This window comes from Pseudomonas lurida (assembly GCF_013522705.1).
Taxonomy (GTDB): Bacteria; Pseudomonadota; Gammaproteobacteria; order Pseudomonadales; family Pseudomonadaceae; genus Aquipseudomonas; species Aquipseudomonas quebecensis.
Genome location: NZ_JAAMRE010000020.1, coordinates 1 through 57671 on the forward strand (window position 1 = coordinate 1; position 57671 = coordinate 57671).

Genomic DNA, 57671 nt, shown 5'->3' on the forward strand with positions numbered 1-57671 from the left:
ACCACTTACACCGCCGGCCAAACCGCCGTCATTACAGGCGTTGGTTCGATCACCATCGGTGCCAACGGTGCGTATACCTTCACCCCGGTTAAAGACTTCAACGGCGACGTCCCACAGATCGGCTACACCACCAACACCGGCTCCAGCAGCACGCTGAATGTGAACATCGTGGCGGTCGATGATCCGAGTGTTCTTAAGGCTGATACCGGCAGTGCGCAGGAAGACACCGTTGCCACCGGCAACGTGCTGACCAACGACAGCGACGTGGACAACGTGTTGACCGTGGCGAGCTTCAACGTCGGTGGCACCACTTACACCGCCGGCCAAACCGCCGTCATTACAGGCGTTGGTTCGATCACCATCGGTGCCAACGGTGCGTATACCTTCACCCCGGTTAAAGACTTCAACGGCGACGTCCCACAGATCGGCTACACCACCAACACCGGCTCCAGCAGCACGCTCAATGTGAACATCGTGGCGGTCAACGATGCGCCGACGGCAGCCAATGGTGTTGTCGCGAGCAATGAGGACACCTCGGTCGAACTGACCTGGGCGACTTTCGGTGTCAAGGATGTGGACTCGTCCAATCCGAAGGTGGTGTTCACGAGCCTGCCTGCCGGTTCCATCGAGTACAACGTCAACGGCACGTGGGTCAAACTGACGTCGGCGGACCTGAAGACCGATACCTCGGCGGGCAAGGCGTTCAGCCAGTCTGATTTCGATAACCACAACGTGCGTTTCACCCCGGCGGCCAACGAGTCGGGTGACAACAGCTTCGGCGGCACCGGTGTGGGCAACATGCAAGTCGATTACACCCAGCTGAAGTTTCAGGCTACCGACGGCACTGCCTACAGCGATACCAAGATCATCACTGTGGATATCCACCCGGTGACGGACGTTCCTGTCGTGACGGTCGGCGCATTCAGCGCTGTGCCGACCGGCCTGATCATTCAAACCTGGAGCGGCGGCAACCTGCGCACTGATTTGGGGACCAATGGTAACGGGGTGGCCAATTCCAGCGATCTGATCCGCGTGATCGACGCCAAGACCGCCGCCAGCGCGATCACCAGCGGCGTGACCAGCAACGTCAGCAACGGCAATGTGGCTGAGGGGACCGCGACCAAAGTGTCCGGCCTGGTCTATATGGAAGCCGGTAAGAGCTACACCTTCACCGGCACCGCCGACGACAGCCTGGCCATTACCGTGGGCGGCAAGTTGGTCGCCACCGAAACCTGGAGCAAGGGCAGCGCGATTACCGGCACGGCCTTCACTCCGGCGGAGTCGGGTTACTACACCCTCGACATCTACCACTACAACCAGGCCGGCGGCGGCAACTACGACGTCAATGTGTCGATCAACAGCGGCCCGTCGATGTCGCTGGGCAACAGCGGCCTGCAGACCTACACCAGCGTGGACGCCTTGAAAGCGGCCGGCGCGGTGCTGGGCGACAGCCATGTGGTCAATGGCGAAGGCTATTACACCGGCTACGTCTACAACCGTGGCCTGGAAGACACCGCCATCAAGGTCGCGCCGATCACTACCACGTTTGTCGACAACGACGGCTCGGAATCCCACAAGGTGGAAATCAGCGGCCTGCCCGCCGGCACCGTGATCACTGACGGCACCACGGGCCACAGCTTCACGTCGACCGGCGCATCCACGCTGTACGATGTCAGCACCTGGAACCTGAAGACCCTGACGGTTACGCCGTTCAAGGATTCCACCGCCAGCTTCGATATCACCGTGAAAGCGACCGCCAAAGAATTGAGCACCGGCGTTGAAGCGGTCACAACCGGCAAAGTGAGCATCGTGGTCACTGCCGTCAACGACGCGCCTACCCTGGACCTCAGCACCGCGGACGGTTCTGTCGCCACGGGCTTCAACACTTCATACACCGAGCGCGGTACCAGCGGCGTTGCGATTACCGGCAACGTGGCCATCAGTGACGTCGACAGCACCCAGATGCAAAGCGCGACCATCACCCTGAAAAACGCGAGTTCGGGTGACGTGCTCAGCTCCAACCTGGTGGCTGTGGGCGGTACCTACAAAGGTGTCACCGTGACCAGCGTCGGCACGGATGTCAGCGGCAAGATCGTGCTGACTCTGTCGGGAGTGGCTGATGCGGCGACCTACAAAGCGTTGCTTGAGTCGTTCCAGTACTCCAGCACCAGCAAGTACCCAGCCATTGGTGAACGCACCATCGACATTGCCGTGACTGACAACGAAGGTAGCAACAGCCTGAGTTCGTCGGTAGCGACGACCACCATTACGGTCAAGCCTCAGGTCTACACGCCAGTCACGGAAGGCGGTGCGGCGGCGGATACCATTGATCTGGGCTCCAGCTCGGCCAACAACATCGTGGTCGGCGACAAGGGTGGCATCACCACTCCGGGTGCCAACTACAACATCGCGTTTATCGTCGACACCTCGGGCAGTATCGAGACGAGCGCGATGACGTCGATCAAGACCCAGCTCTCGAGTATCTTCGATACCTTGATCGCCAACGCCAAGCTGACGGGGTCCGGCGTGGTGAAAGTGCTGTTGGTCGACTTCGATACCAAGGTTGAATCGCAGGTGTCAGTCAACCTGGCCGACCAGGCTGCTGCCAAGGCCGCCCTGCAGACAGTGTTGAACAGCATGGCTTCGGGCGACGCGACCAACTACCAGGATGCCTTCAACGCGGCAACTGCCTGGTTCAAGAGCAATGACGCGACCAGCAACGCCGGTGCAAAAAACCTGACGTATTTCATTACCGACGGTGAGCCGAATGTCTACAACGCTACGTACGACAACATCAGCCTGGGGTATACCAGCTCTTGGTGGGGGTCCAACGTTACCTTTGACAACAAGGTCAACGCCTACACCTACACCCTGGGCCAGACCACTCCGGTCACTGCAACGATCTACGGTCAGACGCAGGTCATTGTCGACAAAGACGGCAAGGTTTACTCGTACGATTCGTACGGCACCAAGAGCTTCGAAGGGTATGTTGTCTCCGATGGCCGTGGTGGTTTCGATGTCGCGGGCGCTACCGGCAACTCCGGCCGTTATGATTACGCGCTGGAAAACGCCAAGGCCGCTTACACGGCGCTGACGACTTCCGTCACGGGTGGGGTTGAGGTACAAGCCATCGGCCTGGGCAACAGCGTCGATAAGGACATGCTTCAGAAGTACTTCGACAGCGACAAGACAGTCAGCACCATCGATACCGCGAAGCTGGCCGATACCATTACTGGCCACACGGCCGATACCGGTGCCGACAACGTCTTCGGCGGCTCGGGCAACGACATCATCTTCGGTGACCTGATCAGCTACAAAGGCCAGGAGGGCGGTGCCGCGCTCAAGGCGTTCGCCGCCGAGAAGCTGTCCACCACCGTCGACCAGATCGATGACCGCAGCTTGCATCAGTACATCACTGAACACGTGCAGGACATCGGTGCTCTGGCCAACGCGTCGAACATCTATGGCACCAATGACGGCGGCGATACCCTGATCGGTAACGCCGGTAACGACATCCTGTTCGGCCAGGGCGGCAACGACGCTCTCTCCGGCGGCGTCGGCAACGACATCCTGGTGGGCGGCAAAGGTAATGATGTGCTTAGCGGCGGTGCGGGTGCCGATACCTTCGTGTGGCTCAAGGGCGACACCAACACCAACGGCGGTTTCGATCGCATCACCGACTTCAAGCACGGCGAAGGCGACAAGCTGGACCTGTCCGATTTGCTGCAAGGCAATAACGACACCAACCTGGCGAACTATCTGAAGCTATCAACCGATGCTTCGGGCAACTCGACGCTGAGTGTCAGCAGCACGGGCGCATTCACCGCTTCAGGTGGTGGCACGGCCGATGTCACGATCAAGGTCGATGGCGCGAGCTGGGGCAGTGGCAGCGCCGCGATCAACAGCCTGATCGCCGGTGGCGACCTGACCGTCAAGCATCACGACTGATCCTGCGGCGGCGCCAATCTTTCGGGATTGGCGCCCCTTGGGCATCAGCGTCGGGAAAATGTGTGTAATCTCTGCAGAGGCCGCGCGCGGCACCTGCAGGGATTTTTTTATTGGGAGAACGTTGATGTTCTACGTGCAACGCGATCAGAACAACGCTTTGGTGCGCGTCGAGGCGCAGGCTTACGCCGAAGCCACCGAGACGCTACCGGCCGACCATCACGAGATTCAGGCGTGGTTCGCCGACGATGCGGTCGACAACAGCCTCAAGCAGCTCAAGCAAAGTGACCTTGAGATGATTCGAGTGCTCGATGACCTGATCCAGGTCTTGATCACCAAGAACGTGATGAGCATCACTGACCTGCCACCCGCCGCGCAGGTCAAGTTCCTTGAGCGTACCCAGGCCCGGGCGGCGCTGGGCGGGTTGAGCGAACTGATCAATGACGATGAAACCGGTTTGATCTGAGCCGCGTACGCCTGCTTCACGGCGCGGCCGTCAAGAAGGCTTCGCCGCTACTTCCAGGGCGCCGGTTCACCGACCAGTTGGCCTTGCACCCCTTCAATGCCCATCTCGCGAATCACGCGCAATTCACCTTCGGTTTCCACGCGCTCGGCAATCAGCGGTAAATCGATGCTGTGAGCGGCACGCTGGATCGCTTCGATAAAAAACCGCTTGTGGCTTTCCTGATCGATGGTACGGATGTAGCTGCCGTCGATTTTCAAGTACGCCAGGCCCAGGTTCGCCAGGTTGCCGATCATGCTGAAACGCCCGCCGAAACGTTGCAGGCCAAGGCTGAAGCCCAGGCTGCGCATGCGTCGGGTCAGGCGCTCCAGTTGTGATTGCTCAGGCACTTGCTCTTCACCGATCTCCAGCGTCAGGCGCGGTCCCAGCGTGGGATGCTGCGCCAGGCGTTCGAAAACACGCTCCAGCGCCTGAGGGTCGTTCAAGGTGGCGGCCGACAGGTTCAAGGCCACCGATGGGCTGTGTTGGGTCAGGTGCTTGATCACCAGGTCGAGCATCAGCTGATCAAGGCGCGCGGTCCAGCCGAAGCGCTCCAGCCACGGCAAAAAGTGGCCCGCCGCGATGGTCTGGCCCTGTGGGTCGAGCAAACGTGACAGCACTTTGTAATGCAGCACCTGCCGGGTATCACTGCTGCTCACCACCGGTTGGAAAAACAACCGGAAGCGCCCTTGGGTCAGGGCGTTGTCGAGCAAGGTGTGCCAGCTGTGGTGATCGTCGCCGACGGTGCCTTGGGTCTGGTGTTCCAGGCAGACCCATGTCTGGCCGGTACCGGCTTCGGCCTGGGCCAGCGCCTGGTCGGCCAGCATCAACAAGTCGGCCGAGGCATCGCCCGGTTTGTACGGTGCCAGCCCGATGTAGGCCACGGTCGGCGTATCGGTGGCGCCCGTTTCATAGAGGCTTTGCAGGGTGTTTTCCAGCGCCTGGGCCAGTTGCTGCGCTTCATCGCGCACCAGGCCAGGGGCGAGCACGGCGAACTCGCCGCCACGGCTGCGGGTAATCAGGTTCTGGGTTTCGGGGTACTTGGCGCACGTGCGCACCAGTTGCTGGCTGACGGCCTGCAGCAGTTGGTCGGTGCGTTGCCCGCCCAGGCGCTGGTTGAGGCCGCTCAAGTCGTTGACTCGCAACATCAGCAGGTAGCCCGAGCTTGCATCCTCAAGGTTGCTGACGCGGGACTGCAACTGCATCTCGAAATAGCGACGGTTGGCCAGGCCCGTAAGGCTGTCCTGATAGGACTCTACCCGCAGCTTCTCGCTGCGCTCGGTCTGTTCATGGAACAGCGCCTTGAGCTTCTCCACCATCTGGTTCATGGCCTGCACCACTCGGCGCAGCTCAGGGGTGCGGGGCAGGTCGGGCAAGCTCAGGAACTCACGACGGGCGATGGCATGGGACTGCTCGACCATATAATCCAGCGGCTTCAATTGACGCCGCAGCAACAGCGCGCCCAGTACCGCGCTCACCGCGCCGCAGAGCAGCAGCCAGCCGAGGCTCCCCAACGCGCTTTGCCACAGCTTGGCCAGCGCGAACATTGGGTGGCTGACCACCTCCACCCGCGCCGCCTGCTGCCAGCCACGGCTGACGATGGCATCGCCGCCGGCCGGGGCCAGGCCGATCATCTTCACGAACCACGCTGGGACGCTGCTGGCGTCCGGCTCGGCGGCGCGCTCCACCAGTACCTGGTTGGTGCTCAGGTCCACCACGCGGATGCTGGCGTAATAGCCGCTGTCGAAGATCGAACTGACCATCAGTTCGGTCATTGCCGGGTCATCGATATTCGGTGTCAACGACAGCGCCAGCGCGGTGGCGGCGTCCTGGGCGTGGGAGCGCAGCTGATTGACGTACTGGGTACGCGAACTTTCCAGGCTGACGAAGAAGCTACCGCTGAACGCGACCACCAGGAACACGCAGATAGCGATCAGCAATTGTTTGAACAGTGACATCGTAGCTCCTGTTAATTATCCGAACCGGTCGGAAACCCTTCGGCGGTCATTTTCTTCAACACATCCTGCCAACGCGACAGACGCTTGGTATCACCGACTTTCTTGTTGCCCGTTGCGCCGGTCAGCCACAGCCCTTCGCCGTTGAAGGCATACACCGGCAGCAGGTCAGGACGTTGGCTGGCCGGCAGAATCGGGTCCATCAGGCTGTCCAGCACCAAAGGCATGGCCTCGGGGCTTGAATAGTAGGTCAGTACCATATGCGCACGATTCTGGCGCAAGGCCTTGACGTAGGTAATGCGCAGTTTCTCGGCCGGTACGCCCAGATGACGCAGGCTGAAGTATTTGGCGATGGCATAGTCTTCACAATCGCCGGCGCCTTTCCACAAGGACTGAATGGGCGTCGCCCAATAATCCACCTCGTGCCACAGGTCGATATCTTCTTCGTAGTGCAACTGACGGTTGAAGAACAAGTTGACCACTTTGAGTTGTTCGCTCTCGCTGACCTGCTTCTGCGTGGCCAGCAGCTGTTGCCAGGCATCGATGCGCTGCCGCCCCGCGCCCAATGGTCCGTACAACGCTTCGGCTTTGCGGCTGATCTGGCTGAAATCCCAGTCGGCGAGTAAGTCGCCCAGCAGCCCACCGCCCAACACCACCGTGATGGCGAGGCTGTAGAGGAACCGCGAGAGTTTGAAGCGTATCGCCACTGCGCTTACCCAAAACGTGCAGCCTGGAAGGTGTCGCAATGGTGCGGGGATGGCGGGTAAAAAACAATGGCACGATGAAATCACCGCCCAGCAAATGACGGTATTTTTCGTCAGTAAATTGGCAGTTTTCCGCTCGTCTGAAAGGCTGATGGTTTTTTGATCAAAATAATGACACTTCATTGGGCCTGACCCAGAATGCAGCCCATAACATGCTGACAAGAATACGTACGGGCAGACCTGATTGGCCGACCTTTCACGTCTTCCAACGGCGCTGCGAAGGAGCCCCGGCCATGAGCCGCACCGATGATTTATTTGCCTTGTTCGGCAACAGCGTTTCCCGTGACCCGAAGGGCAAAAATGCGCGGCTGCACTTTTTCGGCAGTATTCCATTTGATGACGGCACCCGCGTGAACCGTGAAGATGGCTCGCGCATCCACCCTCATGGGACTCACGGTAATCCGTCATCCTCGCATGTCGAAGCCGCCCCGTTGCGCGCTACCGTGGTGGCTGTGGTCTCGGTTAATGGCGGCGTGGGTCGTAGCACGCTGGTCACGGCATTGAGCAGCGGCTTGCAACGCCTGGGTGAGTCGGTCGTGGCAGTGGACCTGGACCCGCAAAACGCGTTGCGCCAGCACTTCGGCGTTGATCACCTGCGGCCCGGTGTGGGGCGCAGCAGCCTGCTCAACGCGCCGTGGACCACTGCCTTGCAAGCGGGGTTCGCCGGTTGCCAGGTGATCCCTTTCGGCGAAACCGACAGTCGCCAGAAGGAAGGCCTGCAGCGCTGGCTCACGCGCGAGCCGGCCTGGTTGGCCGAGCACCTCTCGGCCATGGGGCTGAGCGCAGGCCACACGGTGATCATCGATACGCCTGCCGGTAACAATGTATATGTGCATCAAGCCCTGAGCGTGGCCGACATCGTGTTGGTGATCGCCCAGCCGAATGCCGCTTGCCTGGGTACTCAGGATCAGTTGGACGCCCTGTTGACGCCCTACCTTGAGCGGGCGCGCGCGCCACGTTGCCACTTCGTGATCAATCAACTGGATGAGCACTCGGCGTTTAACCGAGAGATGCTCGAAGCCTTCAAGCTGCGTCGCAGGACGAGCCCCTCGGTGGTCGTGCGCGGCGACGCGCTCATCAGCCAAGCCCTGGCCTTTGCCACCGACCCGCTGGATAACGCAGCGTCCAGCCCGGCAGCTGCCGATATCAATGAGTTGTGCCGGTTATTGATCGCGCTCAAAAGAGCCGCGTAGAGCGCGGTTTATTCGCTTAAGCCAGACGCTTATGCACAATCGGTTGGATGCGTCATTAAGAAACACTCTTTTTGTGGAGCGTTTCTCATCTGGGTTTAACTGCCTGTTTTAAGTGCACTTTATGATGTGAACAAAAAATGACCAGTACGGCTTTTTGTCTGTGACCCAGGCGTTCAGAGGCCTCGCAAATAAACCATCAACAGAGTTATCCACAGGCTGGGCTGCGTCAATTTACCCCTTGATCGCGCTCGGCAAGCACCATCAAGTTGCGCGGTGTCAGAGCGGCATCGCAGAAGCTGCCCAGTTCAACGCGGTAGCCTTGTTCCTTCAGAAACAGCGCGCGATCCAGCACCAGCCATATTTCCAGCGGTCGTCGAAACAGCCCGCGTACCAATTCCAGGTTTCTCACCTCGGCCAAGCGAGCCCAGCCGTATGCCTCCAGCGCGGCCCAATCCTGCTGGCCTGTGGATAAACCTTTGCGACTCGCCAGCGCCTCGCAGTAGTCGGCGAACGGCGCGTTCAACCACGCAGGGGGCAGAGGCGGGGTGGGCAGGTACTCGTCGCAACCGCGTAATTGACGTTGCAGTTGATCGAAGCCCAGGCGGCGGGCCATGGACGTGTCCCGCTGCTGGCGTACACGCTTGCCGGCGGTGACGGTTTCGCTGAGCGGCAGGCCGAGATCCTCGATCGACAGTCGCAACGTTGATGCGCGGCCCGCCTCGGACAATGGTTGATAGGTCCGTGCGCTGATGCGGTTGTAGCAGCAGGGCGCCAGGGCCAGCTGTTTGCAGCCCTGTGCGCTGGCCAGTTGCAGCAGGCGCACATGCAGGTCACCGCAGGCGTGCAGGGCGACGGGTGTGTGTTCGGCGCTGATGGTTACGGCGGCCATGACGTCTTGCAGGCGATGGGTCGCGGGCAGGCCATGGTGATCGCTCAGTGCCTGCCCGGCGGCGACCAACGCCGGGTCATATTCAAGGCAAGTCAGCTGTTGCCCGGTTTGCAGCAAGCGGCGGCCCAGGTGGCCTTTGCCGGCGCACCAGTCCAGCCAGTGCGTGGGGGCTTGCGCGAACTGCAGGGCGGCGCCGAAGGCCTCGATCTGCTGCCACTTGCGGCCCGGCACATCGACATTCAGGCGGTGATGCGCGGCGGGCAGGGGGCGGGTCGGCAACTTATCCACAGCACTGAGCTGGCGAGCCTGCGCGGCAAGCTGTGGAAACGGCGCGGGCGCCGCAAGATCGTAGGGGTTGTTGTGGCTGGCTTCGGCGTCGTCCAGCGAGCGTTGACGCAGCCAGCGCGCAAGCTCGGGGTGTCGGGATTCCCAGGCCAGTTGGCGATGGGTAAAGGGCCGTGGTTTCCACAGCCCTTGATGCTCGATCAGGAAGGCATCGAGTGCCTGGAAGCGCGCCTCAACGTCCCTGGCAGGCATCGACGCGCAGCCAGCGTTCCAGCAGTTTGAAACCGCGTACCAGGATGTACGCCATCAACAGGTAGAACAAACCGGCGGCAAAGAAGATCTCCACCGGCAGGTAGGTCCGGGCAATGATGGTTCGCGCCATGCCGGTCAGTTCCAGCAGCGTCACGGTACTGGCCAGGGCGCTGGCCTTGAGCATCAGGATCACTTCGTTGCTGTAGGCCGGCAGGCCAATGCGCGAGGCGCGGGGCAGGATGATATAGAACAGCGTCTTGGGCCTGGACATGCCCAGGGCGCGGGCGGCTTCGATTTCACCCGGTGGGATGGCCTGGATCGCCCCGCGCAGGATCTCGGCGATATAGGCGGCGGTATGCAGGGTCATGGTGGCGGTGGCGCACCAGAACGGATCGCGCAGGTAGGGCCACATGAAGCTGTTACGCACCGCATCGAACTGTGCCAGCCCGTAGTAGACCAGGAACAGCTGCACCAGCAGTGGCGTACCCCGAAAGAAGAAAATGTAAGCGTAAGGCAGGGCGCTCACATACCAGCGGCGCGACGAGCGGGCGATGCCCAGGGGGATTGCCAGCAGCAGCCCGGCGATGACCGCGATGGCCACCAGCTCCAGGGTGAGGACGGCGCCCTGTGCCAATTTGGGCAGCCATTTGATGATCACGGCCCAGTTCAGGCCCAGGTCGAAATGCGCCAGCCAGCTGTAGTCGCCGCTCATTGGGTGCTCCTTGCAAAGCCGCGGGCGGCGCGTTTTTCCAGGAAGTGCAGGGTGGTCATGGCCAGTACGGTGAGCCCCAGATACATGAGCGCCGCGACCATGAAGAACGTGAACGGTTGCTTGGTCACCGTAACGCCGATCTGTGCGTGACGCATGATTTCTTCCAGGCCGATCACCGACACCAGTGCAGTGTCTTTCATCAGGATCATGAACAGGTTGCCCAGGCCCGGCAGGGCGATGCGCCACATCTGCGGCATGATCAGGCGGGTGAAGATCCGCAGCTTCGACAGCCCCAGTGCGACGCCCGCTTCGCGGTGGCCCTTGGGGATGGCGAGGATCGCGCCACGGAATACTTCGGTGGCGTAGGCGCCGAAGCACAGGCCGAGGGCGATGACGCCTGCGGCAAAGGCGCTGAGGGACAGGTCGGGATTGCCGAAGAACTCCCCGAGCGCGCGCATCAGGTTGACGGTGCCAAAGTAAATCAGCAGCACCCACAGCAGCTCGGGAATGCCGCGAACAAGGGTCGAGTACGCACCGCCAAGCCACTGCAGCGGCTTGTACGGGGATGTCTTGGCCAGGGCGCCGGCCAGGCCGAGCACCAGCCCCAGGCACAGGGCCGTGAGTGCCAGTTTGACGGTCATCAGCGCGCCGGCGGCGAGCGCCGGGCCGAATCCGTAAAGGTCGAAATTCATGGTGTTTTCATATCGCGGCAGGCATTGCTAAAAGCCGACGCGCTCAAACGAACGCGCCGGGCAGGCCGTTAGGATCATTCGATGCTGAACGGGAAGTACTTGTCGTTGATTTTCTTGTAGGTGCCGTCTGCCTTGATCTCTGCCAGGGCTTTGTTCAGGCGCTCGCGCAGCGGGTCGCCTTTGCGTACGGCGATACCGATCTTGTCGCTTTCCACGACAGGCTCACCTTTGAATTCAAAGTTGGAGCCGTCTTTGCTTTTGAGCCACTCATACTGCACGTACTTATCCGCCAGAATGCCATCGACACGCCCGGAGATCAGGTCGAGGTAGGCGTTTTCCTGAGTGTCATAAAGGCTGACCTTGACGTTGTAGTCATCTTCCATGTTGCGGTCGTCCAGCCAGGTGCCGGCGAGTGTTGCGCGTTGGGCACCGATGGTCTTGCCGCTGAGATAAGCCTTGTCTGTCTTGAAGTCGGTGGCCTTGGGCGCGATGAACTGCAGCTTGTTGGAGTAGTACGGATCGGTGAAGTCGACGGCCTGCTTGCGTTCGTCGGTGATCGACAGCGAGGACACCAGGAAGTCGAATTTCTTGGCGTTCAGGGCCGGGATGATGCCGTCCCAGTCGGACACATACACTTCGCACTTCTCGACTTTCATCTTGGCGCACAGGGCGTCGCCGATGTCTTTGTCGAAGCCGACCACTTGGCCACTGGCGTCTTTATTGTTGAACGGCGGGTAGGCCGCCTCGATCCCCATTTTCAAGGTTTCTGCCATGGCCGTGGCGCTGAACGCCATCGAAACGGCTGCGGCCAGAAGGAATTTTTTATAGTTCTGCATGCATGTTGCTCCGTTAGCGGTTGCTGGACATGAATTGTTTGCAGCGCGCCGAAAGCGGGTTTTCAAACACCTGCTGTGGCGATCCTTGCTCCTCGATCAAGCCTTGGTGAAGGAACACCACCTCACTGGAAACCTGGCGGGCAAAGCCCATTTCGTGGGTAACCAGCAACATGGTGCGGCCTTCTTCGGCCAGCGCGCGGATCACACTAAGTACTTCCTGAACCATTTCCGGGTCAAGCGCGGAAGTGGGCTCGTCGAACAGGATGACCTTGGGCTGCATCGCCAGGGTGCGGGCAATGGCGGCGCGTTGCTGCTGGCCGCCGGACAATTGCGCCGGGTAGGCATGGCGCTTGTCGGCAATGCCGACCTTGGCCAGCAGGGCTTCGGCCACTTCGATGGCTTCGGCCTTGCTCTGCCCGAGCACACGGCGGGGCGCCTCGATGATGTTGTCGAGGATGCTCATGTGCGGCCACAGGTTAAAGTTTTGAAACACAAAACCGATTTCGCTGCGCAGGCGGTTGATCTGCCTGCCGTCGGCAGCCATCAGCTCGCCGTTCTTGGCAGCCTTGAGCTTGAGTTCTTCGCCGGCCACCAGGATCTGGCCCTGGTGTGGGTTCTCCAGCAGGTTGATGCAGCGCAGGAAAGTGGACTTGCCGGAACCGGAAGAACCCAGGATCGAGATCACGTCGCCGTCGCGAGCGGTCAGCGAGATACCTTTGAGTACCTCCAGCTCACCATAACGTTTATGCAAGTTGCGGATTTCAAGCGCGGGCGTGGCCTCGGCCATGTGGGGTCCTCATTGTGTTCTGCGTGCCTGCTGCAGGGCCGCCTTCATGGCGAGGCGCCAAGCTAGCATAGCGTCCGGATGGCAGCCAACAGCGTGGCGGGCGGTAAACAGACGGCGTGCGGCAGGGTGTCGCATCGGCACAGCGGCGTGTCGCGTCGTCAACAACCGAACAAGCGTTTGAACCCGCAACGCCGCAGGCTTCGCGTCAAAAAGGGCGCGATGGTGCCAGCTTTGGCCAGGTGTTGGAAGGGTTAAAGGGGCAAACGGTCGCTATCGGCGCTTTTATGGGGCGCTACTTATTTTTGTGTGTGTTTTTGGTGCGCGTATCGGCCTGAATAGTGAGTCGCTCGGTAACGCTATAGCGGAATGCCATTGTTCTCAATGACTTGCGTGCGCTGTGGAAAAGTCCTACAGCCCGCGTCAATCGCGGCTTTGTAACATTTTGGCGCAAATCTTGCGTAAAAAATAAAGAACGCCCTGTTGGTTTCTTTTCACGAGGAGGATCCCAGGTCGGGCGGACCGTTTTCGCAATTCCTCGCAAAGGTGTGTCAATGAGTAGTACGCAAAGCTCCAATGACCTCGAACAGGGGCTCAAGCCGCGCCACGTCACGATGCTTTCGATTGCCGGCGTCATCGGTGCCGGTCTGTTTGTCGGCTCCGGCCACGCGATTGCCGCTGCCGGCCCAGCGGTGCTGCTGGCCTATGCCGCCGCGGGCACGTTGGTGGTGCTGGTGATGCGCATGCTGGCCGAAATGGCCGTGGCGTCGCCCGACACCGGTTCGTTTTCCACGTATGCCGACCGTGCAATCGGCCATTGGGCCGGTTTTACCATCGGTTGGTTGTACTGGTGGTTCTGGGTGCTGGTGATTCCATTGGAAGCCAACGCGGCCGCCACGATCCTGCATGCCTGGTTCCCTGACGTGGCGATTTGGGCGTTCACGCTGGTGATTACCCTGCTGCTGACGGCCACCAACCTGTTCAGTGTGAAGAACTACGGTGAGTTCGAGTTCTGGTTCGCGCTGATCAAGGTCGTGGCCATCGTGGGTTTCGTGATCCTCGGCCTGGCGGCGATTTTCGGTTTCCTGCCGACCAGCCAGGTCAGCGGCGTCTCGCACCTGTTCGACACTCAGGGCTTTATGCCTAACGGAATGGGCGCGGTGCTGGCTGCCATCCTGACCACCATGTTCTCGTTCATGGGCACTGAGATCGTCACCATCGCCGCGGCCGAGTCGAAGAACCCGGGCCAACAGATCACCAAGGCGACCAACTCGGTCATCTGGCGTATCGGCCTGTTCTACCTGTTGTCGATCTTCATTGTTGTCTCCCTGGTGCCTTGGAACGATCCGACTCTGGCTGCGGTAGGTTCCTACCAGACCGTGCTTGAACGCATGGGCATTCCGAATGCCAAGCTGATCGTTGACCTGGTAGTGCTGGTGGCGGTGACCAGTTGCCTGAACTCGGCGCTGTATACCGCTTCGCGCATGCTGTTCTCCCTGGGCCGTCGTGGTGACGCCCCGGCCGTGGCCAAACGCACCAACAAGAGCGGTACGCCTTACTGGGCGGTGATGCTGTCCACCGGCGCGGCATTCCTTGCCGTGTTCGCCAACTACGTGGCTCCGGCCGCGGTGTTCGAATTCCTGCTGGCCAGCTCCGGCGCTATCGCCTTGCTGGTGTATCTGGTAATCGCAGTGTCGCAACTGCGCATGCGCCAGAAACGCACGGCGGCAGGCGAGAAGATTGTCTTCAAGATGTGGCTGTTCCCCGGCCTGACCTACGCGGTGATGGTGTTCATCGTGGGCACGTTGACCATCATGCTGTTCCAGGAAGCGCATCGCGTGGAGATCATCGCGACGGGCGTCCTGAGCCTGCTGGTGGTGGCGGCCGGGTTGATAGTGTCGAGCCGTCGCAAGGCGCAGAGAGTAGGGACTGCGGTGCTTAGCTGACCGCCATTCCAATGTGGGAGGGGGCAAGCCCCTCCCATTTTTTGTCAGTCTTGCGAGTTGGTAAGGGTTTGGGAGGCGGCAACGTAGTCCGCTTGAAACTGCGGCGATTCGATCCACGCCAGTGCGGCGGCTTCATCATCGCTGTCCGTGGCCCACTGCCGGTACTCGATCAGTGCCGCCAGGATAAAGTCGGTAGCTTCTTCTTCGCCTTCCTGCTCAAGTACCAGCGCGAGCAGCGGGTGGGCCAGGAATGCCGCGCATAGCGCTTGCTGACTGATCTCGCCGGCAACGCGCATCTCCACGAACAGCTCTGTTAAATCCACCGACTCCAAATCGATACGGCTGTCATCGCCGGCGAACGCATCCGGCTTAGTCGCGACCGCGCGCTGGGTGCGGTTCTGTTTGGCCTTGGCCTTGGCCCGGTGGGCACGTTTTTGCTGCTTGTTCGGCGAGGCCATGGGCTCACGTCCTTGGGGTCAGGATCTGGGTCAGGTATTGAAGCGCAGGTTGGCGCAAATCCCAAGGGTATCTGCCATTAATTGGCTGGCATGTTCCCGCCGTTCCAGCCGCTCGCCTGGTAATCACGCCAGTAGATGCTTAGGCTTGCGCCTTTGCGTTTCACCAGGGCGTTTCCATGACCCGCGACACCCTCGAACATCACCAAATCCCTATCTACTTCGTCACCGTCCTGCTGGCTGTCGGCTTCGGCCTGCTGGCGCCTTCGTGGGGGCACGGCCTGGGTGTGTGGATCACACCGGCCATCGCGGTGCTGATGTACGCGATGTTCCTGCAAATTCCGTTTCTGGACCTGCGCGAAGGCTTGAGCCGCAAGCGCTTCATGGCGGCCTTGCTGCTGGCTAATTTCATCCTGGTGCCCTTGCTGGTGTGGGGGCTGACCCTTGGCTTGGCGGAGCGTCCGGCGCTGCTGGTGGGGGCGTTGCTGGTGTTGCTGACGCCGTGCATTGATTACGTGGTGGTGTTTACCCATATCGGTAAGGGCGATTCACGGTTGATGCTCGCGGCGACGCCGGTGCTGCTTTTGCTGCAGTTGCTGCTGTTGCCGCTGTACTTGGGGCTGATGCTGGGGGCGCAATCCGGCGTGGTGATTGACGCGCAGCCGTTTGTGCAGGCGTTTGTGCTGCTGATTGTGGTGCCGATGGTGGCGGCGGTGGCGACCACGTTTGTGGCGCGCAGATCGGCACTCGTCTGCGCTTGGAGCGCGGCTTGGGCCTGGCTGCCGGTGCCGGCGATGGCGCTGGTGCTGTTTGTGGTGATCGGTTCGCAGATCACGTCGGTAGTGCGCGATTTCAGCCTGTTGCTGCCGGTCATTCCGGTCTATGTAGGTTTCCTGTTGCTGGCGCCGCTGACGGGCGCCTTGGCCGCGCGGCTGTTCGCGTTGCCGAGTGCGCCCGCGCGGGCGGTGACGTTCAGCGCGTCGACGCGCAATTCGCTGGTGGTGCTGCCGCTGGCGTTGGCATTACCCGAGGAGGTGCGTGGGCTGGCCGCTACGGCTGTCATCCTGCAAACCCTGGTGGAGCTGGTCGGCGAATTAATCTACGTGCGCCTGGTGCCCGCACTGGTATGGCGTGGCGGGCGCTGAAGGGTGAAAGATTGAGGGTTGTTCAGGCGCTATTCAGCAGGGCGACCGGCACCATAGGTCCGCGCTTTCTACCTGGCAGGTCAATCGATGGATCACCGCAACCGCTTTCGCCTGGAGTCCCTGGGCATTTTTCTGTTCGCCCTGATGCTGTTCACGCTGGGCATCTGGGACCAGCAGCCGCAGGGATTTGACGGGCGCTGGGCGCTGTTCCTGCAAGAAATGTATCGCCACGGCGCCAGTCTTTTTCCCACCACGTACGGCCAGCCCTACGCGGACTACCCCGGCACCGCGACGTTCTTCAGCTACCTGTTTGCCCGCCTGTTCGGTGCGCCCAATCATCTGGCCAACGTGCTGCCCACGGCGCTGGCTTCCGCCGGTGTGGTAGCGCTGATGTATCGCTTGCTGGCCCCTTCGAGTCGTCAGTGGGCGCTGCTCAGCGTGCTGTTGACACTGCTCACCACGCAATTGCTCGAAAAGTCCCGTTCGGTGTGTCTGGATCAGATGGTGGCGTTGCTCTGTGTAGGTAGTTTCTATCTGCTGCACACGGGGGAGCGCTTGGGTTCTCGATGCAGGCAACTGGCGGTCTTCCCGCTATTCGTGCTGGGCTTTGCCATACGCGGGCCGCTGGGGTTGATCGAGGTGTGCGGTGTGGTGTGCGTGTATTGGGCGCTGGGCAAACCGGGTGAGCGGGTCAGGCAGGTACTGATCCACGGCATCATCGGACTGATTTTGCTGGCGGCGTGCTGGTGGCTGCTGATGAAGCTCGCGCGGTTCAGCGGGGGCGAGGGGTTTGCCGCCGAGGTATTCAGGATGCAAGTGGGCGGGCGCCTGGATGAAAGCGGCGAGCCGTTCTATTTCTACTTCCAACTGAGTTTGTACCGCTACTTTCCGGTAGTGCCCCTGGCGCTGGCAGCGTTGTTTGCGTTGCGTCATCGCTGGTCTGAGCGTTGGGTAAATGATGACATGCAGCTCGTGGTGCGACTGGGAGCCTGCGGTTTGATGATCCTGATCGGGTTGTCGGTGCCGCATTTCAAGCGGGCTTATTACATCCTGCCCATGGTGCCGATGTTCGCCGCTGTCGCCGCCTATGGGCTGCTCCAGGCGCAAGGCTGGCTGACTGGCGTGCGCCGCTGCTACGAAGTGCTTGTCGCGGCTTTGCCGTCGTTGTGCGTGGTCGCGGTGTTTGTGTGTCGGCATGCATGGGAGAAACACGGTTACTGGCCTGACATCTCGTTGCCGCTGTTGATTGGCTCGCTGCTGGTGCTGCAGGCGGCCGCGCTGATCGCCTGGCGTCGGCCGCTGCGCTTGGTGTGGCTCAGTTTGATAGCGCTGCTGGGGCAATGGCTGATGCTGGTAAGCGTGGTGGAGCCGGCCAAGGACCTGCAATTCGATACGCGGCAGTTTGTCGGCCAGGTCGAGGCCCTGCGTGCCACGCAGCCGGGGCCGTTGGTGTTTGTCAATCTGGCGCGGGACACCTGGGCGGTGCGCTACATGATGAACCTGGATCACGATGAACAGCCGCTGTTCGTCGGTCGTGATCAAGTGCAGCGCCTGGCAGCGTTACCGCGCCCGGTATGGGTGATCGTCGCGCGCAAGGAAACCGCGTTGTTGAAGCAGACGCCGTTGGAGCATCTGGCTCCGGCGTTCAATGGGCGATTGAATGACAATCCGCTGATGGTGTTTTTGCTGGAGTGAGGTGAGTTTTTGTCTTGCGGGAAAGCCTCGAAGGAATGGGGCTAATGGAGCGGTTCATTGCTTCGAGAACAGGCCTGGGTGCAATAAAAAACCCGCACCAGGCGGGTTTCTTATGTGTTTCAGATGATATGTGCACCACCTGAAACTAATGAGTGGTGCCCAGAGACGGAATCGAACCGCCGACACGGGGATTTTCAATCCCCTGCTCTACCGACTGAGCTATCTGGGCAACGGGGCGCATTAAACGGGTTTTTCAGGGGGTCGTCAAGCAAGTTTTCAAAAAATATTTAATTATTACCGTCGCTTACGTTCCGACCCCGGTTTTTGATCAGTTATTGAGCAGGTGGTACGTAGCCGTCGGCCTTGGCGTAATCCTCGCCGGAAAAGAACTTGTCCATTTCGCCCTGCAGGTATTTGCGGTCTTCGGCGTTCATCATGTTCAGGCGTTTTTCGTTGATCAGCAGGGTCTGGTGTTTTTGCCAGTCGGCCCAGGCTTTGGCGGAGACGTTGTCGAAAATGTCCTGGCCCTTGGCGCCGGGAAACGGCGCGCGTTCCAGGGCAGGCAATTCTTCGTGGTACTTGCGGCACATGATGGTGCGGGTCATGACGACTCTCCTGCGTTCAATACATCGGCCGCGCGTTTGAGCAGTTTTTTCACCGGAGCGGCAAGGCCCAGGCGCGGCGGGGTGGCGAGGTTATACCAGAGCCAGTCGGCCTCGGCCACGTGATGGGCCGATTCCTGCACATGGACCAGCAGCGGTTCGATGGCCAACTGGAAGTGGCTGAAGGTGTGGATCAGCCCCGGCAGTGCCTGTTGCCTGCCCAGCTTGAGCGCATGCTGGTGGGCGAGGTGTTCCAGGTCCTGCAGGTCGTCCAGTTCCGGCAGGCTCCACAGGCCGCCCCACAAACCGGTGGACGGGCGGCGGTAAAGCAGAATCGCGCCCTCGGCATTGGCCAGCATCGGCATGAGCGTGCGCTTCTGCGGAATGCTCTTGCGTGGCTTGGGAATCGGGTAGCGCGTTTCCAGGCCTAGCCTATGGGCCTCGCAGCTCGTTTCCAGCGGGCACAACAGGCAACTGGGTCTGCTGCGGGTGCACAGGGTTGCGCCCATGTCCATCATCGCCTGGGTATAGGCGTTGACTCGGTCATGAGGTGTAAATCGCTCGGCGGTGGCCCACAGTTGCTTGGCTACCTTGGGCTCGCCTGGATAGCCTTCCTGCGCGGTAAATCGTGCCAGTACGCGCTTGACGTTACCGTCGAGGATCGGTGCGCGCAGGCCCATGCTCAGGCTGGCGATCGCGCCGGCGGTGGACAGGCCGATACCGGGCAGCTCGGTGAGTTTTTCCACATCCCGCGGAAACTCGCCGCCGTACTCGGCGACCACAATCTTCGCGGTCTTTTGCAGGTTGCGTGCGCGGGTGTAGTAACCCAGGCCCGTCCACAGGTGCAGCACTTCGTCTTCCGGTGCGGCGGCCAGGGCTTGGACCGTCGGCAGCGAGGCCATGAACCGGTCGAAGTAGTTGAGCACGGTGCTCACCTGGGTCTGCTGCAACATGATCTCCGAAACCCACACCCGGTAGGGTGTGATGCCCTGTTGCCAGGGCAGGTCATGGCGACCGTGGCGGTCGTACCAATCCAGCACCGCCGTTGAAAACTGCTCGTTTCTCATCGTTTGAACAGGCCTTTGAGCGCGTCTTTGAGTTGCGGGTTGACCTTGTCGAGTTTCTCTTCGAGCTTCTCGTTGAGACGGTTGCCGGCGGCCTTGACGGCAACCTGGCCGAGGCCGTCCTTGTCCAGGCGGCAGGCTTTGGCGCCCAGCTCCAGCGGGCCGCGGCAACGCAACGGCACTTCGATACCCTGGAAGTTGGCACCCACTTCGCAGGCTGGGTCCGGCACTTCGCGCTGGTCGCCCTCGACAATGATGCCAACCCGGTAATCCATGCCCAGCACGCGCAGGTCCACGTCACCGTTGCCGTTGACCGTCAGGCCGGGGATGCGCACTTTCAGGTCCGGGTTGTTGGCCACGCCGTTACGGAACGTCAGGTTGCCCCTCAGCTCCTGGAATGGCGTGTCCTTGCCGCGTTGCTCGCCGCTCAAGGTCTTGCGGTTGAGCAGGGCGATGCCGGTGCACAGTTGCTGTTCAAGGTTGGCGTTGAGCAGCACGCCGTTGTTGATTACGAAGCTGGCGGTGCCGTTAAGGCTGTCGATCAGGGCTTTCTGGCTGTTGCCACGGCCGCTGAGGTTGCTGTCCAGCGTCACCTGGCCTTTGACCGGCGGCGTCTGCCCCTGGGCCTGCAGGATGCGTTCGACGGGGACTTGTTTGATGCGGGTTTGCAGCGCGAGCACCGGGATGTCCTGACGCACATCCAGATTGCCGTTTGCCTGGAAGGTGCCGTTGTAGAGCCCGCCGCTCAGGGTGTCGAGCTTGAGCTGGCCATCGACGCCGGATGCTTTGAGCACCGCGTTCTGGATCGGCAGTTTGCTCAAGGTCAATTGGCCGAACGCGAGGTCTGCATTCACGTCGAGCGTGCGCAGGCGCGTCAGCGGCAGCAGCTTGTCGGTGCTCCAGGCGCCTTTGGTCGGCGCCTCCGGCAGCGGCGTGGTGCCGCCGGCGGCCATCGCGCCGGCCTCGCTGTTCTGGACTTCGGCCTGGCGTGCGGCGCTGGCACCCTTGGCGGATTCGGACTTGGCGGGCAGGTAATTGTCGGCGTTGAACGTGTCGCCCTTGAGTTGAACGCGCAGCGACTGCCTGGCGAAGTCATCCACCGCCACGCGACCGGTGAAGGTGCTGCCGTCGAGTTTCAGGTTCAAATCTTCCAGGGCGAGGCTGGTCGGCGTGCCTTTGAGGCGGCTGACCAGTTCGACTTTGCTCAGGCTGCCCTCGGCCATCGGCGGCAGCGGGTTGCCCACGCTGTCGAGGAACTTGGCCAGGTCGAACTGAGCGATCGACAAAGCGCCGTTGAGTTGCGGGGTCTTGTCCAGGTCGTTGATCTTCAGCTCGCCCAGGGCACGCAATTGGTTGGCCGAGAGCTTCAGGTTGGTCCATTCGGCGATGTTGGCCGCCTGGTCCACCAGCAACTGGCCTTGGGTGGAAAAGCTTACGGTCTTGCCTTGCAGCGGTTCGCCCGTGGCTTCGCCGCTGATGCGCATGTCTTCGAACTGGTAGCGCTTGAGCGCACGCTGGATGCGCAGATTGCCGATCAGTTCGGTCTTGAGGCGCATCACCGGCTGGTTACTGCCGAAGAACGCAGTGAGCTTGACCGGAATGCTCGCGCCTTCATGAATGGCGCCGGCGCTCAACTGAATGCTTTCGGCGCTGAACTGCTTGCCGGTCTGTTCGTCGTTGTATTCGACGCGTGCGTTGTTGATGGTCAGGCTGTCGATGTCCAGGCGGATGGGCTGGGCCGGTTTCTCCGGTTTGACCTCGGCGGCTGGCTGCGCCGGTGTGGGCGCGCTGGCGGTCGCTTCGGAGGCGTCAGGGACGTTCTTGCCGATGTCTTCCCAGTTGCCGTGACCCTGCTTGTCGCGGTTCAGGCGCAGGTTCAGGCCTTCGACACGCACATCGCTCATTTGCACTTCACGGCGCAGCAGCGGCAGCACGCGTACCGACAGGCCGAGCATCTGCAGGTCGGCGAACGGTTGGGTCGGATTGGTCAGGGTCGCCACGCTGGCTTCGTGCAGTTCCAGGCCCAGCCAGGGGAACAGGCTCCAGCCGATGTCGCCATTGAGCGTCAGCTCGATGTGGGCCTTGTCGCGGGCAATCTGGCGGATCTCATCTTTGTAGTCGTTGGGATCGAAGAGGTGGGTCAAGGCAAAGCCGAGAGCCACAATGATCAGCAACAGCCCGAGAAGTACCAGACCCAGGATTTTGCCGAACGCTTTCATGGGCGAGTCCTTGTATGTCGATTTCAAAAATTAGCCGCAGAGTATAACGCCCGACGGCCTGCGTCAGTTCAACGATCGTTACATTGTATCCATGGGGGCGAGAACAGGTTTTTGGCGTCAAACAAACTGAAATTCCTTAAAAAGGTGATGGCATTTTGGTTTTTTTCGCGTTTGTAGATGCTAATCTCTGCGCGTTCGTCCGCCTTCTGCGACCTATCGTCGCGCCAAAATGGAGTTTCGCTCAATAAAACGGCCACGCTTTGCGTGCAAGGCCGGGGGGAAGCGCGCCTGACGGACGCATACCAATAACTGGGGGAAACACCAATGAGCACTCGCACGGCGGCCGCTTCTACAGCCGCACAGCCAGCGTTCCTGTCCAAGGAACGCATCATCGCCAAGCCCGGGTTCAACCGCTGGCTGGTTCCACCGGCCGCCCTGGCCATCCACTTGTGCATCGGTATGGCCTATGGCTTCTCGGTGTTCTGGTTGCCGTTGTCCAAGGCGCTGGGTATCACCGCTCCGGTTGCCTGCGCGCCGGACATGAGCTTCATCGCACAAGTTTTCTCGTCCCAATGTGACTGGCCTATCTCGATGCTGGGCTGGATCTACACCCTGTTCTTCATCTTCCTGGGCTGCTCGGCGGCGATCTGGGGCGGCTGGCTGGAACACGCCGGGCCGCGCAAGGCCGGCGTTGTATCGGCATTGTGCTGGTGCGGCGGCCTGCTGATCTCGGCGCTGGGGATCTATACCCACCAGATCTGGCTGATGTGGATCGGCTCCGGCGTGATCGGCGGTATCGGCTTGGGCTTGGGGTACATCTCGCCCGTGTCGACCCTGATCAAGTGGTTCCCGGACAAGCGCGGCATGGCCACCGGCATGGCGATCATGGGTTTCGGCGGCGGCGCGATGGTGGGTGCACCACTGGCCGCGGCCCTGATGGGCCATTTCGCCTCGCCGACCAGCGTCGGCGTGTGGCAGAGCTTTCTGGTGATGGCTGCGATCTACTTCGTGTTCATGATCGGTGGCGCGCTGTCCTATCGCGTTCCGCCGACCGGCTGGAAGCCTGAGGGCTGGACCGCACCGGCGAAAAAAGCCAGCAATGCGATGATCACCCACCGTCACGTACACGTGAACGTGGCGTGGAAAACCCCGCAATTCCGTCTGGTATGGCTGGTGCTGTGCCTGAACGTCTCGGCCGGTATCGGTATTCTGGGCATGGCGTCGCCGCTGTTGCAGGAAGTGTTCGGCGGCAAGCTGCTGGGCGTGGACGTACCGTTCGGCCAACTGGATGCCGGGCAACTGGCCTCGATCGCAGCGATTGCCGCAGGCTTCACCGGTCTGTTGAGTCTGTTCAACATCGGTGGCCGGTTCTTCTGGGCGTCGTTCTCCGACTACCTGGGGCGTAAAAATACCTACTTCGTGTTCTTCGCCCTGGGCTTTGCCCTGTACGCGTTGATCCCGAACCTGGGGCACCTGGGCAATGTGGCGCTGTTCGTGGCCGCGTTCTGCATCATCCTGTCGATGTACGGCGGTGGTTTTGCGACCGTGCCGGCGTACCTGGCCGACCTGTTCGGTACCCAAATGGTCGGTGCGATCCACGGTCGACTGCTGACGGCCTGGGCGGCCGCGGGCGTATTGGGTCCGGTGCTGGTGAACTACTTGCGTGAATATCAACTGAGCCTCGGCGTTGAACGCGCTGCGGCCTATGACATCACCTTGTACATCCTCGCCGGCCTGCTGGTGCTGGGTTTCATCTGCAACCTGCTGGTGCGCCCGGTGGCCGACAAGTACTTCATGACCGACGCGGAACTGGCCGCCGAGCAGGCGCTGGGCCATGACAAGGGTGCCGATGCCAGCACCGTGCTGGAGTGGAAAGCATCCGCGGCCAGCAAGCCAATGGCGATCGCCGCCTGGCTGGTGGTGGGTATACCGTTGGCGTGGGGTGTGTGGGTAACCCTGCAGAAGACGGCTGTCCTGTTCCACTAAGTTGATTGCAGGCGGGCGCACCATCCTGGAGCGCCCGCTTGTATGCACATGTCTATCCCCGACATTGCCCGCCTCAACTCGTCAGTCTTATCCCCTCCGATGTTTCTGTTTAGCGCCCGCGCCCCTATAATGGCTGCCTTTTTCGCCCAACGATTTTGCGGAGCTGGTAATGGTCGAACGTATGGCGTCCGTCGAGCGCGACACTCTGGAAACCCAGATCAAAGCCTCGATCAACCTGGATGGCACCGGAAAGGCCCGATTTGATATCGGCGTCCCTTTTCTTGAGCACATGCTGGACCAGATCGCCCGTCACGGGTTGATCGACCTGGATATCGTCTGCAAGGGCGACCTGCATATCGATGACCACCACACCGTGGAAGACGTCGGCATCACGCTCGGGCAGGCGTTTGCCAAAGCCATCGGCGACAAAAAAGGCATCCGTCGCTACGGTCACGCCTATGTGCCGCTGGACGAAGCGCTGTCGCGCGTGGTGATCGACTTCTCCGGCCGCCCTGGCCTGCAGATGCACGTGCCATACACCCGCGCCACCGTGGGCGGCTTCGATGTCGACCTGTTCCAGGAATTCTTCCAGGGCTTCGTTAACCACGCCCTGGTCAGCCTGCACATCGACAACCTGCGCGGCACCAATACCCACCACCAGATCGAAACCGTGTTCAAGGCTTTCGGCCGCGCGCTGCGCATGGCCGTGGAGCTGGATGAGCGCATGGCCGGGCAAATGCCCTCGACCAAGGGCGTGCTGTAATGCAGACGGTCGCGGTTATCGATTACGGCATGGGTAACCTGCACTCGGTGGCCAAGGCCCTCGAGCACGTAGGCGCCGGCAAGGTGCTGATCACCAGCGATGCCAAGGTGATTCGCGAAGCCGACCGTGTGGTGTTCCCAGGCGTTGGCGCGATTCGCGATTGCATGGCCGAGATCCGCCGCCTGGGCTTTGACAGCCTGGTGCGTGAAGTCAGCCAGGACCGCCCGTTCCTCGGCATCTGCGTGGGCATGCAAGCCTTGCTCGACAACAGTGAAGAGAACGAAGGCGTCGACTGCATCGGCCTGTTCCCAGGCCAGGTGAAGTTTTTCGGCAAAGACCTGCATGAAGACGGTGAACACCTGAAGGTCCCGCACATGGGCTGGAACGAAGTCCGCCAGACCGTGGATCACCCGCTGTGGCACGAAGTGCCGGACATGGCGCGTTTCTACTTCGTGCACAGCTACTACATCGCCGCCGCCAAGCCCGGCCAGGTGGTGGGTGGCGGGCACTACGGCGTCGACTTTGCCGCAGCGCTGGCCGACGGTTCGCGGTTTGCCGTGCAGTTCCACCCGGAGAAAAGCCATACCCATGGCCTGCAATTGCTGCAGAACTTCGCCGCGTGGGACGGGCGCTGGTAAGTGGCCAGGAAGCCGAAACCGCCGATCCTGACCCTCACGCCCGAACAGGAGAGTGAGGCGACCGTCAAGATCAAGCGATTCATGGAGGACCGCTTCGAGCTCAAACTGGGCTCGTTCGAGGTCGCCGAGATTCTTGAGCTGTTCACCACCGAAGTGGCTCCGCACTATTACAACAGGGCGATTTTCGATACGCAGACGCTCCTTAAAGAACGGTTCGAAAGCATAGAAAGCGACCTGTGGTCGCTTGAAAAGAGCAGCTGAAAGCTTCAAGCCCAGGCTGCAAGAATTGATACGCGTGCTTGCTTGCAGCTTATAGCTTGCAGCTTGCAGCTCTTTGACGAAGGAAAAGCATGCTAATTATCCCCGCTATCGATCTCAAGGACGGCGCCTGCGTACGTCTGCGCCAAGGCCGCATGGAAGATTCCACCGTGTTCTCCGATGACCCGGTGAGCATGGCTGCCAAATGGGTGGAAGGGGGCTGCCGTCGTCTGCATCTGGTGGACTTGAACGGCGCCTTCGAAGGCCAGCCGGTCAATGGTGAAGTCGTCACCGCCATCGCCAAGCGCTACCCGAACCTGCCGATCCAGATCGGCGGCGGTATCCGCTCTCTGGAAACCATCGAGCATTACGTCAAGGCAGGCGTGAGCTACGTGATCATCGGCACTAAGGCGGTCAAAGACCCGGCGTTTGTCGCCCAAGCCTGTCGCGCGTTTCCCGGCAAAGTGATCGTGGGCCTGGATGCCAAGGACGGTTTCGTCGCCACCGACGGCTGGGCTGAGATCAGCACCGTGCAGGTGATCGACCTTGCCAGGCAGTTCGAAGCCGATGGCGTGTCCGCCATCGTTTATACCGACATCGCCAAAGACGGCATGATGCAGGGCTGCAACGTGCCGTTCACCGCGGCACTGGCGGCGGCGACGAAAATTCCGGTGATCGCTTCCGGCGGTATCCACAACCTGGGTGACATCAAGTCACTGCTGGACGCCAAGGCCCCCGGCATCATTGGCGCCATCACCGGCCGTGCGATCTATGAGGGCACGCTGGACGTGGCTGAAGCTCAAGCTTTTTGTGATGGCTACGCGGCCAGCTCCAAGTCGTAGGCTGCAAGCTGCAAGTAAAAGCAGATCTGCTTCTACTTGCAGCCTATAGCTCAAAGCTTGCAACTCTTATCGGAGATAAGCCCATGGCTTTAGCCAGACGCATCATCCCTTGCCTGGACGTCGACAACGGTCGCGTGGTCAAGGGCGTCAAGTTCGAGAACATCCGCGACGCCGGCGACCCGGTGGAAATCGCCCGTCGCTACGATGAGCAGGGTGCCGACGAGATTACCTTTCTCGACATTACCGCCAGCGTCGACGGCCGCGACACCACCCTGCACACCGTTGAGCGCATGGCCAGCCAGGTGTTTATCCCGCTGACCGTCGGCGGTGGCGTGCGCACCGTGCAAGACATCCGCAACCTGCTCAATGCCGGCGCCGACAAGGTTTCGATCAACACCGCGGCGGTGTTCAATCCCGAGTTTGTCGGCGAAGCGGCACAGCACTTCGGCTCGCAATGCATCGTGGTGGCCATTGACGCCAAGAAGGTCTCCGGCCCCGGCGAAACCCCGCGCTGGGAGATCTTCACCCACGGCGGCCGCAAACCCACCGGCCTGGACGCGGTGGAGTGGGCGATGAAAATGGAAGGCCTGGGCGCCGGTGAAATCCTGCTGACCAGCATGGACCAGGACGGCATGAAAAACGGCTTCGACCTGGGTGTGACGCGCGCCATCAGCGATGCTTTGGGCATTCCGGTGATCGCTTCCGGCGGCGTCGGCACCCTGCAGCACTTGGCTGACGGTGTCATCGAAGGCCACGCCAGCGCGGTGCTGGCGGCGAGTATTTTCCACTTTGGCGAGTACACCGTTCCTGAGGCCAAGGCCTACATGGCAGCTCGCGGTATCGTCGTTCGCTAAACGTTGCTGGACACCATGGCAGGCGCGCGGCACTCTCTGCGCTTGCCATGGATTTCGGTAACCTTCATGTTCAAACACCTGCTGCTCGCCCTCGCCGGCACCTCCCTCCTGTTGGCCGGTTCGGCCCGCGCCGACGACGCATCCGGCAGCCCTCTGGTGCTGCTCACGGAAAATTTCCCGCCCTATAACATGGCCAAAAACGGCAAAAACTTCGCCAAGGACGAGAACATCGAAGGCATCGCCGTGGACATCGTGCGCGAAACCTTTAAGCGCGCCGGGATCTCTTACGACCTCACCTTGCGTTTCCCTTGGGAACGAATCTACAAGCTCGCCCTGGAAAAGCCCGGTTATGGTGTGTTCGTCATGGCGCGCCTGCCGGACCGCGAAGCGCTGTTCAAATGGGTCGGCCCCATCGGTCCGGATGACTGGGTATTGCTGGCCAAGGCCGACAGCACTATCCAGCTGGACGACCTGGAGCACGCACGGCGCTACAAGATCGGCGCCTACAAAGGTGACGCCATCGCTGAAAGCCTCGAAAAACAGGGGCTCAAGCCTGTGGTCGTGCTGCGTGATCAAGACAACGCGCAAAAGCTCATGGATGGCCGGATTGACCTTTGGGCCACCGGCGACCCGGCCGGGCGATACCTGGCGCGGCAAGTCGGCATCACCAGCTTCAAGACGGTTTTGCGCTTCAATAGCGCCCAGCTCTACCTCGCGCTGAACAAGAACGTACCGGACAAGCAGGTGAGCAAACTGCAGGCGGCGCTGGATCAGCTGCGCAAAGAAGGCGTGATCGACGAGATCATGGCGCGTTACCTCTAGCCTCAGCGCGGCTTGAGCAGGTCCACACGCAGGGTAGACGGCTGGTCCGCCTGGTCGAAGGCATAGGTACAGATTTTGTACGGTGTGTTTCTGACGCTGATCACCTGGGCATACTTTTCCAGCACCATGCCGGGGTGATCATTGAGTGGGTAGACCAAGTCGATGATCTCGTCCTCTTCATCCGCCGCCGCAGGCGCCGGTGGAATGGGCCGATAGCCCACGGGGCGCAGGCAATCGGTGGTCGCCGCAGGGCCGAACTTGTAGGTATAGCGGTGCATGAATGGCGGCGCCAGGTTCCAGATGACGGTATAGGCCGCCGAGCCTTGTTTATCCAGGTTGATGGTCACATTCGGCGTACGTGCCGGCCCTGGCTCGGCGAGCTCGACCGCAAGGGTCAGGGCGTTTCTCATCATGCCGTTGGTTACGCGCTGTTCTGCGGACTCGACCCCGACAATACACAGCATGTGCATCCCCGTTTGCGGGCCGATGGCGTCGTTCACGTAGGCGCCTTCCGCTTTGATCGGCACGCTGTAGAGCGCCGGGTTTTCGCAGTCGATGGCGCGGCGGGTGGTCTTGTAGCGATAGAACGGAGTATTGGTGGTGAAGGTCAGGTTCCAGCGCGGCACGATGTCTTCGCCTTTGCCACCTGCGGGCTTGATGAAGTACTGCTGGATGGGCTCCAGGTTCTGAAAGGTGATGGATGTGGTCGGGTAGAGATCGCAGTGTTCGCTGTCGGCCTGCAGCATGCCGTCGACGAAACACTGATTGAGGAAGCTCACCGGGCTGCCGTAGTTCGTCTCGGGGTGCCAGACAGCTGTACCGCCATGGATTTCACACGGTGCATCGCGCTGGCATTTGCGCTCCTCTGGCTGGCCTGTGGTGCTGGTGCTGAGGATGCCGAAGAGCTGGTTGGTCGCCCGGTCCAGCAAGGGCGCGCCGAAGCTGCCCACGCCGACGCCCTGGCACTGGTTCTTCAGGGTGACCCGCCACACAAACGGCTGCTCCACCAGTTCGCGTGACGTTTGTTGCGTGCAGGCGGACAGCTGCAGGGTGTCCCATTCCGGAGCGATCAGGGTGAGAATATCACTGCCACTGGCAGGCACTTCTTCCGCCAGTTTCAATGGCTGGATACCGGCCTTGATCAGGTCGGCCAGTGAAGCCTGCAACTCGACAATCGCCAGGTCGACCCCTTGGCTGCTTCCCCATTTCAGGGTTTTCAGCGGGTAGGTCTTGAGGGCTTCGAGGGTGTCGTCGAAGTAGTTGAAGCTGATGCTGCCCTTGATCGGCAAGTCGCGTTGCACCGCGCCGTTCAGGCGGTGCAGGCAGTGACTGCTGGTCAGCACATAGGCCGGACCGGACGTGCCGTCCTCGGTGCGCGTGTCCAGCAGGCTGGCGGTACAGAGCGTCTGGGTTTCGTTTCTGATTCGGCCGATACCGTTCCAGTGGTCGTGCTGATGCTGGGCATTGGACAACAGGCGGGCAGGGCTGGCGTTGGCCAGGCCTTCGCCGAAGTCCTTGGGCGTGGCGTGCAGTGTGGCGCAAAGACCGCCGAGCAGCAGACCTGAAGCAACCCTGTGTGTGATGTTCATGGACTGTCCTTACAGAATGAGTCGAAGGCTCACTATTCAGGACTGATGGGCGCGAGGCGCTGTAGTTATCTAGGGGCCGGGCGGTAAGTGCCGTCCCTGCCATGCCCGGCCATGGCCAGGTTGCTGCGCACGCTGATCATCAATTTGATATCGATCCACTCAACGCCTTGGGCCTTGAGCTTGGGCAACTCGCGCTCCAGCACCGCCAGGGTTTGCGGGTAAGGATGCCCGATCATTACTGCCGAGCCCTGTTTGTGCGCCAGCTTGATCGCGGTTTGCAGTTGCGTGGTAATCGCCGCTTCCGTGCGTTCGTCGTCCAGGAATACATCCCGCGAAACATGGGCCAGGCCAATTTTCTGCGCCTCGGCGGCGGCCACGGTCTGTGCGCTGGTGCGGCTGTCGACGAAAAACTTGTTGCGCCGTTGCAGCTCTGCCATCAGCCAGGCCATGGCTTGTGGCTGGGCGGTCATGCGGCTGCCCATATGATTATTGATGCCGGCCGTATAGGGCACCGCATTGAAGGCCGCATCCAGGCGTTTGCCGAGTTCTTCGATGGGGAGTTCGGGGTGCCAGGCGAATGGGCCGGTGGCTGGGTCCATGGGCATGTGCAGGATCACGATCTTGCCGGCCTTGTGTGCCTCGCGGGCGAATTCGGCGGCATGGGGCGTGTCGGGCATGATCGCCGTGGTGACCGGCCCCGGCAGGGCCAGCACGCGACGATCCCTGGGCAGGTTTTGCCCAAGGTCGTCGATGATCAGGGTGAGATAGGCTTTGCGGGGCTCGCCGGCAGGGGCCGCGTGGGCGACACCTGCCAGGCTGCACAGCACAGCGATGATCAGGGCAAAACGCATATCAACGGCTGCGCGTGATGCTCAAGCCCTTGAGCAGGCTCAACGCCTGGGCCAGTTGGTAATCGTCGTCCTGCGGCATCGGCTTGGCTTTGGCGCCGCTGCCGGTCGGCTGGTCGGCGCCGCCGTTGCCATTGCCCAGGTGACCTTGCAGGTCGGCCTCTTTGTAGTACTCGCTGTCGATCTCGTTGGTGATCCTGGCCTTGCGTACTTCGATGTCCGGCACGATGCCCTGAGCCTGGATCGAACGCCCGTTCGGCGTGTAGTACAGCGCCGTGGTGATCTTCAGAGCGCGCTCGTTGTTCAGCGGCAACACGGTCTGTACCGAACCTTTGCCGAAACTGGTGGTGCCCATCAGCACGCCACGCTTCTGGTCCTGCAGGGCACCGGCGACGATTTCCGAGGCCGAGGCGCTGCCGCCGTTGATCAGCACGGCCAACGGCACGTTCTCGCTGAGGTCGTTGCCGGTGGCCGAGAAGCGCAGCTCGGAATTGGCGATGCGGCCCTTGGTGTAGACGATCAGGCCCTTGGTGATGAAATGGTCGACCACTTCCACCGCCGACTGCAGCACGCCGCCCGGGTTGTTGCGCAGGTCGAGCACAATACCGCTGAGCTTCTTGCCGTTGTCCTTGCGCAGCTTGGCCAGGGCCTTGGCCACTTCGTCGCCGGTCTTGACCTGGAACTGCGTGATGCGGATATAGCCGTAGCCCGACTCCAGCAACTGGCTCTTCACGCTCTTGACCGTGATGGTTGCGCGGGTCAGCGTCACGTCGAACGGGTTGCCGCCGTCGCGCACCAGGGTCAGGGTGATTTTCTGGCCGATCTTGCCGCGCATCTTGTCGACGGCTTCGGTCATGGTCTGGCCGCGGGTCGGCTGGCCGTTGATCTTGACGATAAAGTCGCCGGCCTGAATACCGGCCTTGGAGGCTGGGGTGTCGTCGATCGGCGAGACGACCTTGATGTTGCCGTCTTCGGCGCCGACTTCAATGCCCAGGCCGCCGAACTCACCGCTGGTGCTTTCCTGCAGCTCGGCGAAATCTTCCGGCCCGAGGTACGCGGAGTGCGGGTCGAGGTTGCTGAGCATGCCCTTGATGGCATTTTCCAGCAGGGTCTTGTCGTCTACGGGTTCGACATAGGCTGCCTTGATGCGGTCCATGACCTCGGCAAAGGTGCGCAGCTCTTCCAGCGGCAACGGCGCCTTGGTGGTCGCGGCCGTGGCGGCAGGTGCAGCCGGAGCGGCCTGGTCGGCAAAAGCCAGAGGCGCGCCGATCACCAGAGCGATCGTCAGGGCCAGCGAAGTGAGGCGGGACAAATGCAGCATGTCGAACGAACTCCTAATGTAGATGCGACCCTTATCCTTGGGTTCTGCACCATTGTGCGGGATCGCTTGGGCGACCCTGCTGACGAATAGCGAAGTACAACGCCGGGGTGTCCTGGCCGCCACTGTTACCGACAGTGGAGATGGATTCACCGGCTTTTACAACATCACCTGCCGACTTGAGTAATGTCTGATTGTGGCCGTAAAGGCTCAAATAGCCATTCCCGTGGTCGAGAATCACCAATAAACCGGCCCCGCGCAGCCAATCGGCAAACACTACGCGGCCACCGTGGACGGCGTGGACCTGGCTGCCGGCAGCGGCGCTGATCATTACACCATCCCACTTGGCGCGGGTGTCGTCGCCGCGGGTTTCTCCGAAGCGTGCCAGTAATCGACCATCAACCGGCCATGGAAGTTTGCCGCGTGCCGAAGCAAATGGCCCGCCGAAGGATTCCCCGGCGCTGGAAACCAGCGGGCCGGGAGCCGCGTGCGCCGGTTTACGCGGCGCCGGCGCATCCGAGGTGGCGGCCAGCTCGGCCTCGCGCTGGCGCTTTTTTTCCGCTTCCTGCTGGGCGATCAGCGCTTTTTGCCGTGCTTCTTCGGCCTCACGCGCCTGGCGGGCCAGGGTTTCTTCGATGGTCTTGAGTACTTTCGCCAGGTCGGCCTGGTCCTGTTCACGGGCCTGCAGCTTGGCGTCGCGTGCCTTTACATCGTCATTGAGCTTGGCCAAGGCCAACTGGCGTTCCTTGCGAACCTTGTCCAGTTCGTTGCGCTGGGCGTCCAGGCTGCTCTTCTGGTCTTCCAGCTGCGACTGCTGGTTAGTGATCTCCTGTTCCACATTGGCCAACTGGCGCAGGGTCTCGTTGAAGCTTTTCAATTGCTCCAGGCGGGCCTTGCTCAGGTAATCGTAGTAGGTCAGGGTGCGCGCGAATTTTTCCGGGTTCTGCTGGTTGAGCAGCAGCTTTAAGTATTCCTGGCGGCCGCTCTGGTAGGCGGCGCGGGCCTGGATCGCGATCAGGCGTTGCTGTTCAACGCGTGCGCTCTGGAGTTTTTTTTTCTCAGCGTCGAGTCGCTCCAGTTCCGACTCGCTCTTCTTTAGTTCTTTTTGCAACTCTTGGACTTGCTTCTCCAGCTTGCCCATTTCGGTTTCCGTACCGCGCAGGTCTTTCTGCACTCCGGATTTTTCTTCCTGGAGCTTGCCGAGCAGTTTCTTCAACTCGGCAATGTCCTGACGCGTAGCGTCCAACTGTTGTTGGGTTTGTGCGCGCTCGTCGGCAAACGCCGGTTGGAGCAGGCAGACAAGAGCAAGGGTAATCAAGGCGCGAAGCATAGAGGCGGGCGACACCAGGGGGAAAGGGACGGCCTAGTATGCCCGCCAAGCGCTGCAAAAAAAACGCCCAATTCGGGCTCGCGGACAAGTTAGGCGCCGAGTGGCGGTGGTATGGCAAAAAGATATCTACCAAACACCGCAGATCCAATGTGGGAGAGGGCAAGCCCCTCCCACACGGTTGTTTAGATCAAACCAGGATTGAGGTGCCAGTCATCTCTTTGGGCTTCTCCAACCCCATCAGCATCAACATGGTCGGTGCCACGTCCGCCAGCACGCCGCCCTCACGCACTTTGAAATCGCGCTTGCCCACATAGATGAACGGCACCGGCTCGGTGGTGTGGGCCGTGTGGGCCTGACCGGTGGATTCGTCGGACATCTGCTCGCAGTTGCCGTGGTCGGCCGTGATCAGCGCTTCGCCGCCGACGTTTTCCAGGGCTTCGACAATGCGGCCGACGCACCGGTCCAGGCATTCGACGGCCTGGGTGGCGGCCTTGAGATTGCCGCTGTGGCCGACCATGTCGCCGTTGGCGTAGTTGACCACGATCACGTCGTAGCGCTGGTGTTCGATGGCGTCGACGATTTTGTCGGTGACTTCCGGCGCGCTCATTTCCGGCTGCAGGTCGTAGGTGGCGACTTTCGGCGATGGGATCAGGATGCGTTCTTCGCCGGGAAACGGCTCTTCGCGGCCGCCGGAGAAGAAGAAGGTCACGTGGGCGTATTTCTCGGTTTCAGCGATACGCAGCTGGGTCTTGCCGTTTTTCGCCAGGTAATCACCCAGTACGTTTTCCAGGCTGCCGGGGGCGAAAGCCGACGGCGCCGGGATGTTCGCGGCGTATTGGGTGAGCATCACGAACTCGACTTTCGGCTGGCGCGCGCGCTCGAAGTCTTTGAAGCCGGCGTCGACGAATACGTGGCTCAGCTCGCGGGCGCGGTCGGCGCGGAAGTTCATGAACACCACGGCGTCGCCGTCTTCGACTTTCACCGGCTCGCCGATGGTGGTGGCTTTGACGAACTCATCGCTCTCGCCCCGCGCATAGGCAGCTTCCAGGCCTTCCTGGGCGGTGGCGGCGTGGAATTCGGCCTGGCCGTCGACAATCAGGTTGTAGGCCTGGGACACGCGATCCCAGCGATTGTCGCGGTCCATGGCGAAGTAGCGGCCCACCAGGCTGGCGATGCGGCCCTTGCCCAAGGTGGCAAAGGTGGCATCCAACAGCTCGATAGACGATTGTGCGCTTTTGGGCGGCGTGTCGCGGCCATCAAGGAAGGCATGCAGGTAAATCTTGTCGGCGCCGCGCTTGAACGCCAGTTCTGCCATGGCGACCAGATGATCCTGGTGGCTGTGCACGCCGCCATCGGACAGCAGGCCCATGAAGTGCACGGCCTTGCCCGCAGCGACTGCTTTATCTACCGCCGCGCAGATGGTTGGGTTTTCGAAGAACTCGCCATCGCGGATCGCTTTGGTCACGCGGGTAAAGTCCTGATAGACCACTCGTCCGGCGCCCAGATTCATATGGCCGACTTCCGAGTTGCCCATCTGGCCGTCCGGCAGGCCCACGTCCATGCCCGAGCCGGAGATCAGGCCGTTGGGCACAGTGGCGGTCAGGCGATCCAGTACGGGCTTGTCGGCCGCGTATACGGCGTTGTCGTGGTGGCTTTCACTGTGTCCGAAGCCATCGAGAATTATCAGGACCAAAGGTTTAGGCGTAGTAGTCATAGATCCTCTCGCGGCGTTAATAAGGAAGGCAATGGAAAAGGGAGTGGCAGTTTAAAGCGAAGTTCCGACCACGTCACCGCTTTACGGGGGTTGGCCCCCCCTGGCGGCTGTGTATACTTACCGCCATTTTAACGCCCTGGAACCTCCTTGATGGTTGATCACCTGATTGCATTTGCCACTGCCCACTATCTGCTCGTGGGTGCCTTTGTCATTCTGCTGGCGCTGCTGATCGCTCATGAAATGAGCCGTGGTGGCCGCAGCCTGAGCACATCGGAACTGACCGCGCTGGTCAACAAGGATGAAGCCATCGTGGTGGATATCCGCCCCGCCAAGGATTTCGCCACCGGCCATATCGTCGGCGCCCTGAACATTCCGCAGGACAAGCTGATCGCACGCCTGCCCGAGCTGGAAAAGCACAAGGCCAAGACCATCATTCTGGTCGATGCCCAGGGCCAGCACGCCGGCACCCACGCCCGCGAGATGCTCAAGACTGGTTTCACCGCTGCCAAGCTGTCGGGCGGTATCAGCAGCTGGCGCGCCGATAATCTGCCGCTGGTGAAGTGATATGAGCCAGGTCATCGTGTATTCCAGCGATTGGTGCCCTTACTGCATGCGGGCCAAGGCCTTGCTCGAGAAGAAGGGCGTTGCTTTCGAAGAGATCAAGGTCGACGGCAAACCCCAGGTGCGTGCCGAGATGGCCCAGAAAGCGGGGCGTACGTCCGTGCCGCAGATCTGGATCGGTAGCCGGCATGTTGGTGGCTGCGATGATCTGTTTGCCCTGGAGCGCGCCGGTAAGCTCGATGCGCTGCTGGACGCCTGACTCCCAACCCTTAAAGACCCCAAGATAAAGAAGGATCTGCGATGACTGATCAACAGAACACTGAAGCAGCAGAAGCCCAAGGCCCGCAATTCTCGCTGCAACGCATCTATGTGCGCGACCTGTCGTTCGAAGCGCCGAAAAGCCCGGCAATCTTCCGCCAGGAATGGTCCCCCAGCGTTGCACTGGACCTCAACACCCGCCAGAAATCCCTGGAAGGCGACTTCCACGAAGTGGTGCTGACCCTGTCGGTTACCGTCAAGAATGGCGAAGAAGTGGCCTTTATCGCTGAAGTTCAACAGGCCGGCATCTTCCTGATCCAGGGCCTGGACGAAGCGTCCATGAGCCACACACTCGGCGCGTTCTGCCCGAACATCCTGTTCCCGTATGCCCGCGAGACCCTGGACAGCCTGGTCACCCGTGGCTCGTTCCCTGCGCTGATGCTGGCTCCGGTGAACTTCGATGCCCTGTACGCTCAAGAGCTGCAGCGTATGCAGCAGGAAGGTTCGTCGACGGTTCAGTAAGCGCGAACCCAATGTGGGAGGGGGCTTGCCCTCGATAACGGAGTGTCAGTCGTCATCCAGGTGACTGAACTACCGCTATCGGGGGGCAAGCCCCCTCCCATATTTGTTTGTGTATTACTTGAAACCGAGCTGGCGCCAGCCCTCGTAGACGGCTACGGCGACGGTGTTCGACAGGTTCAGGCTGCGGCAACCCTCGCGCATCGGCAGGCGCAGGCGATGGCCATCGGGCAGTGCGTCAAGTACGTCGGCGGGCAGTCCCCGGCTTTCAGGGCCGAACAGGAAGGCATCGCCTTCGGCAAAGCTGGCATCGTGGAACGGCCGCGAGCCTTTGGTGGTGAACGCGAACAAGCGCGGCTGGCCTAGGCTCTCCAGGCAGCTGGCGAGGTCGGCATGACGCTTGAGGGTTGCGTACTCGTGATAATCGAGGCCGGCGCGGCGCAGGCGTTTGTCGTCCATGTCGAAGCCCAGCGGCTCGATCAGGTGCAGGTGGCAGCCACTGTTGGCGCACAGCCTGATAACGTTGCCGGTGTTCGGCGGAATTTCTGGTTGAAAAAGGATGACGTGAAACATGCACGGCTCCGAAGGCAAAGATGGGCTGCATTCTACCCTCGAAGAGGACCCAAGACCGAAGCTATTGCCGAAGGTCATGGGCTCGTTGGCGATTGTCGGCCTGATGGTGGGCCTGATGATCGGCCGCTTGACCATTCCCGGCCCGGTTGAATTGCAGCAGGTAGAGACGGCGGCGGACGGCGTTGTACTGTGGTTCAACAGTGAACCCAAACTGCATGGCGAACACATCGACGGTACGCTGGCGTTGTTGTTTGACGCCCAGGGAAAGGCTGCCAGTGGGCAAGTCAAGGTCAACGACAGGGATGTGAATTGGCGCATCCGCAAGACCGACGGCGGCTTGCTGCTGAACCTGGTCGCGGCGCGGCCGTTGCGTGGGGAGTGGAAAGGCGAGGAGGTCGATGACCGCTGGCGGCTGGAGGTCCATCTCCAAGGGCAATAAAAGAGGGAGTTCCCGGCCTGCCTGTACCAGGGCTCCCAAAACGGGGTGAAGCCGCGAAGGCTTCGATATTAAAGAGGGGATTCTCGGCCTGCCTGTACCAAGGTCCCCGAAACTGGGTAATACAAGAGTTATTGCAGGGCGCGTGCCAGAGTGGCTAAGTTGTGCCAAAAAACTTCTTCAGAACGCGCAAGGCCCCGGGATACGGGGCCTTGCTGTTTTCGGGGTTCAGTTTTTTCTCAGCGGCTCTGAGGTTTCAGGCCTTGGATCCATGCCCGATGCCGGTTCATGGTGCATTGAAGCGGTGCATGCTCTTGAAGCTTTATGAAGGTCCAAATGTGGGAGCCCTTCCCACATTAAACCTAGGTAGATTGGAGATCAGGCGTCGTCGCCCTCATCGTCATCCCCACCATCCACCTTCATGCCCAGTTCCTTGATCTTGCGCGTCAGGGTATTACGACCCCAACCCAGCAACACAGCGGCATCGCGACGGCGGCCGGCGGTGTGCTTCAGTGCGGTCTCGATCATGATCCGCTCGAATGCCGGTACAGCGCTGTCCAGCAGGTTCGACTGACCGCGTGCCAGGGCCTGGTCGGCCCATTGGCGCAAGGCCTGTTCCCAGTTGGTCACCGGTGCCGAATCCTGCGGCAGGCTCAGCAGCTCCGGCGGCAAGTCGCTGATGTGCACTTCGCGCCCGGACGCCATCACCGTGATCCAGCGGCAGGTGTTCTCCAGCTGGCGTACGTTACCCGGCCATGGCAGGTTCTTCAGGTATTCCTCGGTTTCGCTTTTGAGCACCTTCGGCTCGACGGCCAGTTCAAGGGCAGCGCGGCTGAGGAAGTGGCGGGCGAGGGTCGGGATATCTTCGCGGCGGTCCGACATGCGTGGGATATGGATGCGGATCACGTTGAGACGGTGGAACAAGTCTTCACGGAATTTGCCCGCGTGCACCAGGGTTTCCAGGTTCTGGTGGGTGGCGGCGATGATGCGTACATCGACCTTCACCGGGGTGTGCCCGCCGACGCGGTAAAACTCGCCATCGGCCAGTACGCGCAGCAAGCGGGTCTGAGTGTCGGCCGGCATGTCGCCGATTTCGTCGAGGAACAGCGTGCCGCCGTCGGCCTGTTCAAAGCGCCCGCGACGCAGGTTGGCCGCGCCGGTGAAAGCGCCTTTCTCATGGCCGAACAGCTCGGACTCCATCAGATCCTTGGGGATCGCCGCCATGTTCAGCGCGATAAACGGCGATGCCGCCCGCGGGCTGTGGCGGTGCAGGGCGTGGGCCACCAACTCTTTACCGGTACCCGACTCGCCGTTGATCAACACGGTGATGTTGGAATGGCTCAGACGCCCGATAGCGCGAAACACTTCCTGCATCGCCGGCGCTTCGCCGATGATTTCCGGGGTGCGGGTCAGAGTCGGTGGCGCTTCCTGATTCTGCTGCTCCTGGGCGTGCTGGTTGGCGCGCTTGACCAGCGCCACGGCCTCGTCCACATCGAAAGGCTTGGGCAGGTACTCAAAGGCGCCGCCCTGATAGGAGGCGACAGCGCTGTCCAGGTCCGAGTGCGCGGTCATGATGATCACCGGCAGGCGCGGATGCTGCTCGCGAATCCGCGCCAGCAGGTCCAGGCCACTGGCGCCGGGCATGCGGATGTCGGAGATGATCACGTCCGGCTGCTGGCGTGCCAGGCGGCTCATCACGCCGTCGGCGCTGTCGAAACTCTGGGTGGTCATGCCTTCCTGTTGCAAGGCTTTCTCCAGGACCCAGCGGATAGAACGGTCGTCATCGACGATCCACACAGTTTCACTACGGCTCATGTCGATGGGGCTCCTTGTTCCAGTGGCAGAAAGATCGAGAACGTGGTGTGGCCGGGATGGCTCTCACATTCGATCAAGCCCTGATGCTGGCTGATGATGTTCTGGGTAATGGCCAGGCCCAGCCCGGTACCGTCCGGGCGGCCGCTGACCATGGGAAAGAAGATTGTTTCCTGCAGTTCCGCAGGAATGCCCGGGCCGTTGTCGATGATCTCGACCTTGGTCACCAGGCGGTGGCGCACATGGCCGATGGTGAACTGGCGCAGGGCGCGGGTGCGCAGGCTGATGCGACCCAGGCGCAGCTCGTTCTGGCTGCTGATGGCCTGCATGGCGTTGCGCACGATATTGAGCACCGCCTGGATCATCTGCTCGCGGTCGATCAACACGTCGGGGATGCTGGGGTCGTAGTCGCGCACCAAGGTAATGCAGCCTTGGCTTTCGGCCTCCACGAGTTGGCAGACGCGTTCGAGCACCTCGTGCACGTTGGTCAGCGCCAGCGACGGCAACTTGTTGGAGCCGAGCATGCGATCCACCAGATTACGCAGGCGGTCGGCTTCTTCGATGATGACGTTGGTGTAGTCCTTGAGGTTCTCGTCCGGCAACTCGCGGGCCAGCAGCTGTGCCGCGCCACGGATACCGCCGAGGGGGTTCTTGATCTCGTGGGCCAGGCCGCGCACCAGCATCTTGCTGGTTTCCTGCTTGGACAGCTGAGCTTCCTCTTTGGTAATGCGCAGCAGGCGATCGCGGGGGTGTACTTCAAGCAGCAGCAGGGTGGCGCCGTTGCTCAGGATCGGGGTTACGGCGTAGTCGACGGTGAGGGTCTGGCCGGTAAGGGCGGTGAGCATCGCTTCGCGCTTGGTGAAGGGATGCGCCTGTTCAACCGCCTGGCGCAACGAACTCAAGGCCTCGGCCGACTCGGTGAACAATTCGCTGATGAACTGGCCATGGCTGCGCTGGCCGCTGATGGCCAGGAGCATCTCCGCCGCCGGGTTCATGTACTCAAGACGCAGATCGTCGTTGAGCAGAATGGTCGCGGTGGTCAGGTTGTCGAGTAGCAAACGGTGCAGTGCATCGCTGATGGTCATCAGGACCTCTTTTGGAGCAAGGCGCGGGCTTGAGGCACACGCTGATACCAAGAAAATGCAAAAACCAAACCAAGGCTCCGAAAAGAAGCGCGCAGGCCCTGAAATAAGGGTTTTTGGCGCGCAACTATGGCGTTCTGCCAGCTTTGCCGTGAAGTTTCGAACCAAATTGGGCTGATGGGTTGAGTAGGGTGCAGCTTGTTGCACCAATATAGTGCGAATTGATGACGTTTGTTCAGCAAGCGTGAGGGCAGGGTCGTTTAGGGCAAACGATCCTGCGCTGCGTACAACGGTCAGTGGGTTTGAGAAAGCGGTATACCGGGGCTGCCGGCATAGAAAACCAGCAGTTCGACCGGCGTGTCGCCGGTACTGCCGCGATGCTCGATGCCCACCATTTCGGCCAGCGTATCGCCTTGGCGCAATGTGCGGGTGGCGCCGCTCTTACGGGCTTCGACCAGCAATTCGCCGGAGAGGATATACGCCGCGTTGGGAATGGGATGGGTGTGCCACGGCAATTGGGTATTGGCCGGGATTTTGAGGCGTATCAGGGTCAGCTGTGGGATGCCCGAAGGGTAAGCCGTGTAAGGCGTGCCATCCCATGACTCGCTGCTTTGCAGCAGTAACTCGGTTTTGATGGGGGTCGTATTCGGTTGTGAAGTGGTACAGCCGAGCGCGGACAGGCACGCGGCTGCAGCGATCAAGCCGTGGAGGGATTTCATGGGGCCATCCTGTGTGGTGAATGACCCGTCAGGCTAGGGTGAGCCTCCAGTCGGAAGATGCCGGAAACTGCCTAGGATGAGGTAGTCCACGTATTTATTTGCTGACGGCTGCCTGGAGGCAAAGCTCGCCAGTGGCGCGGGCTCTCGCTATCTGCATCAAGGGCTCGTGCAGCGGCTCGTGAATCGCCATGGCCACCCATTGAGGGCATTGCGGGTTGTTGCGCTCTGGGGCGAAGTCGGCTAATTGCTGCAAGAGGCGTTTTTGCAGCTGATCCAACTGCGGGCGGATTTTACCCACCAAGTCCGGGCGTGGCAGGTCCGGGGCCTTGCCCATGAACTGCCAGTCGGACAGGCGCGTGTATTGCACGAGTTTGTTGGCCTCGATCTGCGCGGCGAAAAACTGCTCGGCAACGGCGGGGTCGAGTTTGTAGCTGGGTGCCTGGGTTGCGACGCTGGCGAGCACGTCCTGTTCACGCTGTTTATCCTCAACCGGCTTTTTGCTGTCCCATTTGCTCAGGGCGACCTGGTCGGCGATGGTCAGGCGTTCGGTGATGCTGTTGAGTAAAGGTTCCAGGCTGGGCGGTGCAGCGAATGCACTGGCGCTGACAAATAACAAAGCGAACACAAGTCGACGTTTCAAGGCTGTTCTCCTTGTGGCAGGGGGCTAAACCCCGATAGCAGCGTGTCAGTCAGCACCTGTATCAGCTGATCCACCGCTATCGGGAGCAAGCTCCCTCCCACCTGATTGGGTTTGCAGATACGGAGCTGTTTAATCCGCGGGCAAAAAAAGACCTCCCGAAGGAGGCCTTTTTCATCACGCTGCGTCAAGCAGCGCTACCGGATCAGCAGCTGTAGTACAGCTCGTATTCCAGTGGGTGTACGAAGGTGCGAACTTTGATTTCTTCTTCGCTTTTCAGCTCGATGTAGGCATCGATGAAGTCGTCACTGAATACGCCGCCTTTGGTCAGGAACGCACGGCCCTTGTCCAGCTCTTCCAGGGCTTCTTTCAGGCTGCCGCACACTTGTGGGATCTCTTTGGCCTCTTCAGGCGGCAGGTCGTACAAGTTTTTGTCGGCGGCGTCGCCAGGGTGGATCTTGTTCTGGATGCCGTCCAGGCCGGCCATGACCAGGGCCGCGAAAGCCAGGTATGGGTTGGCTGCCGGGTCCGGGAAGCGCGCTTCGATACGGCGAGCGCGTGGGCTGGACACGTAAGGAATACGGATCGAGGCGGAACGGTTGCGAGCCGAGTAGGCCAGCATGACCGGTGCTTCGAAACCTGGGACCAGACGCTTGTAGGAGTTGGTCGACGGGTTGGTGAAGCCGTTCAGGGCCTTACCGTGCTTGATGATGCCGCCGATGAAGTACAGGGCGGTGTCGGACAGGCCGGCATAACCTTCGCCGGCGAAGGTGTTCTTGCCTTCTTTGGCGATGGACAGGTGAACGTGCATACCCGAACCGTTATCGCCGTACAGCGGCTTAGGCATGAAGGTCGCGGTACGGCCGTAGGCATCAGCCACGTTGTGTACGCAGTACTTCAGGGTCTGGACTTCGTCAGCCTTGGCGACCAGGGTGTTGAACTTCACACCGATTTCGTTCTGGCCGGCAGTCGCCACTTCGTGGTGGTGAACTTCGATGACCAGGCCCATTTCTTCCATGGCGTTGCACATGGAGGTACGGATTTCGTGGTCGTGGTCGAACGGCGGGACCGGGAAGTAGCCACCTTTGATGCCTGGACGGTGGCCTTTGTTGCCGCCTTCCACGTCCTGGTCGGACATCCACGAACCCTGTTCGGAGAAGATCTTGAACATCGAGCCGGAGATGTCGGATTTGAATTTGACCGAATCAAAGATGAAGAACTCTGGCTCCGGGCCTACGAATACGGTGTCGCCGATACCGGTGGACTTCAGGTATTCCTCGGCGCGCTTGGCGATCGCACGTGGGTCGCGGTCGTAGCCTTGCATGGTCGAAGGTTCGATCACGTCGCAGACGATGATCAGGGTTGGGTCTTCGGTGAACGGGTCGAGCACGGCAGTGCTGTCGTCCGGCATCAGGATCATGTCGGAGGCTTCGATGCCTTTCCAACCGGCGATGGAGGAACCGTCGAACATTTTGCCTTCTTCGAAGAAGGCATCATCCAGCGCATCGCGAGCCGGCATGGTCACGTGGTGCTGAGTGCCTTTGGTGTCCGTGAAGCGCAGATCAATCCATTTGACGTCATGATCTTTGATGAGTTGAACCGACTTCGACATAGTGTCCTCCGGGTGGCTTCGGGCTGGGGTAGTGGAGTTAGCCCTTAGAATGTGGGTGATGCCGGCGCGGATAGTCCGCCATGGCAACCTGCCTCACAAGAGAGCAAATTGCATGCCAGTGCGCCAACATGGGTTTTCTGTTCCAAAAACGCCCCTATAAAGGTGCATTGCGACAAAACCGCAAAAACAGCGCACTGCAATGTCGCATCATCTGCATCAAATGCACTTCTTTGGTGCGTGACAGCTGAGGTGCATATTAACTGGTTAAACCTTGAGCGATTTCCGCTATAATCCGCGCCCCCCTTTTTCGGCAGGCCCTGCGCGCGCTGTTTCCATGAAATTAATCGTTAAAGTCTTCCCCGAGATCACCATCAAGAGCCGACCGGTACGGACGCGTTTCATCCGTCAGTTGGCCAAGAACATCCGTGCCGTGCTCCGCGATCTGGACCCGGCTGTGGTGGTGAATGGCGTGTGGGACAACCTCGAGCTGGAAACCCGTGTCACCGACCCCAAAGCCTTGAAGGACATGACCGAGCGCCTGAGCTGCATGCCGGGTATCGCGCATTTCCTGCAGGTGGACGAATACCCGCTGGGCGACTTCGACGACATCACCGAGAAGTGCAAGCGGCACTACGGCGGCTCGCTGGAAGGCAAGATTTTTTCGGTGCGCTGCAAGCGTGCCGGCAAGCATCCGTTCAGCTCGATGGATGTCGAAAAATACGTCGGCAGCAAGCTGCGTCGCGAGTGCGGCGCCGCCGGAATTTCCCTGAAAGCGCCGCAAATTGAAGTGCGCATGGAAATTCGCGACCAACGGTTGTTCGTGATCCATAGCCAGCACAACAGCATCGGCGGCTACCCGCTGGGCGCTTTGGAACAGACCCTGGTGCTGATGTCCGGCGGTTTCGATTCCACGGTGGCGGCCTACCAGATCATGCGCCGCGGCCTGATGAGCCATTTCTGCTTCTTCAATCTGGGCGGGCGTGCACACGAATTGGGCGTGATGGAAGTCGCGCACTACATCTGGAAGAAGTACGGCAGCTCCCAGCGTGTGCTATTTGTGAGCGTACCGTTCGAGGAAGTGCTTGGGGAAATTCTCGGCAAAGTCGATAACAGTCATATGGGCGTAGTATTGAAGCGTATGATGTTGCGCGCTGCGTCCCGAATCGCCGATCAATTGCAGATCGACGCGCTGGTGACCGGCGAAGCGATTTCCCAGGTCTCCAGCCAGACGCTGCCCAACCTGTCGATCATCGACTGCGTCACCGAGAAGCTGGTGCTGCGCCCACTGGTCGCCAGCCACAAGCAGGACATCATCGACCTGGCAGAGCAGATCGGCACCGCCGCCTTTGCCAAACATATGCCGGAGTACTGCGGGGTCATTTCGGTGAACCCCAAGACCCACGCCAAGCGTCACCGCGTGGAGCATGAAGAGAAAGAATTCGACATGGCGATTCTGGAGCGTGCGCTCGAGAACGCCAAGCTGGTCCCGATCGATCGCGTGATCGACGAGCTGGGCCAGGATGTGCAGATCGAAGAAGTCAGCGAAGCCCTGGCCGGCCAGATCGTCATCGACATCCGTCATCCGGATGCCGCTGAAGATGAGCCGCTGGAAATTCCTGGCATCGACGTACAAACGCTGCCGTTCTATGCATTGAACGCGCGTTTCAAGGAACTGGATAACAGCCGTCAGTACCTGCTGTATTGCGACAAAGGCGTCATGAGTCGCCTGCATGCTCACCATTTGCTCAGTGAGGGGTATGCCAATGTGCGCGTTTATCGACCGAGCTAAGAGCCCGGGGCTGTTTGCCTGTGGCCTGCGTCACCGGCCCCCCGACTCTGCCGTCAAGCTGTAACGGCAAGGCCTGACTCTACTGTTAATCGCTGCCACGACCTGACAGCACACCGAATCCTCTGATCGAGATACACAAGTGATCGAAAATCTACGTAACATCGCCATCATTGCTCACGTTGACCATGGTAAGACCACCCTGGTAGACAAACTCCTGCGTCAATCCGGCACCCTGGAGCGCAACGAGCTCAACGACGAGCGCGTGATGGACTCCAACGACCAGGAAAAAGAGCGCGGTATTACCATCCTGGCGAAAAACACCGCCATCAACTGGAACGGCTACCACATCAACATCGTGGACACCCCGGGCCACGCCGACTTCGGCGGCGAAGTAGAACGCGTAATGTCGATGGTCGACTCCGTGCTGCTGCTGGTTGACGCTCAAGACGGCCCTATGCCGCAAACCCGTTTCGTGACCAAGAAGGCTTTCGAAGCCGGCCTGCGTCCGATCGTGTGCATCAACAAGGTTGACCGTCCAGGCGCGCGTCCGGACTGGGTTCTGGACCAGATCTTCGACCTGTTCGACAACCTGGGCGCCACCGAAGAACAGCTGGACTTCAAAGTCGTCTACGCCTCGGCCCTGAACGGCATTGCCGGTCTGGACCACAACGACATGGCCGAAGACATGACCCCGCTGTACCAGTCGATCGTCGACAACGTACCTGCGCCGAAAGTCGACCGTGACGGTCCGTTCCAGATGCAAATTTCGGCACTGGACTACAACAGCTTCCTGGGTGTTATCGGCGTTGGCCGTATTGCCCGCGGCAGCGTCAAGCCGAACACCCCGGTTGTGGCTATCGGCGCCGATGGCAAGAAACGCAACGGCCGTATCCTGAAGCTGATGGGTCACCACGGTCTGCACCGTATCGACGTTGAAGAAGCTTTCGCCGGCGACATCGTATGCGTGAGCGGTATGGACTCGCTGTTCATCTCCGACACCCTGTGCCAGCCGGACAACGTCGAGGCGATGAAGCCTCTGACCGTTGACGAGCCAACCGTTTCCATGACCTTCCAGGTAAACGACTCGCCGTTCTGCGGTAAAGAAGGCAAGTTCGTGACCTCCCGTAACATCAAGGAGCGTCTGGACAAAGAGCTGCTGTACAACGTTGCCCTGCGCGTTGAAGAAGGCGACTCGGCCGACAAGTTCAAGGTATCCGGCCGTGGTGAGCTGCACCTCTCGGTACTGATCGAAACCATGCGTCGCGAAGGCTTCGAAATGGGTGTTGGTCGTCCGGAAGTGATCATCCGTCAAGTTGACGGCGTGAAGCAGGAACCGTTCGAAAACGTCACCATCGACACCCCTGAAGAATCCCAGGGCAAGGTCATGGAAGAGATGGGCCTGCGTAAGGGCGACCTGACCAACATGGTGCCGGATGGCAAGGGCCGTGTACGTCTGGAATACAACATCCCTGCTCGCGGTCTGATCGGTTTCCGTAACCAGTTCCTGACCCTGACCAACGGTGCTGGCATCCTGACCTCGATCTTCGATCGCTACGACACCATGAAGTCCGGCGACATGTCCGGCCGTCAGAACGGTGTTCTGGTTTCGGTTGAAACCGGCAAGGCGCTGACCTACTCCCTGGAAACCTTGCAGGCGCGTGGCAAGCTGTTCGTTGAACACGGTCAAGAGATCTACAACGGTCAGATCGTTGGTCTGAACAGCCGTGACAACGACATGGGCGTCAACCCAACCAAAGGCAAGAAGCTCGACAACATGCGTGCTTCGGGTAAAGACGAAACCATCGCCCTGGTTCCACCTGTTCGCTTCACTCTGGAACAGGCCCTGGAATTCATCCAGGACGACGAGCTGTGCGAAGTCACGCCGAAGTCGATCCGCCTGCGTAAGAAGATCCTGGACGAAGGCGAGCGTACCCGCGCTGCCAAGAAAGCCAAGAACTGAGTTAACTCAGGCTGAATGAAAAACGCCCCCGGTCGAAAGGCCGGGGGCGTTTTTTTATGCCTGACCGTTCCCGCGCTCTGCGTGGGAACGATCAGATCAGAACTTATCGAGGGTCTTGAAGTTAGTCTCGCGCACCACTTCTTTAGGCTTATACGCGCAATACCCCGGCCGCGGCCCGATCTTCGGGTGGTTACGGCAGGTGTCCGGGCGCTTGTCGTAGATGGTGCAGAAGCGCGTCTTGCGGTCCAGGTACAGGCAATCGTTGTTGCTCATGCGCTGCAGGGTAAAAATCTCGGATTTGTTGTTGTAGCGCTCGACGATGCCTTCCTTCTGCAAGCGCTTGGCGATGTTCTTCGGCGGGTCGCCGCGTTCGAACTCATCAACGATGCCAATGCGGATCAGGTCCTTGATCTTCACCTCAACCGGCAGCGTGCAGCAGCTGGACACGCAGCCACCGCACATATGGCTGGAATATTTCTGCCAGGTTTCGAGACGGTCGAGTTCCGCGGCGGCGATCAGTTGAGGCTTCATCAGGGTTCCAGGATGGGGCGGTAGCAGGGCGCGCGATCATACCGGGATTGATGATTTTTTGAACAATATTTTCAGCTTTTTCCTTCGCGGCAGGGATTGGGCACGCCCCCTGCATCTAATCCCGTCAACAGTAAATGAGTTAAAAAATTGACGAACCAGAGCCTGCAACCGCGTGTCAGAGCGTCTAGGCTCTAGCAACTCCTTCTATCTCGCCCGAGGTCGCATTTGATGTCTCAGGAACCACTTGCACGAGAAGCAGAGGTAGCCGCGTTTCGCGATGCCGTCTTGACCAAACTCACCTACGCGGTGGGCAAGGACCCCGATCATGCCTTCGACCACGACTGGTTCGAGGCCATTGCGCTTGCCGCCCGCGACCAGATGGTCGAACACTGGATGGACCATACCCGGCGCATCTACCGTAAGGGCCAGAAGCGGGTGTATTACCTCTCGCTGGAATTCCTGATCGGTCGCCTGCTCTACGACAGCCTGAGCAACCTCGGCGTGCTGGAGATCGCCCGCGATGCGCTGGCCGAACTGGGCGTCGACCTGGAACGCATCCGCCTGCTCGAACCCGATGCGGCGTTGGGCAACGGTGGCCTCGGACGCCTGGCTGCATGCTTTATGGAAAGCATGTCGACCTTGGGGATTGCCGGTCACGGTTATGGCATTCGTTATGAGCACGGTCTGTTTCGGCAGGCGATTGTCGATGGCTGGCAGCAGGAGCAGACCGAGCGCTGGCTGGACTTCGGCAACCCGTGGGAGTTTGAGCGGGCCGAAGTGATTTACCCGGTCGGTTTTGGCGGCGCGGTGGAAACCCTGCCAGACGCTTCCGGCAAAATGATTCAGGTATGGACGCCGGCCGAGACCGTACGCGCAGTAGCCTACGACACACCTGTGGTGGGCTGGCGCGGTGCCAGCGTCAACACCCTGCGTCTGTGGCGTGCCCGGGCGGTCGAAGACTTGCACCTGGAGCGCTTCAACGCCGGTGACCATTTGGGCGCCGTCGCCGAGGTGGCTCGCGCCGAAAGCATCTCCCGCGTGCTTTACCCGGCCGACAGCACCGAAGCCGGTCAGGAACTGCGTCTGCGCCAGGAATATTTCTTCGTCGCAGCCTCTTTGCAAGACCTGCTGCGCCGCCACAAGAACATGCACGGCTCGGTGCTGAGCCTCGGCGAGCATGCCGCGATCCAGCTCAACGACACCCACCCCTCCATCGCCGTGGCCGAATTGATGCGCCAGTTGGTCGACCTGCACGATATTCCGTGGGAAGCCGCGTGGGACGTGACCGTCGAAACCCTGTCGTACACCAACCACACCCTGCTGCCCGAAGCACTGGAAACCTGGCCGGTCGGCCTGATGGAGCGCATGTTGCCGCGGCACATGCAGATCATCTACCTGATCAACGCCCAGCACATCGACTCGCTGCGCGCCAAGGGCATCCACGATTTCGACGTATTGCGCGCCGTGTCGCTGATCGAAGAAGACAACGGCCGCCGCGTGCGCATGGGCAACCTGGCGTTCCTGGGTTCCCACAGCGTCAACGGCGTATCCGGCCTGCACACCCAACTGATGCGCAGCACGGTGTTCTCCGAGCTGCACAAGCTGTATCCGGAACGTATCAACAACAAAACCAACGGCATCACCTTCCGCCGCTGGCTGTACCAGGCCAACCCCAAGCTCACCCAGATGCTGGTGGACGCGTTGGGCCCGGATATTCTCGACAACATGGAGACGCGCCTGGGCGAGCTGGAAACCTTCGCCGAGAAGCAGACCTTCCGTAAAGCTTTCGCCGAGCAGCGTCTGCACAGCAAACGCGCCCTGGCCGAGATCATCCACGAGCGCCTGGGCATTTCGGTGAACCCGGCGGCGATGTTCGACGTGCAGGTCAAGCGCATCCACGAATACAAGCGCCAGTTGCTCAACCTGCTGCACACCGTGGCGTTGTACCAGGCGATCCGTGCCGAGCCGGGCACCGACTGGGTGCCGCGCGTGAAGATCTTCGCCGGCAAGGCCGCGGCGAGTTATCACCAGGCCAAGCTGATCATCAAGTTGACCAACGACATCGCCCGCACCGTCAACAACGACCCGACCGTGCGCGGACTGCTCAAAGTGGTGTTCCTGCCTAACTACAACGTCAGCCTGGCGGAAAGCATCATCCCGGCGGCGGACTTGTCGGAGCAGATCTCCACGGCGGGCTTCGAAGCTTCGGGCACCAGCAACATGAAATTCGGTCTCAACGGTGCGCTGACCATCGGCACCATGGACGGCGCCAACGTGGAGATGCACGAGCGCGTGGGCGCCGATCACATGTTTATCTTCGGCCTCAGCGCCCAGCAGGTGGAAGCGCGCAAACACGCCGGTGAATTCCACGCCGGGCCGGACATTGCCGTGTCCCATCGTCTCAACGATGTGTTGCAGGCGATCCGTGGCGGGGTGTTCTCGCCGGACGATCCGGGCCGCTACGTCGGTTTGATCGACGGTCTGATCGATTACGACCGTTTCCTGGTGTGTGCCGACTTCGATTCCTACTGGGATGCCCAGGCGCGGGTCGAAGCGCATTGGCATGACTCCAAGGCGTGGTGGCGTTCGGCGGTGCTCAACACCGCGCGGATGGGTTGGTTCTCTTCGGACCGGACCATTCGCGAATACGCCACCGAGATCTGGAAAGCGCTCGACTAAACCTGGCAAATCGAAAGTACGGGAGGGGGCTTGCCTCCGATGGCAGGGTGTCAGTTTGCAGATATGTGGACTGGTACACCGCTATCGGGAGCAAGTCCCCTCCCACATTGGTTGCGCGTCGATATACTGAGCGCCGGTTCGCTTAGGGAATATCGTCGATGCAATGGATTTTCATGCTGGTTGGCCTGGTGCTCGGCTGGACGCTCGATGAGTCGTTCTATGATGCAGGCATGGCTGCGCTGCTGGGGCTGGGCATTGGCCAGGCCATTCGCCTGTCGATGCTGTCGTCCAAGGCGGACCAACAGGGGCGCCAGCTGGAGATCGCGCAAAAAGCCCTGAGCGCTGTCGAGCAGCGTCTGGCGCAATTGGAGAAACCCGCACGACAACCCGATCCCACGCCTGCGCCGGCTGCACGCGCGGTGTTTGTCGAGGCGCCTGTCGCCGAATCCGCCAAAACCCCACCCGCACCGCAAATCAAGGCGCCCGAACTCGTCTGGGAATTGCCGCCTGACCTCGCACCCGTGGCCGTCGCCAAACAAGCCAGCCAACCATTGCCCGACGATGTGTGGGCATCGGCTCCAGTACCTGCACCCGCACCTGCACCGCGTGCTAAAGAACCTGCCGTACCCCGTGGCCCCAATCTGATCGAGCGTGCCCTCGGCGGCGCGCGTAACTGGCTGTTTGGCGGCAACACCGTGCTGCGCGTCGGTGTGGTGCTGTTATTTCTCGGCCTGGCGTTCCTGCTGCGCTATGCCACCGAAGGCATGGTGGTGCCGATCGAGGTGCGTTACGCCGGGGTGGCGGCGGCGGCCGTCGGCCTGCTGGGCCTGGGCTGGTGGTTGCGACTGCGCAACAGTCACTATGGGTTGATGCTGCAAGGCACCGGGATTGCGGTGTTGTACCTCACGGTGTTCGCCGCGATGCGTCTGCACCCGCTGATCGATCCGAGCGCGGCGCTCGGGCTTTTGGTGGCGGTGACGGTGTTTTCGGCCATCCTGGCGATTACCCAGGATGCGCTGGGGCTGGCCTGCGCGGCGGCGCTTGGCGGGTTTGCCGCGCCGATCCTGACGTCTACCGGTTCAGGTAATCATGTGGCGTTGTTCAGTTACTTCGCCTTGCTCAATACCGGCATCCTCGCCATCGCCTGGTTCAAGGCCTGGCGCTTGCTCAACCTGATCGGTTTCGTCGGCACCTTCGGTATCGGCTTTGCCTGGGGCCTGCGTTCCTACACCCCGGAACTGCTGTGGAGCACCGAGCCGTTCCTGGTGTTGTTCTTCCTGATGTACCTGGCCATCGGCCTGTTGTTTGCGCGCCGCAAATTGTTGGAGATGCGCGACGCGCCGGAAGACGACAGCCGTGGCGCACTGTTGCGCTGGTCGGCGGCCAAGGGCGATTACGTCGACGGCAGCATGCTGTTCGGCCCGCCGCTGGTGGGCTTTGGCCTGCAGTTCGCGCTGGTGCAGCACCTGGAATTCGCGGCGGCGTTCAGCGCGTTGGGCCTGGGCATCATCTATATGGGCCTGGCCCGAATACTCAGCGGCGGGCGCGCGTTGCTGCTGGCGGAAACCTGCCTGGCTCTGGGCGTCATATTCGCCAGCCTGGCTATTCCACTGGGGCTGGACGCACGCTGGACCGCTGCCGCCTGGGCGGTGGAAGGTGCCGGCATCTTCTGGCTCGGCTTGCGTCAGCAGCGGCCATTGGCCCGGGCATTCGGCCTGTTGCTGCAACTGGGCTCTGCGTTGGCGTTCCTCAGCGAACTGCATCGGGGCGAGCACACCCTACTCGAAGGCGCGCCATTGGGCGCGCTGCTGCTGGGCGCGGCGTTGCTGTTCAGCTTCGATCAATTACGCAAAGCTTCGACCGAGCAGGCCGCAGAGTGGGAGCGTAAAGGCCTGCCGGTACTGGCCAGCCTTGGCTTGAGCTGCCTGTACCTGCTGGCACCGTTGCTGCTGCTGACCCAAGGTACCGCGATCAGCTGGGCCGTCGCCGGCCTGGCGACACTGTTGATCGGCCTGCGCATCGGCTCCAGGACGTTCCTGTTTACCGCGTTCGCCGTGCAACTGTTGGGCGGAGCGCTGTTCCTGCTGCGCCTGAAGGGCGGTGAAGGCGAAGCGGTGTTCGACGCCGGTTGGAGTGGTTTGTTGACCGCGTCACTCATCGGCCTGGCCTTGATCGGCGGCATGTTGCTGGCGGCGCGTGACGACCGGGTGCGCGGCGATGTGCGGCTGTTGCGTGGGCTATCGGTGGTATTGCTCGCCGGCCTGGTGCTGATCAACCTCGCGGTGCTGTTCGTGCTGCCATGGGCCAGCGCCAGTGGCGTATGGGCACTCAGTGGTTTGTTGATTATCTGGCTGAGCCTGTACCTGCAACAGCGCGTGAGTTTTGTGTTTGGGTTGTTGCTGCAACTGATCGGCGGCGGTTCGTTCCTGCTGTCGGTGTCGGCGCTGCTCGGGCCGTTGTCCGGCGAGGCTCTGCGGCCCCTGGCGCACAGCGGCTTCTGGACACCGATGGTGCTGGGCCTGGCCGCGCTGGTCGGCGCCTGGCGCCTGCAACGTCAGCCTCATGCGCCGCTGTTTACCGCGCTGAAGCTGCAGCGTCTGTCCGACCTGCTGCTGGTGTGGGGCGCGGCCTGGTGGACCCTGGCGGTGAGCGGCGAAGTGCTGCGGTTTATTCCCGACGAGCTGCAAGGCTCCGTCTTGCTGGGGACTGCGGCGCTCAGCGTGGCGATCTGGAGTGTCTGCGCGACGCGCTTGCGCTGGGCCTCCCTGGGCATGCTTTGCACCCTGCTGATGCCGGCGGCGGGCATGGTGTTGCTGGTGTCCGCCCATACCTATTACCACCCGGCGGCGCGCTACGGCTGGCTGGCCTGGTTGGCAGTGTTTGCCGTGCATTTCGTCTCGCTGCGGCGGTTGGCGGCGGTGGTGCCTGGCAAAGTGCTGAGTATTGCCCACGTGTTGGGCTGCTGGATGCTGATCGGTGTGCTGGCCCTGGAACTGCGTTACGGCCTGTTGAGCCTGTCCAGCGAATACAACGCCTGGCGTTGGCTGGGCTGGGCGATTCTGCCGAGTCTGTACCTGGTGCTGGCCGCCGCGCCGCGCCAATGGCCGTGGCCGGTGGCGGTGTATCCGCGTGAGTACCGTGTGCTCGCCGCGCTGCCCCTGGCGGTGTTGATGCTCGGCTGGTTCTGGCTGGCCAACACCTTCAGCGACGGCACGGCCAAGCCGCTGCCGTATGTGCCGCTGCTCAACCCGCTGGACCTGGGCCTGCTGTTCGCCTTGCTGGGTGTGTACCTGTTGTCGCGCAGTGTGGCGCCGCAACGTGGACCACGGGCGCAGCTGATCGCACAAGGTGTGGCGGGTGTTTCGCTGTTTGCGTTCTTCACCGCGCTGGTGATGCGCACCGCGCACCATTGGGGCGGCGTGCCATTCCAGCTGGATGCGCTGCTGGCGTCGATGCTGGTGCAGGCCAGCCTGTCGATCGTGTGGACGCTGATCGCCCTCGGCCTGATGATCGGCGGCCATTTGCGTCATCGTCGCGATGTATGGCTGATCGGTGCGGCGCTGATCGCAGTGGTGGTCGCCAAGCTGTTCTTTGTCGAGCTGAGCAACCGTGGTGGCCTGGCGCGGATCGTATCGTTCATCGGCGTGGGCGGGTTGTTGCTGGTGGTGGGCTATTTCGCACCGCTGCCGCCCAAGCGTGCCGAACCCGTATTGGAAACTGAAGGAGCAACCTCTTGATCGGTAAGTTGAGCGTGGCCGTGGCGGGCATGTGTGTGGCGCTGTCTGTGGGGGCCCAGGAAGGTCCGGCTGATTTCACCACGCAGGTGCCGCTGAGCGTCAGCGGCAACGGCCCCTGGTATCGCCTGGAACTGCCCCTGGCCGTACAACTGAATGCGCGCCAGGCCGATCTGAGCGACCTGCGGGTGTTCAATGCCGCCGGCGAGCCGCAGGCGTATGCGTTGTCGCGCCAGGCATCGTCAAGCTCGGAAAGCCGTGTGCTGACCGACGTGAAGTGGTTCCCGCTGTACGCCGCCGACACCCGCGAAACGTTACCCGGCGTGGTGATGAAAACCACCACCGAAGGCACTCTGGTAGAGATCAAGCCGTCCACTGCCGCCAAGCCCGGCGGGCAGGTGCTGCGCGGTTGGGTGCTGGATGCCAGTGCAATCAAGGCGCCGTTGCAGCAGTTGAGCCTCGACTGGAACCTTGAACAGGAAGGCTTTCAGCGTTTCACTATCGAAGCCAGCGATGACCTGCAGCACTGGGAGTCCTGGGGCGATGGGCAAGTGGCGCGATTGTCGTTCGCCGACCAACGGGTTGAACAGCATGATGTCAGCCTGCCCGGTCAGTCCGCGCGTTACCTGCGCCTGCTGTGGCAGGGCCAGGCAGCGCCAGTGCTGACATCGGCCAAGCTGGTAAGCGCTACTCGCAGCAGCCTGCCGCAGCCGCTGGTGTGGTCGCCGCCGCTGGCGGGCGAGCGATTGGGGGCCGGTGAATACAGCTGGCAACTGCCCGCGGGCCTGAGTGCCGAGCGCATGCGCATCGAATTATCGCAGCCCAACACCCTGGCGCCGGTCAATGTGTCCGGGCGGCGCGACAGCCAGCAGAGTTGGCAGCCGTTGAGCTCGGGCCTGCTTTATCGCCTGACTCAGAACGGCCACGACGTGGTGCAGGATGAGTTGCCGTTGCCGGGCCAGGTGCTCAACCAGATCCGCTTGCAGGTGGACGAGCGCGGCGGTGGCCTGGGTGCCCAGGCGCCGGCGTTGCGTTATGCGGTGCGCGCCACGCAGGTGGTGTTCCTGGCGCGGGGCGAACCGCCGTTCACGCTGGCGCTGGGCAATATCACGGTGAAGGCCGCAAGCCTGCCGCTGTCCACGCTGATCCCTGACTACAGTGCCGAGCGTCTGAACGCCCTGGGGCAGGCCAGGGTAGCGGGCGAGGCAGTGGTCAAACCGGCTGTCGTTGTCGTAGCCCCCGAGGTGGGTCGCGACTGGAAGAAGCTGGGTCTATGGGCCGTGCTGCTGCTGGGCGTGGCCGTGCTGGGAGCCATGGCCTACAGTTTGTTGCGCAAACCGCAGGGCCAGCCGTGAACTCTATTGGGGTTAAATCCTCTGATGAGAGGAAATCAGCCCCGACTCGCGCTAAACTGCGCGGGTTTTCAAGCCCCCCCATTCATCGGAGCCTTCCATGTCCCGCGTTACCTTGAGTCGCTATTTGATCGAGCAGACCCGCAGCAACAACACGCCTGCCGATCTGCGCTTCCTTATCGAAGTGGTGGCGCGTGCCTGCAAGGAAATCAGCCACGCCGTGTCCAAAGGTGCACTGGGCGGTGTCCTGGGCAGCATGGGCACTGAAAACGTGCAGGGCGAAGTGCAGAAGAAGCTCGACGTGCTGTCCAACGAGATCCTGCTTGAAGCCAACGAATGGGGCGGTCACCTGGCCGGCATGGCGTCCGAAGAAATGGACAATGCCTACCAGATCCCGGGCAAATACCCTAAAGGCGCCTACCTGCTGGTATTCGACCCTCTGGACGGTTCTTCCAACATCGACATCAACGCACCGGTGGGCACCATCTTCTCGGTACTGCGTTGCCCGAACGAATACCTGAGCCAGAACGAAGCCCTGAACGAAAAGGCCTTCCTGCAGCCAGGCACCGAGCAGGTCGCCGCCGGTTACGCGATCTATGGTCCACAGACCATGCTGGTACTGACCCTGGGCGACGGCGTCAAGGGCTTCACCCTGGACCGCGAGATGGGCAGCTTCGTGTTGACCCACGAAGACATCTCGATTCCTGCTTCCACCCAGGAATTTGCGATCAACATGTCCAACCAGCGTCACTGGGAAGCGCCGGTACAGCGCTACGTCAATGAGTTGATGGAAGGCGAAGAAGGCCCGTTGAAGAAGAACTTCAACATGCGCTGGGTGGCGGCAATGGTGGCCGACGTGCACCGTATCCTCACCCGTGGCGGCCTGTTCATGTACCCACGCGACAGCCGCGAGCCGTCCAAGCCGGGCAAGCTGCGCCTGATGTACGAAGCCAACCCGATGTCGTTCCTGGTCGAGCAGGCGGGCGGTGCGTCCACCGACGGCCACCAGCGCATTCTCGACATCCGGCCTGAAGGCCTGCACCAGCGCGTGGCGGTGTTCCTGGGTTCGAAGGAAGAGGTTGAGCGCGTCACGGCCTATCACAAGCAGTAAGCTGCCGCGACCGGTAATCGGTGTGGTTGTGAGCCGGTTCACCGTTAAGGAAGCCCCGAAACGTTTCAGCGTTTTCGGGGCTTTTTTGTTTTCGCCCGTCGGGAACCAGACACCTCTTTTCCCTTCTAAGCTTCTGGCAGATACCCAAGCTGCTTCGCCCCTCCAGGAGTTTTCCCATGTCGTTACGTCGTCTCGCCCTGCTGACTTTTTGTGTTGTGTTGGCCGCTTGCAGCAAGGTCAACCAAGAGAACTACGCAAAGTTGTCGGCCGGGATGCCCAAGGCCGAGGTGGAGTCGCTGCTGGGTAAGCCGACGGACTGTTCCGGCGCACTGGGCATGTCCAGCTGCACCTGGGGCGATAAAAACAGCTTTATCAGCGTTCAATATGCCGGTGACAAGGTTCTGATGTTTTCCGGGCAAGGCCTGAAGTAAACCGGGGCGAGAGCCTACGGGAGAAGAAGAATGATGCGTTTTGTTTTGTTTCTTTGTGCCAGCCTGTTTTTGGCGGGCTGCGCCAGTCATTCTGGCGATGATCTGCAACCCAAGACCGCGAGCAACGTCAACCTGCATCGCTACCAGGGCACCTGGTATGAGCTGGCTCGCTTGCCGATGTACTTCCAGCGCAACTGCGCGCAATCCGAAGCCCGCTACACACTGATGCCCGACGGCGATATGTCGGTATTCAACCGCTGCCTGACGAACCAGTGGAAGTGGGAAGAAGCCAGGGGCACGGCCACACCGCAGGTGCCGGGCAAGACCGACAAGCTCTGGGTCGAATTCAATAACTGGTTCACTGCACTGTTGCCGGGCGTCGCCAAGGGCGATTACTGGGTGTTGTATGTCAGCGATGACTACAAGACCGCCATCGTCGGCAGCCCGAGCCGTCGCTATATGTGGATTCTGTCGCGCACGCCGACCGTGAATGCCGACACCCGCGAAGACCTGCTCAGCAGGGCGCGTCAGCAGGGGTATGACACCACGCGGTTGATCTGGCGTACGCCGGACAAGCAGATGGCCAAGAGTTCGCAGTAACCCTGGATCACCACAAGGCTACATGTGGGAGGTGGCAAGCCCCTCCCACATTAGTGATGGGTCGTCTGTCAGCCCAACAAATCCTTCAGCACTTGTGTGAATGCCCGGCGACTGTCTTCCTCTCCAGCATGCTTCCCATCGCGCACGACCCACTGGCCGTTGACCAGCACATCGCGCACCTGCCGATCGCCGCCGGCAAATAACCAGCGATTGAGAATGCCGTCCTGCGTGGCGGTGGCCAGGTACGGATCGTTACCGTCCAGCACGATCCAGTCCGCGCGTTTGCCCACTTCCAATCGGCCTATCGGCTGCCCCAGCGCCTGGGCGCCGCCGTCCAGTGCGGCATCGAATAAAGTGCGCCCGACCATCGGCTGATCG

General features: G+C 61.0%; 50 protein-coding genes and 1 tRNA gene (1 of these 51 running past the window's edge). 26 read left to right on the plus strand and 25 right to left on the minus strand.

Features of this window, described 5'->3' with window-relative positions; all coding sequences use genetic code 11:
* Together G7025_RS16745 and G7025_RS16750 are read left to right on the plus strand one after the other, a co-directional pair.
* The coding region (locus G7025_RS16745; RefSeq protein WP_181080257.1) for a beta strand repeat-containing protein at positions 1 to 3948 on the plus strand (3948 nt) is incomplete at its 5' end.
* 124 nt (positions 3949 to 4072) lie between these two features.
* Positions 4073 to 4411, plus strand: coding sequence for a tryptophan synthase subunit beta (locus tag G7025_RS16750; protein WP_181080258.1), 339 nt, complete (start codon positions 4073 to 4075; stop codon positions 4409 to 4411).
* 47 nt (positions 4412 to 4458) lie between these two features.
* Here the strand turns inward: G7025_RS16750 and lapD are convergent, their stop codons facing one another.
* Together lapD and lapG are read right to left on the minus strand one after the other, a co-directional pair.
* Complete coding sequence (gene lapD / locus G7025_RS16755; RefSeq protein WP_181080259.1) at positions 4459 to 6405, minus strand: cyclic di-GMP receptor LapD; 1947 nt, start codon at positions 6403 to 6405, stop codon at positions 4459 to 4461.
* An 11-nt stretch (positions 6406 to 6416) separates the two neighbouring features.
* Positions 6417 to 7109 carry a cysteine protease LapG gene (gene lapG / locus G7025_RS16760; RefSeq protein WP_181080260.1) on the minus strand — a complete coding sequence of 231 codons (693 nt, stop codon included), beginning with the start codon at positions 7107 to 7109 and terminating at the stop codon, positions 6417 to 6419.
* On the opposite strand from lapG, the gene G7025_RS16765 reads away from it, so the two are divergent.
* Both G7025_RS16765 and bcsQ read left to right on the plus strand, forming a co-directional pair.
* Positions 7093 to 7269 carry a hypothetical protein gene (locus G7025_RS16765; protein WP_181080261.1) on the plus strand — a complete coding sequence of 59 codons (177 nt, stop codon included), beginning with the start codon at positions 7093 to 7095 and terminating at the stop codon, positions 7267 to 7269. The two genes, lapG and G7025_RS16765, sit on opposite strands and share 17 nt — an antisense overlap.
* Positions 7270 to 7399: 130 nt before the next feature.
* Positions 7400 to 8359 carry a cellulose biosynthesis protein BcsQ gene (gene bcsQ, locus G7025_RS16770; protein ID WP_181080262.1) on the plus strand — a complete coding sequence of 320 codons (960 nt, stop codon included), beginning with the start codon at positions 7400 to 7402 and terminating at the stop codon, positions 8357 to 8359.
* A gap of 226 nt (positions 8360 to 8585) precedes the next feature.
* Here bcsQ and G7025_RS16775 read toward each other — a convergent pair whose 3' ends face one another.
* The 5 genes from G7025_RS16775 to G7025_RS16795 form a co-directional block, all read right to left on the minus strand.
* Positions 8586 to 9785 carry a methyltransferase gene (locus G7025_RS16775; RefSeq protein WP_181080263.1) on the minus strand — a complete coding sequence of 400 codons (1200 nt, stop codon included), beginning with the start codon at positions 9783 to 9785 and terminating at the stop codon, positions 8586 to 8588.
* Positions 9766 to 10455 carry an ABC transporter permease gene (locus tag G7025_RS16780; protein WP_181080340.1) on the minus strand — a complete coding sequence of 230 codons (690 nt, stop codon included), beginning with the start codon at positions 10453 to 10455 and terminating at the stop codon, positions 9766 to 9768. The genes G7025_RS16775 and G7025_RS16780 overlap by 20 nt, the downstream gene beginning before the upstream one ends.
* Positions 10456 to 10493: 38 nt before the next feature.
* Positions 10494 to 11189, minus strand: a complete 696-nt coding sequence (locus G7025_RS16785) for an ABC transporter permease (protein ID WP_181080264.1) — start codon at positions 11187 to 11189, stop codon at positions 10494 to 10496.
* Between the two features lie 74 nt (positions 11190 to 11263).
* Positions 11264 to 12025, minus strand: a complete 762-nt coding sequence (locus tag G7025_RS16790) for an ABC transporter substrate-binding protein (RefSeq protein ID WP_181080265.1) — start codon at positions 12023 to 12025, stop codon at positions 11264 to 11266.
* Between the two features lie 13 nt (positions 12026 to 12038).
* Complete coding sequence (locus tag G7025_RS16795; RefSeq protein ID WP_181080266.1) at positions 12039 to 12812, minus strand: ABC transporter ATP-binding protein; 774 nt, start codon at positions 12810 to 12812, stop codon at positions 12039 to 12041.
* A 551-nt stretch (positions 12813 to 13363) separates the two neighbouring features.
* Here G7025_RS16795 and gabP point away from each other — a divergent pair.
* Complete coding sequence (gabP, locus tag G7025_RS16800) at positions 13364 to 14755, plus strand: GABA permease (protein WP_181080267.1); 1392 nt, start codon at positions 13364 to 13366, stop codon at positions 14753 to 14755.
* Positions 14756 to 14799: 44 nt separating this feature from the next.
* On the opposite strand, the gene G7025_RS16805 is transcribed toward gabP, so the two are convergent.
* The gene (locus G7025_RS16805; RefSeq protein ID WP_181080268.1) at positions 14800 to 15213 is read right to left on the minus strand and encodes a hypothetical protein; all 414 of its coding nucleotides are present in this window, start codon (positions 15211 to 15213) and stop codon (positions 14800 to 14802) included.
* Positions 15214 to 15389: 176 nt separating this feature from the next.
* Between G7025_RS16805 and G7025_RS16810 the strand changes: the two genes are divergently transcribed.
* Both G7025_RS16810 and G7025_RS16815 read left to right on the plus strand, forming a co-directional pair.
* On the plus strand, positions 15390 to 16355 hold the full coding sequence (locus G7025_RS16810; RefSeq protein WP_181080269.1) for an arsenic resistance protein: 966 nt from the start codon (positions 15390 to 15392) through the stop codon (positions 16353 to 16355).
* Between the two features lie 87 nt (positions 16356 to 16442).
* Positions 16443 to 18050: an ArnT family glycosyltransferase gene (locus G7025_RS16815; protein ID WP_181080270.1), complete on the plus strand. Its 1608-nt coding sequence runs from the start codon at positions 16443 to 16445 to the stop codon at positions 18048 to 18050.
* Between the two features lie 153 nt (positions 18051 to 18203).
* On the opposite strand, the gene G7025_RS16820 is transcribed toward G7025_RS16815, so the two are convergent.
* From G7025_RS16820 to G7025_RS16835, 4 genes are all read right to left on the minus strand, one after another.
* Positions 18204 to 18279: transfer RNA gene (locus tag G7025_RS16820), tRNA-Phe, on the minus strand.
* A 103-nt stretch (positions 18280 to 18382) separates the two neighbouring features.
* Positions 18383 to 18655, minus strand: coding sequence for an oxidative damage protection protein (locus tag G7025_RS16825; protein ID WP_106577463.1), 273 nt, complete (start codon positions 18653 to 18655; stop codon positions 18383 to 18385).
* The gene (gene mutY / locus G7025_RS16830; protein ID WP_181080271.1) at positions 18652 to 19719 is read right to left on the minus strand and encodes an A/G-specific adenine glycosylase; all 1068 of its coding nucleotides are present in this window, start codon (positions 19717 to 19719) and stop codon (positions 18652 to 18654) included. Before mutY ends, G7025_RS16825 begins: the two co-directional genes overlap by 4 nt.
* Complete coding sequence (locus G7025_RS16835; protein ID WP_181080272.1) at positions 19716 to 21935, minus strand: AsmA family protein; 2220 nt, start codon at positions 21933 to 21935, stop codon at positions 19716 to 19718. The genes mutY and G7025_RS16835 overlap by 4 nt, the downstream gene beginning before the upstream one ends.
* 324 nt (positions 21936 to 22259) lie before the next feature.
* Between G7025_RS16835 and G7025_RS16840 the strand changes: the two genes are divergently transcribed.
* The 7 genes from G7025_RS16840 (at position 22260) to G7025_RS16870 (ending at position 28098) form a co-directional block, all read left to right on the plus strand.
* A complete protein-coding gene (locus tag G7025_RS16840; RefSeq protein ID WP_181080273.1) occupies positions 22260 to 23921 on the plus strand; it encodes an OFA family MFS transporter in 1662 nt (553 codons plus the stop codon).
* Between the two features lie 169 nt (positions 23922 to 24090).
* Positions 24091 to 24684 carry an imidazoleglycerol-phosphate dehydratase HisB gene (gene hisB / locus G7025_RS16845; protein WP_181080274.1) on the plus strand — a complete coding sequence of 198 codons (594 nt, stop codon included), beginning with the start codon at positions 24091 to 24093 and terminating at the stop codon, positions 24682 to 24684.
* Positions 24684 to 25322 (plus strand): imidazole glycerol phosphate synthase subunit HisH, encoded by a 639-nt coding sequence (gene hisH / locus G7025_RS16850; protein WP_181080275.1) that lies wholly within the window; start codon positions 24684 to 24686, stop codon positions 25320 to 25322. Before hisB ends, hisH begins: the two co-directional genes overlap by 1 nt.
* The gene (locus G7025_RS16855) at positions 25323 to 25583 is read left to right on the plus strand and encodes a DUF2164 domain-containing protein (protein ID WP_181080276.1); all 261 of its coding nucleotides are present in this window, start codon (positions 25323 to 25325) and stop codon (positions 25581 to 25583) included. It abuts the gene before it with no gap.
* Positions 25584 to 25672: 89 nt separating this feature from the next.
* The gene (hisA, locus tag G7025_RS16860) at positions 25673 to 26422 is read left to right on the plus strand and encodes a 1-(5-phosphoribosyl)-5-[(5-phosphoribosylamino)methylideneamino]imidazole-4-carboxamide isomerase (protein ID WP_181080277.1); all 750 of its coding nucleotides are present in this window, start codon (positions 25673 to 25675) and stop codon (positions 26420 to 26422) included.
* Between the two features lie 83 nt (positions 26423 to 26505).
* Positions 26506 to 27276 carry an imidazole glycerol phosphate synthase subunit HisF gene (gene hisF, locus G7025_RS16865; protein ID WP_181080278.1) on the plus strand — a complete coding sequence of 257 codons (771 nt, stop codon included), beginning with the start codon at positions 26506 to 26508 and terminating at the stop codon, positions 27274 to 27276.
* 66 nt (positions 27277 to 27342) lie between these two features.
* Positions 27343 to 28098: a substrate-binding periplasmic protein gene (locus G7025_RS16870; RefSeq protein WP_181080279.1), complete on the plus strand. Its 756-nt coding sequence runs from the start codon at positions 27343 to 27345 to the stop codon at positions 28096 to 28098.
* Between the two features lie 2 nt (positions 28099 to 28100).
* Here the strand turns inward: G7025_RS16870 and G7025_RS16875 are convergent, their stop codons facing one another.
* The 5 genes from G7025_RS16875 to gpmI all read right to left on the minus strand — a co-directional run bounded on the left by G7025_RS16875 (position 28101) and on the right by gpmI (position 34897).
* On the minus strand, positions 28101 to 29687 hold the full coding sequence (locus tag G7025_RS16875) for a serine protease (RefSeq protein WP_181080280.1): 1587 nt from the start codon (positions 29685 to 29687) through the stop codon (positions 28101 to 28103).
* Between the two features lie 65 nt (positions 29688 to 29752).
* On the minus strand, positions 29753 to 30538 hold the full coding sequence (locus G7025_RS16880) for a divergent polysaccharide deacetylase family protein (protein WP_181080281.1): 786 nt from the start codon (positions 30536 to 30538) through the stop codon (positions 29753 to 29755).
* A gap of 1 nt (position 30539) precedes the next feature.
* Entirely contained in the window at positions 30540 to 31856 is a 1317-nt protein-coding gene (locus G7025_RS16885) for a S41 family peptidase (protein WP_181080282.1), read from the minus strand.
* Positions 31857 to 31887: 31 nt separating this feature from the next.
* Positions 31888 to 33183 (minus strand): murein hydrolase activator EnvC family protein, encoded by a 1296-nt coding sequence (locus G7025_RS16890; RefSeq protein ID WP_181080283.1) that lies wholly within the window; start codon positions 33181 to 33183, stop codon positions 31888 to 31890.
* A 187-nt stretch (positions 33184 to 33370) separates the two neighbouring features.
* Positions 33371 to 34897 (minus strand): 2,3-bisphosphoglycerate-independent phosphoglycerate mutase, encoded by a 1527-nt coding sequence (gene gpmI / locus G7025_RS16895; protein WP_181080284.1) that lies wholly within the window; start codon positions 34895 to 34897, stop codon positions 33371 to 33373.
* A 150-nt stretch (positions 34898 to 35047) separates the two neighbouring features.
* On the opposite strand from gpmI, the gene G7025_RS16900 reads away from it, so the two are divergent.
* From G7025_RS16900 to secB, 3 genes are read left to right on the plus strand one after another with little or no spacing between them, the layout of a single operon-like run.
* Positions 35048 to 35461: a rhodanese-like domain-containing protein gene (locus G7025_RS16900; protein ID WP_078731164.1), complete on the plus strand. Its 414-nt coding sequence runs from the start codon at positions 35048 to 35050 to the stop codon at positions 35459 to 35461.
* Between the two features lies 1 nt (position 35462).
* Positions 35463 to 35717 carry a glutaredoxin 3 gene (gene grxC / locus G7025_RS16905; RefSeq protein ID WP_181080285.1) on the plus strand — a complete coding sequence of 85 codons (255 nt, stop codon included), beginning with the start codon at positions 35463 to 35465 and terminating at the stop codon, positions 35715 to 35717.
* Positions 35718 to 35758: 41 nt separating this feature from the next.
* Entirely contained in the window at positions 35759 to 36238 is a 480-nt protein-coding gene (secB, locus tag G7025_RS16910) for a protein-export chaperone SecB (protein ID WP_181080286.1), read from the plus strand.
* A gap of 114 nt (positions 36239 to 36352) precedes the next feature.
* On the opposite strand, the gene G7025_RS16915 is transcribed toward secB, so the two are convergent.
* Positions 36353 to 36808, minus strand: a complete 456-nt coding sequence (locus tag G7025_RS16915; protein ID WP_181080287.1) for a tRNA (cytidine(34)-2'-O)-methyltransferase — start codon at positions 36806 to 36808, stop codon at positions 36353 to 36355.
* Here G7025_RS16915 and G7025_RS16920 point away from each other — a divergent pair.
* Positions 36807 to 37247, plus strand: a complete 441-nt coding sequence (locus G7025_RS16920) for a hypothetical protein (protein ID WP_181080288.1) — start codon at positions 36807 to 36809, stop codon at positions 37245 to 37247. The genes G7025_RS16915 and G7025_RS16920 overlap by 2 nt on opposite strands.
* 375 nt (positions 37248 to 37622) lie before the next feature.
* On the opposite strand, the gene ntrC is transcribed toward G7025_RS16920, so the two are convergent.
* The 5 genes from ntrC to glnA all read right to left on the minus strand — a co-directional run bounded on the left by ntrC (position 37623) and on the right by glnA (position 43106).
* The gene (gene ntrC, locus G7025_RS16925) at positions 37623 to 39059 is read right to left on the minus strand and encodes a nitrogen regulation protein NR(I) (RefSeq protein WP_181080289.1); all 1437 of its coding nucleotides are present in this window, start codon (positions 39057 to 39059) and stop codon (positions 37623 to 37625) included.
* On the minus strand, positions 39056 to 40141 hold the full coding sequence (gene glnL, locus G7025_RS16930) for a nitrogen regulation protein NR(II) (RefSeq protein WP_181080290.1): 1086 nt from the start codon (positions 40139 to 40141) through the stop codon (positions 39056 to 39058). Before glnL ends, ntrC begins: the two co-directional genes overlap by 4 nt.
* Before the next feature lie 290 nt (positions 40142 to 40431).
* Entirely contained in the window at positions 40432 to 40857 is a 426-nt protein-coding gene (locus G7025_RS16935; RefSeq protein WP_181080291.1) for a cupin domain-containing protein, read from the minus strand.
* 94 nt (positions 40858 to 40951) lie between these two features.
* The gene (locus G7025_RS16940) at positions 40952 to 41497 is read right to left on the minus strand and encodes a chorismate mutase (RefSeq protein ID WP_181080292.1); all 546 of its coding nucleotides are present in this window, start codon (positions 41495 to 41497) and stop codon (positions 40952 to 40954) included.
* A 202-nt stretch (positions 41498 to 41699) separates the two neighbouring features.
* Complete coding sequence (gene glnA, locus G7025_RS16945; protein WP_024072899.1) at positions 41700 to 43106, minus strand: glutamate--ammonia ligase; 1407 nt, start codon at positions 43104 to 43106, stop codon at positions 41700 to 41702.
* Between the two features lie 334 nt (positions 43107 to 43440).
* On the opposite strand from glnA, the gene thiI reads away from it, so the two are divergent.
* Positions 43441 to 44895 (plus strand): tRNA uracil 4-sulfurtransferase ThiI, encoded by a 1455-nt coding sequence (gene thiI / locus G7025_RS16950; protein ID WP_181080293.1) that lies wholly within the window; start codon positions 43441 to 43443, stop codon positions 44893 to 44895.
* Between the two features lie 139 nt (positions 44896 to 45034).
* Entirely contained in the window at positions 45035 to 46855 is a 1821-nt protein-coding gene (gene typA, locus G7025_RS16955; protein ID WP_181080294.1) for a translational GTPase TypA, read from the plus strand.
* 96 nt (positions 46856 to 46951) lie between these two features.
* Here typA and G7025_RS16960 read toward each other — a convergent pair whose 3' ends face one another.
* Positions 46952 to 47386: a YkgJ family cysteine cluster protein gene (locus G7025_RS16960; RefSeq protein ID WP_034095454.1), complete on the minus strand. Its 435-nt coding sequence runs from the start codon at positions 47384 to 47386 to the stop codon at positions 46952 to 46954.
* Between the two features lie 228 nt (positions 47387 to 47614).
* On the opposite strand from G7025_RS16960, the gene G7025_RS16965 reads away from it, so the two are divergent.
* The 6 genes from G7025_RS16965 to G7025_RS16990 all read left to right on the plus strand — a co-directional run bounded on the left by G7025_RS16965 (position 47615) and on the right by G7025_RS16990 (position 57293).
* Complete coding sequence (locus tag G7025_RS16965) at positions 47615 to 50065, plus strand: glycogen/starch/alpha-glucan phosphorylase (protein WP_181080295.1); 2451 nt, start codon at positions 47615 to 47617, stop codon at positions 50063 to 50065.
* Positions 50066 to 50223: 158 nt separating this feature from the next.
* Positions 50224 to 53802 carry a DUF2339 domain-containing protein gene (locus G7025_RS16970; RefSeq protein WP_181080296.1) on the plus strand — a complete coding sequence of 1193 codons (3579 nt, stop codon included), beginning with the start codon at positions 50224 to 50226 and terminating at the stop codon, positions 53800 to 53802.
* Positions 53802 to 55154, plus strand: coding sequence for a DUF3999 domain-containing protein (locus G7025_RS16975; RefSeq protein WP_308811977.1), 1353 nt, complete (start codon positions 53802 to 53804; stop codon positions 55152 to 55154). Before G7025_RS16970 ends, G7025_RS16975 begins: the two co-directional genes overlap by 1 nt.
* Before the next feature lie 97 nt (positions 55155 to 55251).
* On the plus strand, positions 55252 to 56262 hold the full coding sequence (locus G7025_RS16980) for a class 1 fructose-bisphosphatase (protein WP_181080297.1): 1011 nt from the start codon (positions 55252 to 55254) through the stop codon (positions 56260 to 56262).
* Between the two features lie 176 nt (positions 56263 to 56438).
* Positions 56439 to 56693 (plus strand): lipoprotein, encoded by a 255-nt coding sequence (locus G7025_RS16985; RefSeq protein ID WP_034095458.1) that lies wholly within the window; start codon positions 56439 to 56441, stop codon positions 56691 to 56693.
* A gap of 30 nt (positions 56694 to 56723) precedes the next feature.
* The gene (locus tag G7025_RS16990) at positions 56724 to 57293 is read left to right on the plus strand and encodes a lipocalin family protein (protein ID WP_181080298.1); all 570 of its coding nucleotides are present in this window, start codon (positions 56724 to 56726) and stop codon (positions 57291 to 57293) included.
* Between the two features lie 68 nt (positions 57294 to 57361).
* On the opposite strand, the gene G7025_RS16995 is transcribed toward G7025_RS16990, so the two are convergent.
* Positions 57362 to 57671: the final stretch of a formimidoylglutamate deiminase gene (locus G7025_RS16995; protein ID WP_181080299.1), read on the minus strand. It continues 1055 nt past the right edge of the window; 310 of the gene's 1365 nt are visible here — the last part of the coding sequence; the start codon falls outside the window, past its right edge; it ends in the stop codon at positions 57362 to 57364.

Coding starts and splice junctions, on each gene's coding strand:
- G7025_RS16970 (WP_181080296.1), top strand. CDS start 50,224: ATGCAATGGATTTTCATGCTGGTTGGCCTGGTGCTCGGCTGGACGCTC.
- G7025_RS16885 (WP_181080282.1), bottom strand. CDS start 31,856: ATGCTGCATTTGTCCCGCCTCACTTCGCTGGCCCTGACGATCGCTCTG.
- lapD (WP_181080259.1), bottom strand. CDS start 6,405: ATGTCACTGTTCAAACAATTGCTGATCGCTATCTGCGTGTTCCTGGTG.
- G7025_RS16960 (WP_034095454.1), bottom strand. CDS start 47,386: ATGAAGCCTCAACTGATCGCCGCCGCGGAACTCGACCGTCTCGAAACC.
- G7025_RS16875 (WP_181080280.1), bottom strand. CDS start 29,687: ATGAACATCACACACAGGGTTGCTTCAGGTCTGCTGCTCGGCGGTCTT.
- G7025_RS16815 (WP_181080270.1), top strand. CDS start 16,443: ATGGATCACCGCAACCGCTTTCGCCTGGAGTCCCTGGGCATTTTTCTG.
- G7025_RS16750 (WP_181080258.1), top strand. CDS start 4,073: ATGTTCTACGTGCAACGCGATCAGAACAACGCTTTGGTGCGCGTCGAG.
- G7025_RS16990 (WP_181080298.1), top strand. CDS start 56,724: ATGATGCGTTTTGTTTTGTTTCTTTGTGCCAGCCTGTTTTTGGCGGGC.
- G7025_RS16775 (WP_181080263.1), bottom strand. CDS start 9,785: ATGCCTGCCAGGGACGTTGAGGCGCGCTTCCAGGCACTCGATGCCTTC.
- secB (WP_181080286.1), top strand. CDS start 35,759: ATGACTGATCAACAGAACACTGAAGCAGCAGAAGCCCAAGGCCCGCAA.
- G7025_RS16790 (WP_181080265.1), bottom strand. CDS start 12,025: ATGCAGAACTATAAAAAATTCCTTCTGGCCGCAGCCGTTTCGATGGCG.
- hisA (WP_181080277.1), top strand. CDS start 25,673: ATGCTAATTATCCCCGCTATCGATCTCAAGGACGGCGCCTGCGTACGT.
- ntrC (WP_181080289.1), bottom strand. CDS start 39,059: ATGAGCCGTAGTGAAACTGTGTGGATCGTCGATGACGACCGTTCTATC.
- G7025_RS16900 (WP_078731164.1), top strand. CDS start 35,048: ATGGTTGATCACCTGATTGCATTTGCCACTGCCCACTATCTGCTCGTG.
- thiI (WP_181080293.1), top strand. CDS start 43,441: ATGAAATTAATCGTTAAAGTCTTCCCCGAGATCACCATCAAGAGCCGA.
- G7025_RS16810 (WP_181080269.1), top strand. CDS start 15,390: ATGACCCGCGACACCCTCGAACATCACCAAATCCCTATCTACTTCGTC.
- gabP (WP_181080267.1), top strand. CDS start 13,364: ATGAGTAGTACGCAAAGCTCCAATGACCTCGAACAGGGGCTCAAGCCG.
- G7025_RS16890 (WP_181080283.1), bottom strand. CDS start 33,183: ATGCTTCGCGCCTTGATTACCCTTGCTCTTGTCTGCCTGCTCCAACCG.
- gpmI (WP_181080284.1), bottom strand. CDS start 34,897: ATGACTACTACGCCTAAACCTTTGGTCCTGATAATTCTCGATGGCTTC.
- G7025_RS16920 (WP_181080288.1), top strand. CDS start 36,807: ATGCACGGCTCCGAAGGCAAAGATGGGCTGCATTCTACCCTCGAAGAG.
- G7025_RS16935 (WP_181080291.1), bottom strand. CDS start 40,857: ATGAAATCCCTCCACGGCTTGATCGCTGCAGCCGCGTGCCTGTCCGCG.
- hisB (WP_181080274.1), top strand. CDS start 24,091: ATGGTCGAACGTATGGCGTCCGTCGAGCGCGACACTCTGGAAACCCAG.
- G7025_RS16965 (WP_181080295.1), top strand. CDS start 47,615: ATGTCTCAGGAACCACTTGCACGAGAAGCAGAGGTAGCCGCGTTTCGC.
- G7025_RS16785 (WP_181080264.1), bottom strand. CDS start 11,189: ATGAATTTCGACCTTTACGGATTCGGCCCGGCGCTCGCCGCCGGCGCG.
- hisH (WP_181080275.1), top strand. CDS start 24,684: ATGCAGACGGTCGCGGTTATCGATTACGGCATGGGTAACCTGCACTCG.
- G7025_RS16835 (WP_181080272.1), bottom strand. CDS start 21,935: ATGAAAGCGTTCGGCAAAATCCTGGGTCTGGTACTTCTCGGGCTGTTG.
- mutY (WP_181080271.1), bottom strand. CDS start 19,719: ATGAGAAACGAGCAGTTTTCAACGGCGGTGCTGGATTGGTACGACCGC.
- G7025_RS16915 (WP_181080287.1), bottom strand. CDS start 36,808: ATGTTTCACGTCATCCTTTTTCAACCAGAAATTCCGCCGAACACCGGC.
- G7025_RS16870 (WP_181080279.1), top strand. CDS start 27,343: ATGTTCAAACACCTGCTGCTCGCCCTCGCCGGCACCTCCCTCCTGTTG.
- G7025_RS16795 (WP_181080266.1), bottom strand. CDS start 12,812: ATGGCCGAGGCCACGCCCGCGCTTGAAATCCGCAACTTGCATAAACGT.
- glnA (WP_024072899.1), bottom strand. CDS start 43,106: ATGTCGAAGTCGGTTCAACTCATCAAAGATCATGACGTCAAATGGATT.
- grxC (WP_181080285.1), top strand. CDS start 35,463: ATGAGCCAGGTCATCGTGTATTCCAGCGATTGGTGCCCTTACTGCATG.
- G7025_RS16980 (WP_181080297.1), top strand. CDS start 55,252: ATGTCCCGCGTTACCTTGAGTCGCTATTTGATCGAGCAGACCCGCAGC.
- hisF (WP_181080278.1), top strand. CDS start 26,506: ATGGCTTTAGCCAGACGCATCATCCCTTGCCTGGACGTCGACAACGGT.
- G7025_RS16880 (WP_181080281.1), bottom strand. CDS start 30,538: ATGCGTTTTGCCCTGATCATCGCTGTGCTGTGCAGCCTGGCAGGTGTC.
- G7025_RS16825 (WP_106577463.1), bottom strand. CDS start 18,655: ATGACCCGCACCATCATGTGCCGCAAGTACCACGAAGAATTGCCTGCC.
- G7025_RS16840 (WP_181080273.1), top strand. CDS start 22,260: ATGAGCACTCGCACGGCGGCCGCTTCTACAGCCGCACAGCCAGCGTTC.
- G7025_RS16985 (WP_034095458.1), top strand. CDS start 56,439: ATGTCGTTACGTCGTCTCGCCCTGCTGACTTTTTGTGTTGTGTTGGCC.
- G7025_RS16805 (WP_181080268.1), bottom strand. CDS start 15,213: ATGGCCTCGCCGAACAAGCAGCAAAAACGTGCCCACCGGGCCAAGGCC.
- glnL (WP_181080290.1), bottom strand. CDS start 40,141: ATGACCATCAGCGATGCACTGCACCGTTTGCTACTCGACAACCTGACC.
- bcsQ (WP_181080262.1), top strand. CDS start 7,400: ATGAGCCGCACCGATGATTTATTTGCCTTGTTCGGCAACAGCGTTTCC.